Annotated in this window: 56 protein-coding genes and 1 riboswitch (1 of these 57 cut by a window edge); of the genes, 32 read left to right on the forward strand and 24 right to left on the reverse strand. The window is 75.8% G+C overall.

The features are described from left to right. The 4 genes from G1H19_RS19625 to G1H19_RS19640 form a co-directional block, all read left to right on the forward strand. A partial coding sequence (locus G1H19_RS19625) for a sigma factor-like helix-turn-helix DNA-binding protein (protein ID WP_268895219.1) occupies window positions 1-204 on the forward strand: 204 nt, incomplete at its 5' end. A 426-nt stretch (window positions 205-630) separates the two neighbouring features. Then, window positions 631-846, forward strand: a complete 216-nt coding sequence (locus tag G1H19_RS19630; protein ID WP_152727501.1) for a DUF7455 domain-containing protein — start codon at window positions 631-633, stop codon at window positions 844-846. 25 nt (window positions 847-871) lie between these two features. Next, entirely contained in the window at window positions 872-3,556 is a 2,685-nt protein-coding gene (locus G1H19_RS19635; protein WP_235909174.1) for a VanW family protein, read from the forward strand. Between the two features lie 83 nt (window positions 3,557-3,639). Further along, the gene (locus tag G1H19_RS19640; protein WP_235927911.1) at window positions 3,640-4,770 is read left to right on the forward strand and encodes a YihY/virulence factor BrkB family protein; all 1,131 of its coding nucleotides are present in this window, start codon (window positions 3,640-3,642) and stop codon (window positions 4,768-4,770) included. A gap of 69 nt (window positions 4,771-4,839) precedes the next feature. Here the strand turns inward: G1H19_RS19640 and G1H19_RS24210 are convergent, their stop codons facing one another. Next, entirely contained in the window at window positions 4,840-5,064 is a 225-nt protein-coding gene (locus G1H19_RS24210) for a DUF3039 domain-containing protein (RefSeq protein ID WP_162392303.1), read from the reverse strand. A gap of 242 nt (window positions 5,065-5,306) precedes the next feature. Between G1H19_RS24210 and G1H19_RS19650 the strand changes: the two genes are divergently transcribed. After that, the gene (locus G1H19_RS19650; protein ID WP_202925752.1) at window positions 5,307-6,653 is read left to right on the forward strand and encodes a phytase; all 1,347 of its coding nucleotides are present in this window, start codon (window positions 5,307-5,309) and stop codon (window positions 6,651-6,653) included. A gap of 52 nt (window positions 6,654-6,705) precedes the next feature. Here G1H19_RS19650 and G1H19_RS19655 read toward each other — a convergent pair whose 3' ends face one another. Both G1H19_RS19655 and G1H19_RS19660 read right to left on the reverse strand, forming a co-directional pair. Further along, window positions 6,706-7,080, reverse strand: coding sequence for a DUF3099 domain-containing protein (locus G1H19_RS19655; protein ID WP_235927912.1), 375 nt, complete (start codon window positions 7,078-7,080; stop codon window positions 6,706-6,708). A 164-nt stretch (window positions 7,081-7,244) separates the two neighbouring features. After that, window positions 7,245-7,832 (reverse strand): HhH-GPD-type base excision DNA repair protein, encoded by a 588-nt coding sequence (locus G1H19_RS19660; protein WP_162392304.1) that lies wholly within the window; start codon window positions 7,830-7,832, stop codon window positions 7,245-7,247. A gap of 69 nt (window positions 7,833-7,901) precedes the next feature. On the opposite strand from G1H19_RS19660, the gene dtd reads away from it, so the two are divergent. The 3 genes from dtd (at window position 7,902) to G1H19_RS22740 (ending at window position 10,239) form a co-directional block, all read left to right on the forward strand. Beyond that, entirely contained in the window at window positions 7,902-8,333 is a 432-nt protein-coding gene (dtd, locus tag G1H19_RS19665; RefSeq protein WP_162392305.1) for a D-aminoacyl-tRNA deacylase, read from the forward strand. Between the two features lie 269 nt (window positions 8,334-8,602). Continuing rightward, window positions 8,603-9,586 (forward strand): RNA polymerase sigma factor SigB, encoded by a 984-nt coding sequence (gene sigB / locus G1H19_RS19670; RefSeq protein ID WP_162392306.1) that lies wholly within the window; start codon window positions 8,603-8,605, stop codon window positions 9,584-9,586. Between the two features lie 443 nt (window positions 9,587-10,029). Next, window positions 10,030-10,239, forward strand: a complete 210-nt coding sequence (locus G1H19_RS22740) for a hypothetical protein (RefSeq protein WP_202925753.1) — start codon at window positions 10,030-10,032, stop codon at window positions 10,237-10,239. A gap of 47 nt (window positions 10,240-10,286) precedes the next feature. Here the strand turns inward: G1H19_RS22740 and G1H19_RS19680 are convergent, their stop codons facing one another. After that, complete coding sequence (locus tag G1H19_RS19680) at window positions 10,287-13,013, reverse strand: bifunctional acetate--CoA ligase family protein/GNAT family N-acetyltransferase (RefSeq protein ID WP_152727500.1); 2,727 nt, start codon at window positions 13,011-13,013, stop codon at window positions 10,287-10,289. A 66-nt stretch (window positions 13,014-13,079) separates the two neighbouring features. Then, window positions 13,080-14,264, reverse strand: a complete 1,185-nt coding sequence (locus G1H19_RS19685; RefSeq protein ID WP_152727499.1) for an acetoin utilization protein AcuC — start codon at window positions 14,262-14,264, stop codon at window positions 13,080-13,082. 116 nt (window positions 14,265-14,380) lie between these two features. Between G1H19_RS19685 and G1H19_RS19690 the strand changes: the two genes are divergently transcribed. Together G1H19_RS19690 and G1H19_RS19695 are read left to right on the forward strand one after the other, a co-directional pair. After that, complete coding sequence (locus tag G1H19_RS19690; RefSeq protein ID WP_174278126.1) at window positions 14,381-15,085, forward strand: metal-dependent transcriptional regulator; 705 nt, start codon at window positions 14,381-14,383, stop codon at window positions 15,083-15,085. Between the two features lie 45 nt (window positions 15,086-15,130). Further along, entirely contained in the window at window positions 15,131-17,239 is a 2,109-nt protein-coding gene (locus G1H19_RS19695; RefSeq protein ID WP_162392307.1) for a S9 family peptidase, read from the forward strand. A gap of 19 nt (window positions 17,240-17,258) precedes the next feature. On the opposite strand, the gene G1H19_RS19700 is transcribed toward G1H19_RS19695, so the two are convergent. The 3 genes from G1H19_RS19700 to G1H19_RS19710 form a co-directional block, all read right to left on the reverse strand. After that, the gene (locus G1H19_RS19700) at window positions 17,259-18,341 is read right to left on the reverse strand and encodes a DUF4192 domain-containing protein (protein WP_152727496.1); all 1,083 of its coding nucleotides are present in this window, start codon (window positions 18,339-18,341) and stop codon (window positions 17,259-17,261) included. A 141-nt stretch (window positions 18,342-18,482) separates the two neighbouring features. After that, window positions 18,483-19,256 carry a hypothetical protein gene (locus G1H19_RS19705; RefSeq protein ID WP_152727495.1) on the reverse strand — a complete coding sequence of 258 codons (774 nt, stop codon included), beginning with the start codon at window positions 19,254-19,256 and terminating at the stop codon, window positions 18,483-18,485. A 46-nt stretch (window positions 19,257-19,302) separates the two neighbouring features. Beyond that, a complete protein-coding gene (locus G1H19_RS19710; RefSeq protein WP_152727494.1) occupies window positions 19,303-19,596 on the reverse strand; it encodes a Dabb family protein in 294 nt (97 codons plus the stop codon). 65 nt (window positions 19,597-19,661) lie between these two features. Between G1H19_RS19710 and G1H19_RS19715 the strand changes: the two genes are divergently transcribed. From G1H19_RS19715 to G1H19_RS19735, 5 genes are all read left to right on the forward strand, one after another. Then, window positions 19,662-20,915 carry a glycosyltransferase family 4 protein gene (locus G1H19_RS19715; protein WP_174278125.1) on the forward strand — a complete coding sequence of 418 codons (1,254 nt, stop codon included), beginning with the start codon at window positions 19,662-19,664 and terminating at the stop codon, window positions 20,913-20,915. Further along, the gene (locus G1H19_RS19720; protein WP_162392308.1) at window positions 20,909-21,679 is read left to right on the forward strand and encodes a class I SAM-dependent methyltransferase; all 771 of its coding nucleotides are present in this window, start codon (window positions 20,909-20,911) and stop codon (window positions 21,677-21,679) included. Before G1H19_RS19715 ends, G1H19_RS19720 begins: the two co-directional genes overlap by 7 nt. Then, the gene (locus G1H19_RS19725) at window positions 21,672-22,745 is read left to right on the forward strand and encodes a glycoside hydrolase family 15 protein (RefSeq protein ID WP_152727493.1); all 1,074 of its coding nucleotides are present in this window, start codon (window positions 21,672-21,674) and stop codon (window positions 22,743-22,745) included. The genes G1H19_RS19720 and G1H19_RS19725 overlap by 8 nt, the downstream gene beginning before the upstream one ends. A 108-nt stretch (window positions 22,746-22,853) precedes the next feature. Then, entirely contained in the window at window positions 22,854-23,702 is an 849-nt protein-coding gene (locus G1H19_RS19730) for a glycosyltransferase family 2 protein (protein ID WP_202925755.1), read from the forward strand. Continuing rightward, entirely contained in the window at window positions 23,699-24,637 is a 939-nt protein-coding gene (locus G1H19_RS19735) for a glycosyltransferase family 2 protein (RefSeq protein WP_235927913.1), read from the forward strand. Before G1H19_RS19730 ends, G1H19_RS19735 begins: the two co-directional genes overlap by 4 nt. A 21-nt stretch (window positions 24,638-24,658) precedes the next feature. Here G1H19_RS19735 and G1H19_RS19740 read toward each other — a convergent pair whose 3' ends face one another. The 7 genes from G1H19_RS19740 to G1H19_RS19770 form a co-directional block, all read right to left on the reverse strand. Next, the gene (locus G1H19_RS19740) at window positions 24,659-25,042 is read right to left on the reverse strand and encodes a VOC family protein (RefSeq protein ID WP_162392309.1); all 384 of its coding nucleotides are present in this window, start codon (window positions 25,040-25,042) and stop codon (window positions 24,659-24,661) included. Beyond that, window positions 25,039-26,025, reverse strand: a complete 987-nt coding sequence (pip, locus tag G1H19_RS19745) for a prolyl aminopeptidase (RefSeq protein ID WP_162392310.1) — start codon at window positions 26,023-26,025, stop codon at window positions 25,039-25,041. Before pip ends, G1H19_RS19740 begins: the two co-directional genes overlap by 4 nt. A 72-nt stretch (window positions 26,026-26,097) precedes the next feature. Continuing rightward, window positions 26,098-26,466: a TraR/DksA family transcriptional regulator gene (locus tag G1H19_RS19750; RefSeq protein ID WP_235927914.1), complete on the reverse strand. Its 369-nt coding sequence runs from the start codon at window positions 26,464-26,466 to the stop codon at window positions 26,098-26,100. Next, complete coding sequence (locus G1H19_RS19755) at window positions 26,456-27,130, reverse strand: class I SAM-dependent methyltransferase (protein WP_235927915.1); 675 nt, start codon at window positions 27,128-27,130, stop codon at window positions 26,456-26,458. Before G1H19_RS19755 ends, G1H19_RS19750 begins: the two co-directional genes overlap by 11 nt. Beyond that, window positions 27,127-28,464, reverse strand: coding sequence for a YibE/F family protein (locus G1H19_RS19760; RefSeq protein WP_235927916.1), 1,338 nt, complete (start codon window positions 28,462-28,464; stop codon window positions 27,127-27,129). The genes G1H19_RS19755 and G1H19_RS19760 overlap by 4 nt, the downstream gene beginning before the upstream one ends. 90 nt (window positions 28,465-28,554) lie before the next feature. After that, window positions 28,555-29,811 carry a M20 metallopeptidase family protein gene (locus G1H19_RS19765; protein ID WP_202925757.1) on the reverse strand — a complete coding sequence of 419 codons (1,257 nt, stop codon included), beginning with the start codon at window positions 29,809-29,811 and terminating at the stop codon, window positions 28,555-28,557. A gap of 730 nt (window positions 29,812-30,541) precedes the next feature. Further along, window positions 30,542-30,844 carry a hypothetical protein gene (locus tag G1H19_RS19770; RefSeq protein ID WP_152727492.1) on the reverse strand — a complete coding sequence of 101 codons (303 nt, stop codon included), beginning with the start codon at window positions 30,842-30,844 and terminating at the stop codon, window positions 30,542-30,544. Between the two features lie 232 nt (window positions 30,845-31,076). Between G1H19_RS19770 and G1H19_RS19775 the strand changes: the two genes are divergently transcribed. Continuing rightward, window positions 31,077-31,568 carry an Hsp20/alpha crystallin family protein gene (locus G1H19_RS19775; protein ID WP_152727949.1) on the forward strand — a complete coding sequence of 164 codons (492 nt, stop codon included), beginning with the start codon at window positions 31,077-31,079 and terminating at the stop codon, window positions 31,566-31,568. 81 nt (window positions 31,569-31,649) lie between these two features. Further along, window positions 31,650-32,021, forward strand: coding sequence for a MerR family transcriptional regulator (locus tag G1H19_RS19780; protein WP_152727491.1), 372 nt, complete (start codon window positions 31,650-31,652; stop codon window positions 32,019-32,021). A gap of 4 nt (window positions 32,022-32,025) precedes the next feature. Here the strand turns inward: G1H19_RS19780 and G1H19_RS19785 are convergent, their stop codons facing one another. Next, the gene (locus G1H19_RS19785; RefSeq protein ID WP_235927917.1) at window positions 32,026-33,114 is read right to left on the reverse strand and encodes a PP2C family protein-serine/threonine phosphatase; all 1,089 of its coding nucleotides are present in this window, start codon (window positions 33,112-33,114) and stop codon (window positions 32,026-32,028) included. A gap of 180 nt (window positions 33,115-33,294) precedes the next feature. Beyond that, window positions 33,295-33,421, forward strand: a riboswitch (cobalamin riboswitch). A 123-nt stretch (window positions 33,422-33,544) separates the two neighbouring features. Here G1H19_RS19785 and G1H19_RS19790 point away from each other — a divergent pair. From G1H19_RS19790 to G1H19_RS19805, 4 genes are read left to right on the forward strand one after another with little or no spacing between them, the layout of a single operon-like run. Then, window positions 33,545-34,297, forward strand: coding sequence for an energy-coupling factor ABC transporter permease (locus tag G1H19_RS19790; RefSeq protein ID WP_162392311.1), 753 nt, complete (start codon window positions 33,545-33,547; stop codon window positions 34,295-34,297). Next, window positions 34,294-34,644: an energy-coupling factor ABC transporter substrate-binding protein gene (locus tag G1H19_RS19795; protein ID WP_162392312.1), complete on the forward strand. Its 351-nt coding sequence runs from the start codon at window positions 34,294-34,296 to the stop codon at window positions 34,642-34,644. Before G1H19_RS19790 ends, G1H19_RS19795 begins: the two co-directional genes overlap by 4 nt. Continuing rightward, the gene (gene cbiQ / locus G1H19_RS19800) at window positions 34,641-35,387 is read left to right on the forward strand and encodes a cobalt ECF transporter T component CbiQ (RefSeq protein WP_162392313.1); all 747 of its coding nucleotides are present in this window, start codon (window positions 34,641-34,643) and stop codon (window positions 35,385-35,387) included. The genes G1H19_RS19795 and cbiQ overlap by 4 nt, the downstream gene beginning before the upstream one ends. Further along, window positions 35,384-36,244, forward strand: coding sequence for an energy-coupling factor ABC transporter ATP-binding protein (locus G1H19_RS19805; protein ID WP_152727490.1), 861 nt, complete (start codon window positions 35,384-35,386; stop codon window positions 36,242-36,244). Before cbiQ ends, G1H19_RS19805 begins: the two co-directional genes overlap by 4 nt. Window positions 36,245-36,254: 10 nt before the next feature. Here the strand turns inward: G1H19_RS19805 and G1H19_RS19810 are convergent, their stop codons facing one another. Next, on the reverse strand, window positions 36,255-36,929 hold the full coding sequence (locus G1H19_RS19810; RefSeq protein WP_152727489.1) for a LuxR family transcriptional regulator: 675 nt from the start codon (window positions 36,927-36,929) through the stop codon (window positions 36,255-36,257). Window positions 36,930-37,233: 304 nt separating this feature from the next. On the opposite strand from G1H19_RS19810, the gene G1H19_RS19815 reads away from it, so the two are divergent. From G1H19_RS19815 to G1H19_RS19830, 4 genes are all read left to right on the forward strand, one after another. Continuing rightward, complete coding sequence (locus G1H19_RS19815) at window positions 37,234-38,868, forward strand: Na+/H+ antiporter (protein ID WP_152727488.1); 1,635 nt, start codon at window positions 37,234-37,236, stop codon at window positions 38,866-38,868. Window positions 38,869-38,986: 118 nt separating this feature from the next. Continuing rightward, window positions 38,987-39,526 carry a PadR family transcriptional regulator gene (locus tag G1H19_RS19820; protein WP_152727487.1) on the forward strand — a complete coding sequence of 180 codons (540 nt, stop codon included), beginning with the start codon at window positions 38,987-38,989 and terminating at the stop codon, window positions 39,524-39,526. Continuing rightward, window positions 39,523-40,203 carry an ABC transporter ATP-binding protein gene (locus tag G1H19_RS19825; RefSeq protein WP_152727486.1) on the forward strand — a complete coding sequence of 227 codons (681 nt, stop codon included), beginning with the start codon at window positions 39,523-39,525 and terminating at the stop codon, window positions 40,201-40,203. Before G1H19_RS19820 ends, G1H19_RS19825 begins: the two co-directional genes overlap by 4 nt. Continuing rightward, window positions 40,200-41,537 (forward strand): hypothetical protein, encoded by a 1,338-nt coding sequence (locus G1H19_RS19830; protein ID WP_152727485.1) that lies wholly within the window; start codon window positions 40,200-40,202, stop codon window positions 41,535-41,537. Before G1H19_RS19825 ends, G1H19_RS19830 begins: the two co-directional genes overlap by 4 nt. A gap of 226 nt (window positions 41,538-41,763) precedes the next feature. Here the strand turns inward: G1H19_RS19830 and G1H19_RS19835 are convergent, their stop codons facing one another. From G1H19_RS19835 to G1H19_RS19850, 4 genes are all read right to left on the reverse strand, one after another. Then, window positions 41,764-42,081, reverse strand: coding sequence for a hypothetical protein (locus G1H19_RS19835; protein ID WP_152727484.1), 318 nt, complete (start codon window positions 42,079-42,081; stop codon window positions 41,764-41,766). A 23-nt stretch (window positions 42,082-42,104) separates the two neighbouring features. After that, complete coding sequence (locus G1H19_RS19840) at window positions 42,105-43,109, reverse strand: SDR family oxidoreductase (protein ID WP_152727483.1); 1,005 nt, start codon at window positions 43,107-43,109, stop codon at window positions 42,105-42,107. A 61-nt stretch (window positions 43,110-43,170) separates the two neighbouring features. Next, a complete protein-coding gene (locus tag G1H19_RS19845) occupies window positions 43,171-44,136 on the reverse strand; it encodes a M56 family metallopeptidase (RefSeq protein ID WP_162392314.1) in 966 nt (321 codons plus the stop codon). Between the two features lie 4 nt (window positions 44,137-44,140). Further along, window positions 44,141-44,524 carry a BlaI/MecI/CopY family transcriptional regulator gene (locus G1H19_RS19850; RefSeq protein ID WP_152727482.1) on the reverse strand — a complete coding sequence of 128 codons (384 nt, stop codon included), beginning with the start codon at window positions 44,522-44,524 and terminating at the stop codon, window positions 44,141-44,143. A gap of 145 nt (window positions 44,525-44,669) precedes the next feature. Here G1H19_RS19850 and G1H19_RS19855 point away from each other — a divergent pair, with 145 nt between their 5' ends. The 4 genes from G1H19_RS19855 to G1H19_RS23585 all read left to right on the forward strand — a co-directional run bounded on the left by G1H19_RS19855 (window position 44,670) and on the right by G1H19_RS23585 (window position 51,891). Next, on the forward strand, window positions 44,670-46,226 hold the full coding sequence (locus G1H19_RS19855; RefSeq protein ID WP_162392315.1) for a cytochrome ubiquinol oxidase subunit I: 1,557 nt from the start codon (window positions 44,670-44,672) through the stop codon (window positions 46,224-46,226). A gap of 19 nt (window positions 46,227-46,245) precedes the next feature. After that, a complete protein-coding gene (cydB, locus tag G1H19_RS19860) occupies window positions 46,246-47,283 on the forward strand; it encodes a cytochrome d ubiquinol oxidase subunit II (RefSeq protein WP_152727481.1) in 1,038 nt (345 codons plus the stop codon). Further along, on the forward strand, window positions 47,280-50,801 hold the full coding sequence (gene cydC / locus G1H19_RS19865; RefSeq protein WP_162392316.1) for a thiol reductant ABC exporter subunit CydC: 3,522 nt from the start codon (window positions 47,280-47,282) through the stop codon (window positions 50,799-50,801). Before cydB ends, cydC begins: the two co-directional genes overlap by 4 nt. Window positions 50,802-51,078: 277 nt before the next feature. Then, window positions 51,079-51,891 carry a dihydrofolate reductase family protein gene (locus G1H19_RS23585; protein WP_235909173.1) on the forward strand — a complete coding sequence of 271 codons (813 nt, stop codon included), beginning with the start codon at window positions 51,079-51,081 and terminating at the stop codon, window positions 51,889-51,891. Window positions 51,892-51,901: 10 nt separating this feature from the next. On the opposite strand, the gene G1H19_RS19875 is transcribed toward G1H19_RS23585, so the two are convergent. Then, window positions 51,902-52,543, reverse strand: coding sequence for a hypothetical protein (locus G1H19_RS19875; protein ID WP_235927918.1), 642 nt, complete (start codon window positions 52,541-52,543; stop codon window positions 51,902-51,904). Window positions 52,544-52,637: 94 nt separating this feature from the next. Between G1H19_RS19875 and G1H19_RS19880 the strand changes: the two genes are divergently transcribed. Genes G1H19_RS19880 through G1H19_RS19890 form a run of 3 tightly spaced genes read left to right on the forward strand, consistent with a single transcriptional unit; the run spans window position 52,638 to window position 53,854 of the window. Further along, window positions 52,638-52,850, forward strand: a complete 213-nt coding sequence (locus G1H19_RS19880) for a hypothetical protein (protein WP_152727479.1) — start codon at window positions 52,638-52,640, stop codon at window positions 52,848-52,850. A 49-nt stretch (window positions 52,851-52,899) separates the two neighbouring features. Continuing rightward, entirely contained in the window at window positions 52,900-53,295 is a 396-nt protein-coding gene (locus tag G1H19_RS19885) for a hypothetical protein (protein ID WP_152727478.1), read from the forward strand. After that, window positions 53,282-53,854 carry a TIGR03086 family metal-binding protein gene (locus G1H19_RS19890; protein ID WP_152727477.1) on the forward strand — a complete coding sequence of 191 codons (573 nt, stop codon included), beginning with the start codon at window positions 53,282-53,284 and terminating at the stop codon, window positions 53,852-53,854. Before G1H19_RS19885 ends, G1H19_RS19890 begins: the two co-directional genes overlap by 14 nt. Window positions 53,855-53,890: 36 nt before the next feature. Here G1H19_RS19890 and eutC read toward each other — a convergent pair whose 3' ends face one another. Together eutC and G1H19_RS19900 are read right to left on the reverse strand one after the other, a co-directional pair. Then, on the reverse strand, window positions 53,891-54,652 hold the full coding sequence (eutC, locus tag G1H19_RS19895; RefSeq protein ID WP_152727476.1) for an ethanolamine ammonia-lyase subunit EutC: 762 nt from the start codon (window positions 54,650-54,652) through the stop codon (window positions 53,891-53,893). A gap of 8 nt (window positions 54,653-54,660) precedes the next feature. Continuing rightward, window positions 54,661-55,876 carry the 3' portion of an ethanolamine ammonia-lyase subunit EutB gene (locus G1H19_RS19900; protein WP_152727475.1) on the reverse strand. 197 nt of this gene lie beyond the right edge of the window, so the window shows 1,216 of its 1,413 coding nt (coding positions 198-1,413); the start codon falls outside the window, past its right edge — the gene reads right to left on this strand; the stop codon is at window positions 54,661-54,663.

A 55,876-nucleotide genomic window follows, 5' to 3' on the forward strand; every position in this document is an offset into this window, starting at 1 on the left:
AGCGTGCTGCAGACGCTGTCCGAGCGGGAGGCCGGCGTCGTCCGGCTGCGGTTCGGGCTCACCGACGGCCAGCCGCGGACCCTGGACGAGATCGGCCAGGTCTACGGCGTGACCCGCGAGCGCATCCGGCAGATCGAGTCCAAGACGATGTCCAAGCTGCGCCACCCCAGCCGCTCCCAGGTGCTGCGCGACTACCTCGACTGACGCCGGCCGCCTCGCGCGCGTTCGGCAGGCACGACCCGTGGGACCCGGCCGCCGGCCGGGCCCCACGGCGTGAAGGGCGCGCCGAGCGGCCCGTGCGTCCGCTGTGTTGCGGTGCGGTCACGATCTCACCCCGATGTACGAGCCTCGCGGTGTACGACGGCAACGCCCGGGTATGCGGCGTAGCGTGGGCAGCGGTGAGCAGGAGGCTCTGCCCGCCGGACACAGCACCACAGACCAGGACCACCCGACACGCATCCGTTCCGACCCGCGACCGCCCTGCCGCACCCTGGCCGCCCCCGCCGAGACACCCACGGCGAGTCACGACCCAGGATCCGCGTCCGGGGAACATCGAGGGCCATGCTGGTGCTGTGCAGTAGGCCGATCCGCACCCGCGGATCCGTGCGGTAGAGAGCGAGTGATGACCAGATGACACAGACGCTGACGACAACCCCTCCCACCGACGATCTGGTCGTTCCCTTCCACTGCGATCGGTGCGGTGCGCTCGCCAAGGTGCGCGTCGTCCTGTCCAGCGGCAGCGACCTCGTCTTCTGCGGGCACCACGCCCGCGAGTACGAGAGCAAGCTCCGCGACATCGCGGTCGACATCATCGACACCGACGGCGAGCAGCGCGTCACGACCTGAGCGAGACGCTATCGTCGCACCAGCGATGAAGCAGCCACTCGACGACGCCGCCGCGTCCCCCGAACCGCTCCCCGCGGACGGTGGACCGGCGGTTTCGTCGTCTCCGGGGCCGGCGCACCGGGCAGCCAACGACGAGGACGCCACGATGCCGCAGGACCCGCCCCCGACCGAGGACACCGCGCGGCTGGCGGCCAACGGTCCCCAGGCGCCCGCCCGCCCGGGCGACCAGCCGCCGCTGGACGCCGCGGCTGCCCGGGACACCCGGGTGCCCCCGCCGCAGCCGTTGCCGTTGAGCTCGCGCGGCGGGCGACACGCGAGCGGGCCCGACGAGCCGACCGGGGCACGGCACGCCCGGCGGATCACCGACCGGGTGGGCGACGCGACCGACCGGACGACGGACCACGTCATCGACGGGGCCACGCACCGGGCCGGCGACCCCGCCGTCGCCCGAGCCGTCGACGACGCCACCGACCGGGCTGCCGACCGGGCGACGGATCGGGCCAGGGATCGGGCCACGGACCGGCCGGCGCCGGTCGCGGCCGCCGCGGACCCGGCGCCGGGCACGGCGGCGATGCCGGTGGCCGCGCAGTCACCGCCCCGGGCGACGGTGCCCCGGTCGGCGCCGTCCCCGGAGCCGGCCGACCGGCCGGCCGAGCCCACGGTGGCAGCGACCACCGATCCGTCCCGGGACCCCTCCCCCGCCGAGGCGCCGGCGGACGACCCGTGGGCGCCGTCCGGTGCGGTGGCGGGACCGGCTGACGACCCTGCCGACGCTCCCACGCAGGAGCAGCCCGTCATGGGCGGGCCCGTCGCGGGCCACGCCCCCCGGCCGGACGGGCACGGGGCGGCCGGGCACGGGGCGGCCGGCGGGGACTCCACCCCGCCGGGCGACGGCGACGGGGCCCCGGGCGGCACGGGCGACCGGCCCGGTCCTCGACGTCGCCGCGCGGCGGTGCTCGTGCCGGCCGGCGCCGTCCTGGCGCTGGCGCTGGTCTACGGCGTCGACCTGCTCGTGGCCGGGTCCGACGTGCCGCGCAACACGGTCGTGGCCGGCGTCCCGATCGGCGGGCTGTCCCCGGCGGCCGCGGCCAGTGCCCTGGAGGAGCAGCTCGCCCCGCGGGTCACCGCCGAGCACGTGCTGATGGCCGACGACGTCGAGGCCGCCCTCTCCCCCGCGACCGCCGGCATCACCCTCGACGTGCCGGGCACCGTCGACGCCGCCGGTGACCAGCCGCTGAACCCGTGGACCCGGCTGACGTCGCTGTTCACCGACCACGACGTGGAGCCGGTGATCACCGAGGACGAGACCGCGCTCGCAGCCCAGGTCGACCGGGTCGCCGAGACCGTCGACCGCGCCCCGGTGGACGCCACCATCACGATCGAGGACACCACGCCCGAGCTCGTCGAGCCGGTCGACGGCCGCACCCTGGACCGGCCGGGCAGCATCGCAGCCATCGAGGAGGCCCTGGCCAGTGGCGGGGACCCGGACATCCCGATCCGCCTGCCGGTGGACACCACCCCGGTCCGGGTCGACGCCGACGAGGCCGCCCGCGTGCTGGCCGACACCGTCACCCCGGCCCTGTCCGCACCCGTCACCGTGACCGGCACCGGGGACGACACCTCCGTGGAAGTGCCCGTCGACGCCATCGCCGCCGCCCTCACCTTCACCCCCGGCGACGACGGCACCCTCGGGGTGGCGCTCGACCCGGCGCAGCTGCAGGAGTCGCTCGGCGACGAGCTCGGCGAGTTCGGCGCCCCCGCGCAGGACGCCCGCTTCGAGGTCACCGGGGACGCGATCCGGGTGGTGCCCTCCGTCGACGGCACCGGCGTCGACCCGGCCGCGCTGGCCGGCACGCTGCTACCGGTGCTGCGCGAGCCGGCGCCCCGCGAGGTGACCGCGCAGCTGGGCCCGGTCCCGGCGGCGTTCACCACCGAGCAGGCCCAGGCACTGGGCATCACCGAGAAGGTCAGCTCGTTCAGCACCAACTTCACCAACACCGCCAGTGGCACGAACATCCGGGTCGTCGCCGAGGAGGTGGACGGCGCGGTCGTCAAGCCCGGGGAGACGTTCAGTCTCAACGGGTTCACCGGGCCCCGGGGCACGGCCGAGGGCTACGTGTCCGCCGGAGTGATCAACAACGGCGAGTTCACCCAGGCCGTCGGCGGCGGGATCAGCCAGTTCGCCACCACGATGTTCAACGCGGTCTTCTTCGCCGGGCTCGAGGACGTCTTCCACAAGCCGCACAGCTACTACATCAGCCGCTACCCGGCCGGCCGCGAGGCGACGGTCTACTACGACTCGATCGACCTGAAGTGGCGTAACGACAGCCCGGCCGGCATCTACGTGCAGGCCACCTGGGTGCCCGGCACGATCACGGTGACCTTCTGGGGCACCAAGCGCTTCGACATCGAGTCCAGCACCAGCGAGCGGTTCAACCTCCGCCAGCCCGTGGTCCAGGAGAAGCCCGACGACGGCTCGTGCGCCAGCCAGGGCGGGTCCACCGGCTTCGACGTCGTGGTGACCCGCACGTTCAACGACCCGGCGACCGGGGCGGAGATCCGCCGGCAGGACTTCCGCACCCGGTACGCCGCCGAACCGGTGATCCGCTGCGTGCCGGTCCCGGCACCGGCACCGGACCCGGCCGGCACGGTCCCGCCGGCCCCGGGCGGCCCGGCCGGACGCCGTCCCCCGCGCCCCGCGCGCCGCTGAGCAGCACCGCACCGCCCGGCCCCGGTCACCCAGCCGGGGGGCAGGGCCCGGCAGTGTGCCTGCGACCCGTGCACACTGGGCCGGTGAGCGCCGTCCTGCCGACCGGGTCGCCGGCCCCCGCCGGCGACACCTCCGCCGGCGGCGCGGCAGGCCCCGGGCCGGACACCGCCGGTTCGGGGCCGCCCGCCGGTGCACCGGCGGGCGGTGGTGCGGACGGTCCGGGTGCCACGGCCTCGGGTGCGCGGCGCAGCGCCGCCGGTCGGCTGTTCGACCTGCTGCCGGCGTTCCTCCGGGTGCCCCTGCAGGTGCTCGGGCGGACCGTCGCCAAGGCGTGGAGCGACCGGATCCTCGGCCTGTCCGCCGAGGCGTCGTTCTGGCAGGTGCTCAGCGTGCCGCCGCTGCTCATCGGGCTGCTCGGCTCGCTGGGCTACCTCGGGTCGTTCATCGGCGACGGCCGGGTGCAGGAGATCGAGGACCGGCTCGTGGAGCTGTCGGCCGAGGCGCTGACCCCGAGCGTGGTGACCAGCCTGGTGCAGCCGACGCTGGACGACATCCTGAACTCGGGCCGGGCCGACATCGTCAGCCTCGGCTTCCTGATCACGCTGTGGGCCGGGTCGTCGGGCACCGCGACGTTCGTGAACACCATCGTGATCGCCTACGACCAGCGGGACGTGCGCGGCCCGATCCGCACGCGACTGCTCGCCCTGCTGCTGTTCGTCGTCGGCCTGGTGGTGGCCGTGGTGACGCTGCCGGTGCTGGTGCTGGGCCGCGGGCTGCTGGTCGACGTGCTGCCGGACCGGTGGCAGGACACCGCCACGGTGCTGGTGAACGCCGTCTACTGGCCGCTGGTGCTGGTCGGCCTCGTCCTGGCCCTGACCAGCTTCTTCCACGTCGCGCTGCCCCGCCGGATCCCCTGGCACCGGCACCTGCCCGGTGCCGTGTTCGCCGTGGCCTTCTTCCTGGTGGCGGCGACCCTGCTGCGCAGCTACGTCGCCGACATCCTCACCACGGCGCTGCCCTACGGGGCGCTGGCCACCCCGATCGCGATCCTGCTGTTCTGCTTCTTCCTCGGCATGTCGATCCTGCTGGGCGCCGAGATGAACGCCACGATCGAGGCGCGGTGGCCGTCGCTGCAGCGACGGCACGAGCGCCGCCACCAGCGTCGCCGCGCCGCCAAGATCGAGCTGGAAGCCGTCAAACTCGGCCTCCGCTGAAGAAGGACCTCGTCGCCCCCCACACCTCGCAGGCTCGGCGCGGGCCCCTGCGACGAGGCCGTTCCTCCCCTACTTCTTCAGTTGCTGGTAGACCTCGGTGCACGCGGGGCAGACCGGGCTGCCCGGCTTCGGGGTCTTGGTCACCGGGAACACCTCACCGCACAGCGCCTCGACCATGGTGCCCATGACCGCACTCTCGGCGATCTTGTTCTTCTTGACGTAGTGGAAGACCTCGTTCGCGCGGCCGGTGTCGGCGTCACGGACGTCGGGCCGCTCGAGGATCTCGGTGCTCACGCGCTGTCTCCCTGCTGGAGGTGGGTCCCTCGCCCCGCGCGGCCGGGACGGCGTTCCGCTCCGGGCCCCGGGGGCGGCCGCCTCCATGATGACAGGGCCGACGTCCCGGCCCAACCGACGTCCCCCGGCCGGGCGGCCCCGCCGGTCCGCCGTCCGCCGGCCACCTGCCGTTGGACTGCCGGCCACCGTCGACGGCGAGTCTCCGGGGGCGCATCTCGCGCCCGTCAACGGGAGGCTCCACCGTGCTGTCCACCACCCCTGCCCGCCGCACCACGCGCACCCTGACCGCCGTGGGCGGCGGGGTGCTCGTCCTCGTGCTGCTGCCGGTGCCGTCCGCGCTCGCGAAGCCGGACGGCACCCGCTGGGCCACCGTCACCGCGTCGGTCGAGACGCCGTCGGCCTTCGACGACGAGGCCGGCGGCAACGCCGACGCCGACGACCCCGCGCTGTGGGTGCACCCCACCGACGGCGACCGCTCCGTCGTCGTGGGGGCGCTGAAGAACGGTGGCCTGGGCGTCTACGGCCTGGACGGCGCCCTGCTGCAGAGCCTGCCGGCGGCCCCTGCGCCCCCCGGCGCGACGGAGGCCGGCCGCTACAACAACGTGGACGTCGTCACCGGGGTGCGGCTCGGCGGGCGCACCCTGGACCTGGCCGTGGTCAGCGACCGCGGCCGCGACCGGGTGCGCGTGTTCAGCATCGACCCGCGCGGCTCGGCGGCCGGTGCCGGCGTGCTCACCGACGTCACCGCACCCGACGTCGCCCCGGTGTTCAGCGCCGACGAGTCCGAGGTCGACGAGCAGGCGACCGCGTACGGGCTCGCCGCCGGGCGCACCCCCGACGGCGGGGCCGTGGTGCTCACCACCCGCCGGCACTCCACCGACTTCGCGACCCTGCGCCTGGTGGCCGGCCCGGACGGCACCGTCGGCTACCGCACGGAGTCCCGCGGGGCGCTGCCGACCGAGTTCGCGCTGCCCGGCGGGGGCAGCTGGACGCCCTGCGAGGAGCCCGGTGAGCTGCCGCAGATGGAGGGCTCGGTCTACGACCCGGCGTCGGGCTCCTGGTACGTGGCGCAGGAGGACGTCGGCATCTGGCACCTCAGCCAGGACGAGCGGGGCGCCTGGTCCCAGCGGCTGGTAGACCGGGTGCGGGCCTACGGCGTCCCGGCGACCTTCGACGAGGAGAGCGAGACCTGCCAGGTCACCGGGGACGACCCGGGGCAGGGCGGGACGCACCTGACCGCCGACGCGGAGGGACTGACGATCGCGCAGCGGGCCGACGGCAAGGGGTACCTGTTCGCGTCCAGCCAGGGCGACAGCACGTTTGCGGTCTACGAGCTGCGCGGGTCGAACCGTTACGTCGGCGGCTTCCGGGTCGCGGACGGTGCCGGCATCGACGGCGTCCAGCACTCCGACGGCGCCACGGTGACGACGAAGCCGGTCGGCACGGCCTTCCCGCACGGGCTGCTGATCACCCACGACGGCGAGAACACACCCACCACCGAGGACGCCGACGGCGAGGACCGGGTGGACACCGACTTCAAGCTGGTCCCGCTGGAGCGGGTCGCACGCCCCCTGGGCCTGCGCTTCTGACGGGGAGCACTCGAGGACCGGCGCCGCAACGGCGCCGGTCCTCGGGGGCGGCTCAGACGTCGATGACGCGGGACTCGATGACCCGCGAGGAGCCGTTGCCGGACTCCAGGATCCGGTCGGGGCGCGGCACCACGTACCGGTTGACGTCGAGCTTCTTCTTCGGCGGCCGGTCGTTGGCCATGACCACGGCGATCCAGGGCAGCACGGTGCCGAAGAACGCGAAGATCACCATGAGCCAGATGGTCTGGTAGAACGCCGCGGCGAGCACCAGGCTCACCCCACGGAAGGCCATGGTGAGCAGGTAGCGCCGCTTGCGGGCCTCGTGCTGCTCGGCGCGGCTCGGTTCGGCCGCGGTGATCAGAGCCGGTTCGAGGTCCCGCTTGGCTGACGGACGGTTCGTGTACTGCTGGCTCGAGGCCACGGACACCCTTTCCTCCACCGCCGGGACATGGGTGACGCGGGTCGACGACGCGTCGGTGCGACGTGTCCTGGACGGCCCCCGGTATCCCCGGCTCTGCACCCATGGTGCCACCGTGACAGCGCAGATGCAGGCGCCGGCCAGGTCGATGTGCAGCGGCCCCCGGTGGGGCCCTACCGGGTGGTCGCGGCGGCCTTCGCCGCGGCCTTCTGCTGCTGCTTGGTGGCCCGCACCTCGGCCAGCGACGCGGGGCCGGTGACGTCGGCGACCGACCGCCGGGAGCCGTCCTCGCCGTAGGCACCAGCGGCCTCCCGCCAGCCCGGCGGCGTGACACCGAGCTGCTTGCCGAGCAGGGCGAGGAAGATCGCCGCCTTCTGCGCGCCGAAGCCGGGCAGCGCCTCCAGCCGGCGCCGCAGCGCGAGCCCGTCGGCCACCTCCGACCAGAGCAGCTCCGGCCGGCCGTCGTGCCGGTCGACCAGGTGCCGGCACAGGTCCTGGGTGCGGGTCGCCATGGAGCCGGGGTACCGGTGCACCGCGGGCGGGCCCTGGAAGTGGGCCAGCAGCACCTCGGGGTCCAGCGCGGCGATGTCGCGAGCCGACAGCGTGTCGACGCCGAGCCGGTCGGCCAGCAGCCGCGGCCCGGCGAAGGCGCGCTCCATGGGGAACTGCTGGTCCAGCAGCATCCCGACCAGCAGCGCGAGCGGGTCGCGGGACAGCAGGGCGTCGGCGGCAGGGTCCTGGCTCAGGCACAGCTCGGTCACGCGGGCATCCTGCCGCACGCGGGCGCCCCGGCCGGTGGTCGCGGCGACGCCGGTGGTGAGGTGGGCGGCGTGCGAGCGGTGGTGACCCGGGTGAGCCGGGCGTCGGTGACGGTGGACGGCGGCGTGGTGGGCGAGATCGGCGCGGGGCTGCTCGTGCTGGTCGGGGTCGGCCGGGACGACGACACCACCCACGCCCGCGCGCTGGCCCGCAAGGTGCACGAGCTGCGGGTGTTCAGCACCGACGAGGGCGCCGTGTCCCTGGCCGACCTGGGCCTGGCGGCGCTGGTGGTCAGCCAGTTCACCCTCTACGCCGACACCCGCAAGGGCCGCCGTCCCTCGTGGCAGGACGCCGCTCCCGGGGACGTCGCCGAGCCGCTGGTGGCCGAGGTGGTCGCCGAGCTGCGGCGCCGCGACACCGTCGTGGCGACCGGTGTCTTCGGTGCCCGGATGCAGGTGTCGTCGGTCAACGAGGGCCCGATGACCCTGCTGCTCGAGGTCTGAGGACACTGCCGACCAGCATGTCTGACCGTCCGCACACGGGGTAGGACCAGCCGTGAGGCAGACCACCGGATTGTTCTCCTGTGAACACGCGCCTCACGGAACACAACCGGCCCCCTCATCCGTTGTGCACGATGTACCAGACGGACAGCGGAGATCAGGGGCCGACTGTCCGGTGATCCCGGACCGGCCCCAGCACCGAAGACGCCCGGGTGACTCGCACCACGGAAGCGCGGGACATCCGACTCCAGAGGCAAGGACGAAGACACATCGTGACGCTGCTGCAGTCCTCCCCCACCGAGACCCTCGAGGTCCGCACCCCCCGCCGGGCGCCGGACACCAGTGGACTGGTGTCCACCGACCTCGTGCGCGTCTACCTCAACACCATCGGCAAGACCGCACTGCTGACCGCGGAGCAGGAGGTCGAGCTGTCCAAGCGGATCGAGGCGGGCCTCTACGCCGAGCAGCTGATCGCCACCAAGAAGCTCACGCCCGCGGTCCTGCGTGACTACAAGCTGCTCGCCGCCGACGGCAGGGCGGCGAAGGCCCACCTGCTCGAGGCCAACCTGCGCCTCGTCGTCTCGGTGGCCAAGCGCTACACCGGCCACGGCATGACGTTCCTGGACCTCATCCAGGAGGGCAACGTCGGTCTGATCCGCGCGGTCGAGAAGTTCGACTACGCCAAGGGCTTCAAGTTCTCCACCTACGCCACGTGGTGGATCCGCCAGGCCATCACCCGGGCCATGGCCGACTCCGGCCGCACCATCCGGCTGCCCGTGCACCTGGCCGAGCAGGTCAACAAGGTGGTGCGCACCCGGCGCCGCATCCACCAGGAGCTGGAGCGCGAGCCCACCGCCGAGGAGCTGGGCCTCGAGCTGGACATGACCCCGGAGCGGATCACCGAGCTGCTGGAGTACAGCCGCGACCTGGTCAGCCTGGACCAGACGGTGGGTGCCGACGAGGACTCCCGGCTCGGTGACTTCATCGAGGACGCCGACGCGGCCGTCGCCGAGGACGCCGTGGCCTTCCAGATGATGAAGGGCGACGTGCGCAACGTCCTGGAGACCCTGGAGGACCGGGAGCGCGACGTGGTCATCATGCGCTTCGGTCTGGACGGCGAGCAGCCGCGCACGCTGGAGCAGATCGGCAAGCGGTTCGGTCTGTCCCGCGAGCGGGTCCGCCAGATCGAGCGCGAGACGATGACCAAGCTGCGCGCCCCGGACCGGGCCGACGCCCTGCGCGACTACCTGGGCTGAGCCCCACCCGGGCGGGACCGACGACCCCGCCCGGCCGCACCGTCACCTGCGACCCCTGGTCCGCCCTCCCGGGCGGGGCGGGGGTCGTCGTCGTCCCACCCGTCGGGGGGACCGGCCTGGCCGGGGCACAGCCGTGCGGCCGACCATGATCGTGTGAGCAGCCCGGAGAGCACCGCCCGCCCCGCCTGGCGGCGCACCCGCGGCGAGCACCGGTGGCCGGCAGCCCTCGCCGTCGCCGTGGCGATCACGCTGCAGGTTGTGCTGCCCGACCGCGCCGAGCCGGGCCTGCGTTTCGCGCTGCCGGCGCTGGAGGCGGCCCTGCTGCTGGGCCTGCTGGTGGCCGATCCGCTGCGCGGCGACCCTCCACGGAGAGCTGGACCGCGGTGGCCCGGCAGCGCGCGCCGCCGGCCGGGTGGATCACCCGGACCTGTTGTTCGGAGCAGATGCAGAGCCCGGAGCTGGCCCGGCCCGACTGGGAACCCGGCTTCGCCGACTACCTGTACCTGGCCTACACGAACGCCACCGCGTTCAGCCCGACCGACGTGCTGCCGCTGACCCGGGTCGCCGAGCTGGCGATGGCGGTGCAGTCGGCGGTGTCGCTGGTGGTGGTGCTGCTGGTGCTGGCCCGCGCGGTGAACGTGCTGACCGGCTGACCCGGCCCCGGCCACCGGGGGCCGGGATCGGGGTCAGCCGGTCCGGGTCAGGCGGGCCCGAACATCCGGCGGGGCCCCGGCTCCACCCGGGCGGTCGGGGGGCCGACCTGGACGGTGACCCCGGCGACCACCAGCGACCGCTGACCGTGCCAGGGCCGCGGCGGGCCGACGATCACCGGCTCCAGCGACAGCCCCAGCACCTCGGGCAGGTCGTCGGCGAGCCGGGCCACCCGTAGCAGCAGGTCCTCCAGGGCGGGTACGTCGACCGGCTCGGTGCCCCGGTACCCGTCCAGCAGCGGCCAGGCGCGGGGCTCGCGGACCAGCTCGGCGGCGTCGCTGTCGGTGAGCGGCAGCGTGCGGTAGGCGCGGTCGCCGAGCAGGTCGGTGGCCACTCCCCCCACGCCGAAGCTCACCAGGGCACCGAACGACGGGTCGTCGAGCACCTCCACCACGGTGGCCACCCCGGGCGCGGCCATCTGCTGCACGATCACCGGGTCGCCGGCCGGGATGGCGGCGTACGCGGAGCGGACCGCCTCGGCGTCGCCCAGGTCGAGCCGGATGCCACCGAGGTCGGTGCGGTCGCGCAGCCACGGTGCGGTCGACTTGAGCACCACCGGGTAGCCGATCTCCTCGGCGGCCCGCACCGCCTGCTCGGCGTCGGTGACCCGCCGGGTGTCCAGCAGCGGCACACCGTAGGCGCCCAGCAGGGCGATCGCCTCGCGGTCGTCCAGCGCGCGGCCCTGCGGGCTGGTGGCCAGCACCCGGTCGACCAGCTCCCGTGCCGCGGACTCGTGCACGCCGTCGAGCTCGGGGACGCGGCCGACCGGCCGGGCGCGCCAGCGGGCGTACTCGGCCACCTTGGCCAGCGCCATCACCGCACGCTCGGGCGTCGCGAAGGACGGCACCGACCCGCGGCCGGGCATCCCCTCCTCGTCCCGCACGACCAGCTCCGGCGGGATGCCGTCGGCGGACAGGAAGTTGGCCACCAGCGGCTTGTCGGCGGTGACCGACAGCTCGCGCAGCACCCGGCCGAACACCTCGGAGCCGCGCATCAGCGGGGGCAGGAACACCGCGACGACGGCGTCGACCCCGTCGTCGTCCAGCGCCTCCTGCAGGGCCGCACGCCACTGCTCCGGGCCGGACCGGGTGCCGATGTCGACCGGCCGGGGGTGGGCGAGCTGCAGGCCCTGGTCCAGCACCGCGTCGGCGACGAGCACGCCGAGGGCGGTCGAGTTGCCCACGATGGCCACCCGGTCACCGCGCGGCAGCGGCTGGTGCGCCAGCAGCGTGCCGACGTCGAAGAGCTGGGCGAGGGTCTCCACCCGGATGACCCCGGCCGAGGCGAACAGCGCGGCCACCGACTGCTCGGGCACCGACACCGAGGTGCCGGCCAGGCCCGGGGTCATGCTGACGTGCCGGCCGCTCTTGACCGCGACCACGGGCTTGGTGCGGCCCACCCGGCGGGCGAGCCGGGCGAACTTGCGCGGGTTGCCGAAGCTCTCCAGGTGCAGCAGCACCACCTCGGTTCCGGGGTCGGTGGCCCAGTACTGGAGCATGTCGTTGCCGCTGACGTCGGCGCGGTTGCCGGCGGACACGAAGCTGGACAGTCCGATCCCCCGGCCGCGGGCCCGCTCCAGCAGGGCCACGCCCAGGGCCCCGGACTGGGCGAAGAAGCCGACCCGGCCACGGCCGGGCACGTTCGGGGCGAGGCTGGCGTTCAGCCGCACCGCCGGGTCGGTGTTGACGATGCCCAGGCAATTGGGGCCGACCACCCGCATCCCCGACGCCCGCGCCGAGGCGACCAGGGCACGCTCGGCGGCCCGGCCCTCCGGGCCGGTCTCGCCGAAGCCGCCGGAGATGACCACCAGGCCGCGCACCCGCTTGCGCCGGCAGGCCTCCACCACGCCGGCCACCTCGTCGGCCGGCACGGCGAGCACCGCGAGGTCGACGTCGTCGGGGATGGACTCGATGCTGGCGTGCGCCGGGACCCCGCGCACGTGCCGCACCGCGGGGTTGACCGGGTAGATCGGCCCGGCGAAGCCGTAGTCGAGCAGGTGCCGCAGCACCGCGTGGCCGATCTTCGACTCGTCGTTGCTGGCCCCCACGATGGCCACCGACCCGGGGGTGAGCAGCCGGCCGATCGAGCGGGACTCGCTGCGCTGCTCGCGCTCGTAGGTGACGGCCAGGGCCTGCTCGGTGCTGGCGATGGGGAACGTCAGGTGCACGACGCCGCCCTCGTAGGAGCGCTCGGCGGAGTAGCCGGCGTCCAGGAAGACCCGGACCATCGCGCTGTTCTGGCTGAGCACCTCGGCGACGAAGGTGGTGATGCCCCGCTCGCGCGCGGCCGCGGCCAGGTGCTCCAGCAGCACCGACCCCAGCCCGCGGCGCTGGTGGGCGTCCTCGATCAGGAACGCGACCTCGGCGTCGGCGGTGCCGGGGTAGCGGTCGTAGCGGCCCACGCCGATCAGCTCGTCGCCCAGCAGCACCACGAAGGCGACCCGGTTGTCGTGGTCGACGTGGGTGAACCGGTGCAGGTCCCTGTCCGAGAGCCGTTTCATCGGGCCGAAGAACCGGTAGTAGCGGGTCTGGTCGGAGCTGCGCTCCATCAGCCCGACGATGCCGTCGGCGTCCTCGGGTGTGATCGGGCGCAGGTGGACGGTGCCGCCGTCGGCGGCGACCACGTCGGCCTCCCAGCCGGGCGGCGGCGCCGGCACCGCGTCCGGGTCGGCCGGCACGTCCAACGCCGCGGTCCGCGGTTCGTCTCCGGTGCTCATGGCCTGCCTCGGCCGCCCAGCAGGGGCCCGCCGCGAGCTCGCGAGTGGTGGGGGGCTGGGTGGTCCTCAATCACGGGGGTCGTCCGGGTCGAGGCCGAAGAGCGGGAAGGAGGCGGCCCGGGTGCGGCCGATGGCCCGGTCGACCCGGTGCTCGGTGAACGGGTCCCACCGGGCGAACCCGGTGTACCCGTGCTCGGTCATGGTCGTCGGGGGCTGCGCGCGCAGGCCCCGGCGGACGACGTCGTCCTGCCACGCCTGAGGGATCTCCGTGCCCGGGGCCAGCGCGTCCCCGCCGACCTCGGCGAGCAGGTGGGTCCATGCCCGGGGCACGCAGCGCACCAGGCCGTAACCGCCACCGCCGAGCACGACCCAGCGGCCGTCGCAGATCTCGTGGGCCAGCGCGTGCACCGCCTGGTAGGAGGCGCGCTGGCCGTCGACGGTGAGCGACAGGTCGGCCAGCGGGTCCTCGTGGTGGGCGTCGCAGCCGCTCTGGGTGACCAGGATCTGCGGGGCGAAGGCCCGCAGCACGCTGGGGACGACGGCGTGGAAGGCGCGCAGCCAGCCGGAGTCGTCGGTGCCGTTGGGCAGAGCCAGGTTGACCGCCGAGCCCGGCGCCGTGGCCGGGTCGCCGGTCTCCTCCGGGAAGCCGGTGCCCGGGAACAGCGTCAGCGGCGTCTGGTGGATGCTCACCGTCAGCACCCGCGGGTCGCCGTAGAAGGCCGCCTGCACGCCGTCGCCGTGGTGCACGTCCAGGTCGACGTAGGCGATCCGCTCGTAGCCCTGGCCGAGCAGCCAGGCGATGGCGATCGCGGCGTCGTTGAACACGCAGAACCCGGCCGCGGCCCCGCGCATGGCGTGGTGCAGCCCGCCGGAGATGTTGACCGCGTGCTGCGCGGCACCGGTGTGCACCTGCCGGGCGGCCTCGACGCTGCCGCCGGTGATCAGGGCCGCGGCGTCGTACATGCCCTCGAACACCGGGTTGTCCGGGGTGCCGAGCCCGTGACCGACGCCGCCCGGGTCGGCGGGGGCCCGGCGGACCGCGTCCAGGTAGTCCGCGTCGTGCACCAGCGTCAGCAGGTCGACGTCGGCGGGGGTGGGGGCGACCACGTCGACCCGGCCGGAGGAGAGCACCCCCAGGGAGTCGGCCAGCCTCATCGTGAGGTCCAGCCGCACAGGGTGCAGCGGATGGTCCCCACCCATGGTGTAGCCGAGCAGCGCGTCGTCCCAGACGACGGCGACGGAGTCGCTCATCTCGCGGACGCTACCGTTCCGGGCCGTCGTCCGCGCCGGCCGCCCGGGGCTCTTCCGAGCCTTGCCGGTCGCGCCGCCGACGTAGACTCGGCGGCCACAGACGTCAGGAGCTGCGCGTGAACGACCTCATCGACACCACCGAGATGTACCTCCGGACGATCTTCGAGCTCGAGGAGGAGGGCATCGTCCCGCTCCGGGCCCGGATCGCCGAGCGGCTGCACCAGAGCGGGCCCACCGTGAGCCAGACCGTCGCCCGCATGGAGCGTGACGGGCTGCTGTCCGTGGAGGGCGACCGCCACCTGCAGCTCTCCGCCGAGGGCCGGGCGCTGGCCACGGCCGTGATGCGCAAGCACCGGCTGGCCGAGTGCCTGCTGGTGGACGTCATCGGGCTGGACTACGCCGACGTGCACGAGGAGGCCTGCCGCTGGGAGCACGTGATGAGCGAGGCGGTCGAGCGCAAGCTGCTGACCCTGCTCGGCAACCCCACGGTCTCCCCCTTCGGCAACCCCATCCCGGGCCTGGACGCCCTGGGCGGGCCGGCCGGCACCGCCTCCGGGCCGCTGACCCTGCTGTCGCTGGCGGCCACGGCCGAGGGCAGCCAGGTGGTGATCCGCCGGATCAGCGAGCAGCTCCAAGAGGAGGCCGACCTGCTGCGTGCCCTGGACGGGCAGGGTCTTCGGCCGGGCACCACGGTCGTGGCCGCGATCACCAACGGCACGGTCAGCGTGGACGGGGCACCCCTGCCCGCCGGAGTCGCCGAGCACGTGTTCGTGAGCACCGTGGAGGAGCCCGCGCCGGCCGAGGCGGCCCCCGCCCACTGAGCCGGCCACCCACCGCTCACCCCGAGTCAGAGAGAAGGCGACCTGGTGCCCCCAGTCGAGACCGGCCCCGCCGACGGGGCCGACGGCCCGGGGGCACCGGCCAGCACGCCGTTCCACCGGCTGGAGGACTTCGTCGCGCTCCCCCGGCTGGGGCAGCTCGCGTTGTCCCCGGACGGCCGCCGGGTGGTCGTGTCGGTGTCGACCCTGGCCCCCGACCGGAAGAAGCACGTCTCGGCGCTGTGGGAGGTCGACCCCGAGGGCGTGGACCCGGCCACGCGGCTGACCCGGTCGGCGGCCGGGGAGTCCGCGCCGGTGTTCACCCCCGCCGGGGACCTGCTGTTCCTCTCCGCCCGGCCCGACCCGGAGGCGCCTGCGGACGCCGGCGACCCGAAGCCGGCGCTGTGGTGCCTGCCGGCCGCCGGTGGCGAGGCGTGGCTGGTGGCGCGGCGTCCGGGCGGCATCAGCGGGGCGCTGGTGGCGGCGGACTCCGGCGACGTGGTGCTCGTGGCCTCCACCATGCCCGGCGCCGCGGACGCCGACGCCGACGAGCAGCTGCGCACGGCCCGCAAGGACGCCGGGGTGACCGCGATCCTGCACGAGGAGTACCCGGTGCGGCACTGGGACCACGACCTCGGCCCGGCGGTCCCGCACCTGTTCCACCTCGGCCGGCTGCCGTCGGAGGCGGGCACCGGCCCCCGCGAGCCGCTGGTCGCCCGCGACCTGACCCCGGACGCGGGCGCCCCGCACGGCGCCGGCGACGACGTGGCCCTCTCCCCCGACGGCTCGCTGCTCGTGCGCAGCGAGCAGGTGCTCGACGGGCCGGCCGGCCGCCGCAGCAGGCTGCTGCTGGTCGACGTCGCCGCCGCGACGTCGACGGTGCTGCTCGACGACCCGCTGGCCGACGTGTACGCCCCGGCCTTCTCCCCGGACGGCCGGACGATCGTCTGCTCGCACATGTCCGCCTCGTCCTACGAGGAGCCGCCGGACCACACGCTGCTGCTGCTCGACGTCGGCGGGGGCCCGGCCCGGGACCTGACGCCGGGCTTCGACCGCTGGCCCAGTGCGCCGCAGTTCTCCGCCGACGGCGCGGCGGTGTACTTCCTCGCCGACGACGACGGCCGGCACGCGGTGTTCCGGGTGCCCGTGGGCGGGGGCGCCCCGGTGCGGCTGACCGGGGACGGCGCCTACAGCGACCTGCGCGTGGCCCGGGACGGCGGCGCGCTGCTCGCGCTGCGCTCGTCCTTCGCGGCGCCGTCCGAGCCGGTCCGGCTGGACCCGACGGCGACCGGGCAGGACCCGCGCCCGCTGCCGAACCCGGGCACGCTGCCGAACCCGGGCGCGCTGGGGGCCCTGCCGGGCACCCTGCGGGAGCTGGAGGCGACCGCTGCCGACGGCACCCGGGTGCAGTCCTGGCTCGTGCTGCCCGAGGGCGCCGGCGCCGACTCGCCCGCGCCGCTGGTGCTGTGGGTGCACGGCGGGCCGCTGATGAGCTGGAACTCGTGGTCGTGGCGCTGGACCCCGTGGGTGCTCGCGGCCCGCGGGTACGCCGTGCTGCTGCCCAACCCGGCGCTGTCGCAGGGCTTCGGGCAGGACTTCGTCCGCCGCGGCTGGGGCAGCTGGGGCGATGCGCCGTTCACCGACCTGATGGCCGCCGTCGACGCCGCGGAGGCGCTGCCGGAGGTCGACGAGACCCGCACCGCGGCGATGGGCGGCTCCTTCGGTGGCTACATGGCCAACTGGATCGCCAGCCAGACCGACCGCTTCCGGGCGATCGTCACCCATGCCAGCCTCTGGAACCTGGACGCGTTCAGCAGCACCACCGACGCCGGCTACTACTGGCAGAAGGAGTTCGGCGACCCGGTCACCGCGGCGGGGCGCTACGAGAAGAACTCCCCGCACCGCTTCGCCGACGCCATCCGCACGCCGATGCTCGTGGTGCACGGCGACAAGGACTACCGGGTGCCGATCGGGGAGGGCCTCGCGCTCTGGTACGACCTGCAGCGACGCGGGGTGCCGTCGAGGTTCCTGTACTTCCCGGACGAGAACCACTGGGTGCTCCAGCCCGGCAACGCCCGCATCTGGTACGAGACGGTGATCGCCTTCCTGGCCGAGCACGTGCTCGGCGAGCCGTGGGAGCGGCCCGCCCTGCTCTGACACCTGCCCTCGGCACGGCTCACCCGGCATCGTCGAGGCGGCACATCGCATCGGTGATCAGCTCCCGGACGGCGGCCGGCGGCAGCGCCGCGTCCAGCGACCGGCGCAGCAGCAGGGCCAGGGAGTACCCCGGCTCGCTGTCCAGCGCCCGGTCCAGGGCGATCGATGCCATGGCACCGTCCCCGCGCAGCCAGGCGCTGACGGCGAGCAGTGTCGCCGGGGCGGCGTCCAGCGGGGCCGGGGCGCGCCGGGTCAGCTCCGTCCAGAGCGCCTCGGCTGCCTCGGGCACCGGACCGAGCGCCAGCGTCATGGCCCGGTCCCGCACGAGGACGTCGCGCAGGCCCCACAGCTGCCGCGCCGCGGCTGCGTCGCTGCTGGGCGGGGCGCCGTCCTGCCGGGACCGGACGGCCGACCGGAGCAGCTGCCAGGACTCCTGCCCCACCGCCTCCGGGCCGACGTCGGCCAGCCGGTCGGCGTGCGCGGCGCCGACCTCCCGGCAGGCGGCGGACATGCCGGCGGCGGCCGGTGGGCCGACCGGCGCGATGCGGCGGACGAGTGCCTCCCGGTCGGCCTCCACCACCTGCCCCACCACCGCGGAGGCCGCGGCCAGCGCACTGGTGCCACCGGGCAGCGCCGTGCCCGCGGACGGGTGGCAGCAGGGCTCGGGGCAGTCGTAGGACCACCAGCGCCCCCGCCGGACCAGCAGGACGTGCGGCACCGCCACGCCCGCCCGGTCCAGCAGCCCGGTGAGCCAGGCCACCAGCAACCGGTGCGGCAGCCCGTCCGTGCCCGGCACCGGCCGCCCACCGGGACCCTGCCCGACGTCGGCGGGCACGTCCGGGTCCTCGGAGACCACCAGGACCACGACGGCCGAGGGCCGGTGGGTGAGCACGCCACGCACCGCGCTGCGGGCCACCTCGGCCAGTGCGTCCTCCGGCGGCAGGTCGGCCCGCACCGTCATCCCGACCCGTCGACTGCCCGGGCCGGTGAGGCTCACCAGGACCAGCGACTCGCGCGGCGGGAAGCCGATCAGGTGGGGCAGCGCCCGGGCGAGGTCACCGGGGTCGCCGAGCCGGACACGGAACTGCTCGTCAGGGGACATGCCGGCGACCGTGCCGCGCCGCGGGCCGTCCCGGGGCCCCGCCGGGCGATCTGTGGACAGCGCGCCCGCCTGTGGACGGGCGGCTGCACGGGCGTGCCCGTTCGGGGCATCGTCACGCCGGTGACCCGTGCCCCGGCGACCTCAGTCCAGAGCGTCGGCCTGGTGCTGGAACGCCCGGGCGAGCAGGTCCGCGAAGGCGGCCTGGTCGGCCGTCCCCGCCGCGGTGATGGTGAGCAGGGTGACCAGCCGGTCCCCGTCCCGGGCGACCCCGATGAGGGTGGGCACCGCGACCGACGTGCCGTCGGGCTGCGCGACGGAGGTCGTGTACAGCACCGCGGCCGAGCCGTCCCCCAGCTCCGGCACGGGGACGGCGACGTAGGTGATGGTCGCCTCACCGATCTCCGGGGAGGTGACGGTGGCCGCCGGGCACTGGGTGGGCGCGTCCCGCAGGGCGGTCACCGTCTCCTCGACCGGCCCGCCCAGGCTCAGCAGCTCCACCGTGCTGGACGGGCCGGTGACCGCGGTCTGGGCCACGAGGTCGTCGTAGTCGGCCGCGCTCACCTGGGTGTCGGAGACCGCGGCGGCGCACTGCTCGGGGGTGATCGTCACCCCCTCGGTGGCCGTGGGGTCGACCGCCGAGGCCAGGTCGGCATCGCTGATGGCGGTCACCGTGCTGCCCGGCGGGAAGGCGTCGGCCGGCAGCAGCCCCGGGGTCAGCCCGCTGGTCTCCTCGGTGGCCCCGGCCGAGGGACCCGGAGCGGAGGAGCTCGACGAGCCGGGCCCGGGGCCCGAGGTCGGGGCGGCGGTCGCCGTGCCGTCGACGGACTGGCCGCAGCCGGCCAGCAGCAGCAGCGCGCCGGTACCGGCCAGGACCCGGCGGTGACGGTGACGGCGGGCTGCACGCAGGGCGGTCATGCCGCCGACGGTAGGAGCCGGTGCGCAGCGGGGCGAGCGCGGAGGCTCAGACCTCGAACTGGACGGCGGTGCGCGAGGCGAGGAACGGGCGCACGTGCTCGGCGATCACCTCCAGGTGCCGGGGGTGCTGGGCGTACCGGCGCCAGGCGTCCACGTCCGGGAAGTCGGCCACCAGCGCGGTCTGCGCGTTGCCCTCGGCGAGGCCCGCGTCGGGCCCCACCGTGAACGCGGTCATGCCGCCCACCTCCTCGGGCAGACGAGCCAGCGCAGCGACGGTCGACTCCCGGCGCTGGTCGTCCACGGCGTCGTCCCACGTGAAGAGCACCACATGTCGGAGCATGCCCCGACGATGCCATGCACCGGCGGTCGACAGGGCGTCGACCGCGGCTCGTTACAGTCCCGCCCATGGGACGGTCTCTGCGCATCGCACTGCTGTCCTACCGGAGCAAGCCGCACAGCGGCGGTCAGGGCATCTACGTGAGCGCTCTGTCCCGGGAGCTGCAGGAGCTGGGCCACCGCGTCGAGGTCGTCAGCGGGCAGCCCTACCCGGAGCTGGCCGACGGCGTGCCCACCACCCGGCTGCCCAGCCTGGACCTGTACCGCGAGCCCGACCCGTTCCGCACACCGCACCTGCGGGAGTTCCGGGACCTGGTCGACGTCGCGGAGTGGGCGACCATGTGCACCGCGGGCTTCCCCGAGCCACTGACGTTCTCGCTGCGCGCCGCTCGGCTGCTGCGCCCGCGGGCGGCCGAGTTCGACCTGGTGCACGACAACCAGAGCCTGGGCTACGGCCTGCTGGCGCTGCAGCGGGCCGGGCTGCCGACGGTGGCCACCGTGCACCACCCGGTCGCCATCGACCGCGACCTCGAGCTCGCGGCGGCCGCGGGCTGGCGGCGGCGGGCGACGCTGCGCCGCTGGTACGCCTTCACCCGCATGCAGGCGCGGGTGGCACCCCGGCTGGACGCGCTGACCACGGTCTCCGCCAGTTCGGCCGCCGACATCGAGACCCACCTGGGTGTGCCGGCGCGGGACCTGGAGATCGTGCCGGTGGGCATCGACCCCGCCGTGTTCACCCCGCCGCCGGAGGGCACCCCGCGGGACCCCGACTCGATCGTGGTCACCACCAGCGCCGACGTCCCGCTCAAGGGGCTGGTGCACCTGCTGGAGGCGTTGGCCAAGATCCGCACCGAGCGCGAGGCCCGGCTCACCGTCGTCGGCACCGCCCGGCCCGGTGGGCCCGCGCAGGCCGCGCTGGACCGGCTCGGGCTGGCGGACGCGGTGCGGTTCACCGGTCCGGTGCCCCAGTCGGAGATCGTCTCGCTGCTGCAGCGGGCCGCGGTCGTCGCCGTGCCCTCGCTCTACGAGGGCTTCTCGCTGCCGGCGATCGAGGCGATGGCCTGCGCCACGGCCCTGGTCACGACCGACGCCGGGGCCCTGCCCGAGGTGGTCGGCTCGCATGCCGGGGTGCGGGTCCCCGCCGGCGACGTCGACCAGCTCGCCGGCGCGCTGCGGCTGGTGCTGGACCACCCCGCGCTGCAGGCGCAGCTGGGCCGGGCCGGGCGGTCCCGGGTGCTGGAGTCCTACACCTGGCGGTCCACCGCGGAGAAGACCGCTGCCTGGTACACCGACGTGCTCGACCGGAAGGGGCGGCCGTGCTGACCATCGACTACGACCTGTTGGACCTGGGACCGGGCATGACGGTGCTCGACCTGGGCTGCGGCGAGGGACGGCACGCCTTCGAGGCCTACCGCCGCGGCGCCTCGGTCATCGCCCTGGACTGGGGGCAGGCCGAGGTGGCCACCACGTGGGCGTGGCTGGGGGCGATCGGCGCGGCCGGCGAGGCTCCCGCCGGCGCGCGCGCCGGGGTGGTGCGCGGTGACCTGCTCGCCCTTCCGGTGCCCGACGCCAGCGTCGACCGGGTCATCGCCTCGGAGGTCCTCGAGCACATCCCGGACGACCAGCGGGCGATGGCCGAGATCGAGCGGGTGCTCAAGCCCGGTGGCCGGGTCGCGGTCAGCGTGCCGCGCTACGGGCCGGAACGGGTCTGCTGGGCCCTGTCGGACAGCTACCACGCCAACGAGGGCGGGCACATCCGCATCTACCGCGCCACCGAGGTGCGCGAGCGGCTGGCCACGGCCGGGCTGGTGCCGAGCGACAGCCACCACGCGCACGCCCTGCACGCCCCGTTCTGGTGGCTCAAGTGCGCCGTCGGGGTGGAGCGGGACAACGCCGCCGTGCGGGCCTACCACCGGCTGCTGGTCTGGGACCTCACCCACCGGCCGTGGCTGACCCGCACCGCCGAGCGGCTGCTGGACCCGGTGATCGGCAAGAGCCTGGTGGTCTACGCCGACAAGCCCCCCGCCCCGGCGACGGTCACCCCGCTCGCCCGGGCCGGACGCACCCCCGTCGCCGCCGATGCCTGAGGCGCCGGAGCTGCCCGGGGTCCTGACCGCCGGCCAGCTGTCCGCCACCGTCGACGCGATCGCCGCCGAGCAGGCCCCGGACGGGGCGCTGCCCTGGTCGGCCGGGGCCCAGCTCGACGTCTGGGACTCGATCGAGGCGGCGATGGCCCTCGACGTCGGCGGGCGGCACGACCGTGCCGCGGCCGCCTACCGCTGGCTCGCCGAGCGGCAGCGTCCCGACGGGTCCTGGGCGGCGGAGTACCGGGGCGGCGTGGAGAGCGCACCGGCGGTGGAGAGCAACCACGCCGGGTACCTGGCGGTGGGGCTGTGGCACTCCTGGCTCAGCAGCGGCGACGAGGAGCTCGTCGCCGAGCTGTGGCCGCGGGTGCGCGCCGCGCTGCACCTGGTCGCCTCCATGGCGCTGCCCAGCGGTGCGATCAGCTGGGCCCTGCGCCCGGACGGCACCCCCGACGACACCGCGCTGCTCACCGGGTGCGCCAGCCTGTTCCAGGCGCTGCGCTGCGGCACGGCGCTCGCCGGGCTGGTCGGCGAGCCGCAACCGGCATGGCGTGCCGTGTCCGACGCGCTGGGCCACGCGCTGCGCAGCACGCCGGAGGCGTTCGCCGACCGGTCGCGCTACTCGATGGACTGGTACTACCCGGTGCTCGGGGGCGCGGTCACCGGGGACGCCGCGCGGGCCCGGCTCGCCGACGGCTGGGACACCTTCGTCGTCCCGGGGCTGGGGGCGCGCTGCGTGTCCGACCGGCCGTGGGTGACCGGGGCCGAGACCTGCGAGCTGGCCATGGCGCTGGTGGTCGCCGGCCAGCGGGACGCCGCGATCGAGCAGGTGGCGGCCATGCAGCACCTCCGGCACGGCGACGGCTCCTACTGGACCGGACTGGTCTACGCCGACGACGCCCGCTGGCCCGTGGAACGCACCACCTGGACGGCTGCGGCCGTGGTGCTGGCCGTGGACGCCCTCGCCGGCACCGGCCCCGCCGCCGGGGTCTTCGCCGACCCCGCGGCCCTGGACGACCCGGCGGGCGACCTGGTGCCCGCCCGGCGCCGGGCCGGCCCGGTCGGGTGACCGGTGGCGCGACCGGCTCGGGGGCGCTCCCGGTGCCCGCGCCCGGCGGTCGGCGGGACCGGTGATCACGAGCGGTTTCGGCAGCGCGGTCGGGGGCACCGTCCGACAGTGACGACCTCGACCGCACCCGACGTGACCTGCGTGGTCGCCAGCCGCAACCGGCGAGACGACCTGCTGGCCAGCCTGCCCCGTCACGAGGCCCCGGTCGTGCTGGTGGACAACGCCTCCACCGACGACACCGTGCGGGCCGTGCGGGCCGCGCACCCCGAGGTGACGGTGCTGGAGCTGTCCCGCAACACCGGGGCGCTGGCGCGCACGATCGGCGCCGCGCAGGCGGGCACGGCGTTCGTGGCCTTCGCCGACGACGACTCGTGGTGGTCGGCCGGCCACCTGGCGCGCGCGGTGGAGATCATGCGCGCGCACCCCCGGCTCGGCCTGCTGGCCGCCCGCATCCTGGTCGGGCCGCAGGACGAGCTCGACCCGGTGTGCACCGAGATGGCCGGCAGCCCGCTCGGCAAGGAGCCCGACCTGCCCGGGCCGTCGCTGCTCGGCTTCGTGGCCTGCGGCGCCCTCGTGCGGGCCGAGGCATTCACCGCCGTCGGCGGGTTCGACCCGGTGGTGCGCTTCCCCGGCGAGGAGGAGCGGGTGGCCCTGGACCTGGCGGCGGCCGGCTGGGGCCTGGCCTACGTCGACGAGGTGACGGTGCACCACCACCCGTCGCCGCGGCGTGAGTCACCCGAGCGGCGGCAGGCCGGCATCTGGCGCAGCCGGGTGCTCACCGCCCTGATGCGCCACCCCGCCCGCGACGTCGCCCATCAGGTGCTGCACGCGCTGCGGGCCGGGCCACCGGGACGCCGGGGCCTGCTCGGTGCGCTGCCCCGGGTGCCGGCGGCGCTGCGCCGGCGCCGGGTCCTGCCCGCCGACGTGATGAGCGGCGTCCGGGAGCTGGCGTCGTGACCAGCCAGCTGGCCGAACCGGCCGCCGTGCCCGACCACGCCCCGGACACCCGGGTCGCCGTCGTCGTCATCACCCACCAGCGGCGCGAGGAGCTGCTGCTGGCCCTGCGCCGGCTGCGGGAGCTGCCCGAGCAGCCGCACGTCGTCGTGGTGGACAACGGCTCGACCGACGGCACCGCCGAGGCGGTGCGCACCCTGCACCCGTGGGTCGAGCTCATCGCGTCCCCGGTGAACCTGGGCGCGGTGGGTCGCAACCTGGGCGTGGCCCGGCTGGACACCCCCTACGTGGCCTTCTGCGACGACGACACCTGGTGGGAGCCGGGCTCGCTGCGCGCGGCGGCGGACACCCTGGACGCGCACCCGCGGCTCGCCGTGCTCACCGCCCGGATCGTCGTGGAGCCCGGCGGTACGGAGGACCCGATCGTCGCCGAGCTGCGCGACTCCCCGGTCCGGGGCGCCGCGTGGCTGCCCGGCCCGGCCCTGGGCAGCTTCCTGGCCGGAGCCAGCGTGCTGCGCAGGGAGGCGTTCGACGCGGTCGGCGGCTTCTCCGAGCGGCTGTGGCTGGGCGGCGAGGAGGAGCTGATGGCCGGCGACCTGGCCGCCGCCGGCTGGGAGCTGTGCTACCTGGAGGCACTGACCGTGCACCACCAGGCCAGCACCGCCCGGGACCCGCACCGCCGCCGCGCCGACGGCATCCGCAACACGCTGTGGACGACGTGGCTGCGCCGCCCGCTGCGGCCGGCACTGCGCCGCACCTGGCACCTGCTGCGCACCGTGCCGCGGGACCGGGTGACCGCGCGCGGGCTGCTCGCCGCGCTGCGCGGGCTGCCGTGGGTGCTGCGGGAACGCCGGGTGCTGCCGCCGCACGCCGAGGCCCGGTTCGCCGCGCTGGAGCACGCCCAGCGCAGCTCCACCGCCCGCCGCTACGTCAGCTGACCCCGCCGGCCGTGTGCGCGGTCAGCTGCCGGTGATCATGATCAGGTTGCCGCAGGTGTCGTCCACGACGGCGGTGGTGACCGGCCCCATGTCCATCGGCTCCTGGGTGATCACCGCGCCCAGGCCGCGGATCCGCTCCACCTCGGCACGGACGTCGGCGACCGCGAAGGCGGTGAACGGGATGCCGTCGGCCACCAGGGCCTGCTTGAACGGCCGGGCCGCCGGGTGGGCGTCCGGCTCCAGCACCAGCTCCACCCCCTGCGGGTCCTCCGCCGAGACCACGGTGAGCCAGCGGTACTGCCCCATCGGGACGTCGTTGCGGGCCACGAACCCGAGCACGTCGGTGTAGAAGCGCAGCGCCTTCTCCTGGTCGTCGACGTAGACGCTCGTCATGGCGATCTTCACAGCGGGCTCCTCGGGTCGGGGGCGGACGGTCGGCGGGCGGCGAAGCGGTCGAGCGCAGCCACCAGCACCTCGCTCATGCTGCTCCCCCCGTGCCCGGCGTCGTCCACCACCACCAGTTCGCTGCCCGGCCAGGCCCGGTGCAGCTGCCAGGCGGTGTCCAGCGGTCCGCTGACGTCGAGGCGGCCGTGCACGAGCACTGCCGGGATCCCGGCCAGCCGGCCGGCGTCCCGGAGCAGGACCCCGTCCGCCAGGAAGCAGCCGTGCGACCAGTAGTGGGTGACCAGCCGGGCGAACTGGAGCTGGAAGGCGGGGTCGGCGGTGGACAGGTGGGGTGCCCAGTCCGGGGCGAGGGAGACGTGCGCGTCCTCCCAGTCGCACCAGTCCCGGGCGGCGCGGGCGCGCACGGCGGGATCAGATGCGTGCAGCAGCCGGCTGTAGGCCGCGCTCAGGTCGCCGTCCCGCTCGCCGGCCGGGACGCCGTCCCGGAAGCGTTCCCACTCGCGGGGGAAGACCCGGCCCATGTCGCGGGTGATCCAGTCGGTCTCCCGGCGGGTGCCGCTGGTGACGGCGGCGAGCACGAGCTCGGTCACCCGCCCCGGGTGGGCCTGCGCGTAGGCCAGGCCCAGGGTCACGCCCCAGGAGCCGCCCCAGACCAGCCACCGGTCGACGCCCAGGTGCTCGCGCAACCGCTCGACGTCGGCGACCAGGTGGGCGGTGGTGTTGGCGGTCAGGTCGACCTCGGGCTCGGTGGCCGAGGGGGTGCTGCGCCCGCAGTTGCGCTGGTCGAACTGCACGACCCGGTAGCGCGCGGGGTCGAACTGGCGGCGGTGACCGGGGGCGATGCCCTGACCCGGCCCGCCGTGCAGCACGACAGCCGGCTTGCCGTCCGGGGTGCCGCTGACCTGCCAGTACAGGCGGTGCCCGTCGCCGACGTCGAGCATGCCGTCGTCGTACGGCTCCAGGAGCGGGTGGAGGGTGCTCACCCCGCGATCCTGCCCGACACCGGCCGGGTGGAGCCGGCCCGGGCCACGACCGGCACGAGGCCCCGACCGGGGTCAGCGGGCGCAGGCGACGCAGGTGCGCGCGTGCGGCCGGGCGGCCAGCCGTTCGGTGCCGATCGGCCCGCCGCACTCGGCGCACCGCCCGTACGCCCCGGCCGCGGCCCGGGCCAGCGCCTCGTCCACCTCGACCAGCCGCCGGCGCGCCTGGTCGAGCAGGGCCGCGGCCTGCTGGCGCTCGAAGGCGATCGTGGCGCCCTCGGGGTCGTGCTCGTCGTCGGCGTTGGACGACATGGAGGCGGCGACCACCTCGGCGATCTCGCCCTCCAGGGCCGCGATCTGTCGCAGGGTGGCGGTGCGCACGGCCTGCAGCTCGACCTCTCCCGGCACGGCCGGGCTCAGCGGCGGCAGCGGGTCACCGGTCACGGCGCAGCACGCGCAGCGACCCGGTGCCGGGCAGCTCGGTGAACTCACCCGACGCGAGCACCCGCTGGTACACCCCGAAGGGTGCCTGACCGCCGTCGGCCGGGTCGGGGAACACGTCGTGCACGGCCAGCGTGCCGCCGACGGCCAGCTTGCCGACCCAGGCGTCCTGGTCCCGGCGGGCGGACTCCTCGGTGTGGCTGCCGTCCAGGAACAGCAGCGCCAGCGGCGTGGCCCACAGCGGCGCCAGCACCTCCGACCGGGTGACGACGGCGACCACGACGTCCTCGGCGCCGGCGGTGGCGATGGTGCCGCGGAAGCCGGGCAGGGTGTCGACCCGGCCCACACGCGGGTCGACCAGCGACGGGTCGTGGTACTCCCACCCGGGCTGGTGCTCCTCGGAGCCGCGGTGGTGGTCGACGGTGACCACCTGCCGGCCACGCTCGACGGCGGCGGCGGCCAGGTACAGCGCCGACTTGCCCATCCAGCTGCCCACCTCCAGCAGCGGCCCGTCCACGGCGACGGCACGGGCCGCCTCGTACAGCGCGTGACCCTCGTCGTCGGGCATGAACCCCGGGGCCGCGGCGGCGGCGGCGAGCAGCCGGCCGGGCCGGTCGGGGTCGGGACGGTCGGGGTCGGGACGGTCGGGGTCGGCGGGTCCGGTCACAGGTCGCTCCTCCGGGTGGTGGGCGTGCGGGTCGGGTCGCGGTAGGCGTCCCCGACGGCGCTGCGGCGCGCCGGGCGGGGTGCGTCCGGCGACGGTGGGCGGGGCGGGGCGGGAGCCGACCCGTCGGCCGCCTTGGCGAAGAAGGCGCCCACCGCGGTGGTGACCGGCGTGGCGAGCACCAGCGCGATCGACCCGACCAGCGCGCTGAGCAGTGGCTCGGCGACCTGCGAGCTGGTGAGCGTCGTCCAGAACGGGCGCTGGTAGATCTCGAACAGCAGCAGCAGCGGCAACGTGGTGCCGGCGTAGGCGAAGGCGATCGTGTAGACGGTGGAGGCGATGTGGTCCCGGCCGATCTGCATGCCCCGGGCGAACAGCTGCCGGGAGCTCAGCTCCGGGGACACCTCGTGCAGCTGCCACACCGACGCCGCCTGGGTGATGGTCACGTCGTTGAGCACCCCCAGCCCGGCGACCACGATCCCGGCGAGCACCAGGCCGGAGAAGGACAGCGTCGGGTCGTAGGTCTGCAGCTGCACCGTCTCCTCGCTGGTCAGGCCGGTCAGCCGGGCGGTCGCCACCGCGAGGGCGCCCAGCACCGCGACCAGGGCCAGTCCGAACAGGGTGCCCAGCAGCGCCGTCGTGGTGCGGGCGGAGAACCCGTGGGCGAGGTACAGCGCCACGAACATGATCGCCGAGGAGCCGACCAGGCTGACCAGGATCGGGGACTCACCGGCCAGCAGCGCGGGCAGCACGAAGACACCCAGCACCAGGAAGGCGAACACCAGCCCGATCAGCGACTTGAGCCCGCGCCAGCGGGCCACCAGCCCGACCACGAGGGCGAAGACCACGGTGAGCAGGATGATCGGGGCGTTGCGCTCGTAGTCCTGGAACGCGTAGCTGACCTGGCCGGTGGTGGTGCCCGGGTCACGGCTCAGCACCAGGCCGTCGCCCGGTTCGATGCCGGAGGACACGATGTCGGCGGTCAGTTCGACGTTGACGTCGTCGCCGGCGGAGACCCCGGTGCTGATCTGCACCAGCGCGGTCGCGCACAGCAGCGGCTCCTCGCCCACCGACGTCGAGCAGTCGAACGTCGTCAGGTCCAGCACGGTCGCCGTCGGGTAGGTGGTGCCCGGCGGGAAGAAGCTGTCCGCGGCGCGCTGGGCCGGCGAGGGCCCGCTGCCGGGCCACAACAGGACCAGGCCCACCAGCGTGGCCACGCCGATGGGCACCAGCAGCATCAGCATCAGCCGCACGGCCTGCCGCCGGCGGGCGACCACCGCGGGCGCGGCCGGGACGTCGTCCTCGTCGGGACCGTGGCTGTGGGAGTGGGCCGGCACCCGGTCAGGCTAGGCGGAGACCGGTGCCGGCTCCGGCACCGCCGCCCCGGCGGACCTCGGCACGCCGGGTCGCGCAGGCGACGACGCGGCTCACCCCCCGGCCGCCGGCGGGGCCGCCACCGGCCCGAGCAGCTCCGCACCGGCGAGGTACCCGGCCAGCATCGCCTCGGCGACCCGGCGCACCACGTCGTCCTCGGGCAGGAAGCCGGGGGCGTGCAGGCCGGGCCGGTTGCCCGCCGCGTCCGGCTCCCCGCCGGCGACGCCGAGGAACATCATCAGCCCACGCCGTCCGGCGCAGAAGTGCGCGAAGTCGTCGGCGCCGAAGGACCGGAAGCCGTCGTCGACGACGGCGCCCTCCCGGGCCAGCCACTGCAGCGTGGCCCGGGCCAGCTCCGGGTCGTTGGCGAGCACCGGCATGTTGGTGTCCGCCTCGACCTCGGCGGTGCAGCCGTAGGCGGCGGCGGTGTGCTCGGCGACGTCGACCAGCGCCTGCAGCAACCGGTCGTGGTCCCCGGTGCTCATCACCCGCAGCCCGCCCCGGGCCCGGGCGGTGTCCGGGACGACGTTGAACGCCGACCCGGCGTCGAGCTGGGCGACCGAGAGGACCGCGCCGACGGTCGGGTCGACCCGGCGGCTGACCAGCTGCTGCAGGTTGAGCACCACCGCGCACAGGGCGAGCACCGGGTCGACGGTGGTGTGCGGGTACCCGCCGTGGCCGCCGCGCCCGGTGACCGTGATCGTGAACTCGACGGTGGCCGCGTTCACCGGGCCGGGGGTGGCGTTGACGATGCCGTCGGGCAGCTGCGGCTGGACGTGCGCGGCGATCACCGCACCGACCTGCTCCTGCTCGAGCGCGCCGGAGCCGGAGACGTCGGCGGCACCGGACGGCGCGGACTCCTCACGCGGCTGCAGCAGCGCCAGCAGCGGCGCCGGTCCGCCCACCCGCGCCACGGCCCGGCAGACGGCGACCAGCCCGGCCAGGTGCAGGTCGTGACCGCAGGCGTGCATGACACCGGAGGTGGAGGCCCAGTCCACGCCGGTCCGCTCGGTCACGGCGAGCCCGTCCAGCTCGGCCCGCAGGGCGACGGTGGGGCCGACGGCGGTGCCGATCCGCACCAGCCGGCCGGTGTCGGCGACCCGGCGCCCCTCCCCCGCCCCGAGCGCCGCGACGACCGCGGCCGCGGTGTCCTCCTCGTCGCCGGAGACCCGGGGGTCGCGGTGCAGCGCCCGGCGCAGCTGCACGGCCGCGGGCAGCTCCTCGGCGACCGCCGCCGACAGCACCGCGAACCACCGCTGCAGCTCGGCGCTCGGCTCGTGCGGGACGACGCCGCCGGCCTCGCCGCTCACGCGGCACCCGGGTCGCGGTGGTCGGCGGCGGGCGTCGGGGACGGGTCCATGCGGGGCACCCGGACAGTCTGTCCGCTGGTCGTGACGGCCGCGTGACGGCGCCCGCCCCGCGGTCAGCCGGGACGGGCACCGATCGTCCCCGGCACCTGTCGAGCCGGGGGCAGTGCGAGCCGGAGCCCGAACTCGACCAACGTCCAGCCCAACCGCTCCCGCCGGGTGCCGGGCCGCGGTCCGCGCCGCGGCGCCACCCGGCGGCACTGCGCCACCTGCTGCCTGATCTCGAGCTGATGTCGCTCGACCACGTGCTCCAGCCCGTGCACCGCCTGCACACGACCACCCCCGTCCGGTCCGACCAGGCTCACAGGTGGGTCCGACGATCTCGACCGCTTTTCGCCACCGGCGCAGCCGTTGCGCCCCCAGCGGACCCGCTCGACGGGGATCGCGGACGCCGGGAGACCGGCCCGGTGGGTTCCGGGCTGACCGAGCACGGCTCGGACCGGCCCGTGGGTCAGCGGGTGGGGGCGCGGTGACCGCGGGGTGGAAGAGGTCGGTCAGGTCTCGGTGCCGGCGGCGCGGGCCACGGTCGGGACGACGCCCTGCCGGGCGGAGGAGCCGTCCAGCCCGGGAGCCGTACAGCTCGGCCTCCGGGCCCGGCCCGACTGCCGGCGGCCGACCGGGGGGTCGGCGACGGTGGCTCGCAGCAGGCCGGCGACGGCGGTCCGGCGGGAGGTCAGCCGGCGACGGCGAGGTCCCCAGGGGTGGCGTCCGGCAGCGGCGGCACCACGGTGAGGGCGGGCGGCGGCACGCTCGCCGCGGCGACGGTGGGCGGGCGACGGGCGAGCAGGAAGCCGATCTCCACGGGCACCCCGCGCAGGAAGGCACGCCCGCCCGTCAGCGCGCCGACGACGAGGTAGGTCGCGGATCCGACGGCCACCGCCGAGGCGGCACCGACCACCAGGACCATCGCCCCGAGGGCGGTGGCCTCACCGGCGGCGAGTGCGAACGCCGGCACACCGTTGTGCAGGTTGCTCATGCGTGGATGGTGGGTCACATCACAGACAACGGATCCCCGGCGGACTCCTCGATCCCTCCGAGGGGTGGATCCCGCCGCGACACCGGCCCGGGACGCCACCGACGTTCAGCGACCAGAGCACTTGCGCGGCACTGCCGAGCGGAGTTATTCTGCAGTCACCGCTGGAGGTTCAGCGGTAACGGAACAGCAGGAGCACGACGATCCGTGCACGACCCGAAGGAGCTCAGCCGTGATGCTGACCGCCTACGACCCCTTCTCCGCGACGTCCGCCGCCTTCCGCGCGCTCGACCAGCTGGCCGGTCGGGCCGGCACCACCACGGCCCGCCCGCTGGCCGGGATGCCGATGGACGCCTACCGGGTGGGTGACCACTTCGTCGCCCACTTCGACCTGCCCGGTGTCGACCCCGGCTCGATCGACCTGACCGTCGAGGGCACCACGCTCACCATCAGCGCCGAGCGTTCCGTGCCCCGGATCGAGGGCGCCGAGTGGTCGGTCGCCGAGCGCCCGTTCGGCAGCTACACCCGGCAGCTGGTGCTGGGGCGCAGCCTGGACACCGACCGGCTGGAGGCCAGCTACCACGACGGTGTGCTCACGGTGAGCATCCCGGTCACCGAGAAGGCCCGGGCCCGCAAGATCGAGGTGACCCGCGCCGACAGCCCGGTCGACGTGGCACCGCACAGCATCGAGGGCTCCGTCCGGGAGGACGCGGCCGCGCAGGGCTGAGCCCGGGCGCGTCCCCAGGAGGGGCGCCGACCACCCGGTCGGCGCCCCTCCTGCCGTTCACGCGCGAGCAGAGGAGACCCGATGAGCGACCCCCTGGACCGGCTCGACGACCCGGACTTCCCGGCGCTGACGATGAGCCAGGCCGCGTCGCTGCTCGGCGTCCAGGCCGCCTTCCTCCGCAGCCTCGACGCCGCCGGCACCCTGCACCCGCACCGCTCGACCGGCGGTCACCGGCGCTACTCCCGCCACCAGCTGCGCCTGGCCGCCCGCATGCGCGGGCTGCTCGACGAGGGCCACCTGCTCGCCTCCGCCGAGGCGATCGTCCGGCTGGAGGACGACCTCGCCGAGGCCCGGGCCGACGTCTCCCGGTTGGAGGACGCCGCCGACCGGCTGCGCACCGAGCGGGACGACGTTCGCCGTGAGCTGCGCGACCAGCAGGGCTCCGCCGGGTGACCGCTCAGCGGTGCACGCGCACGGCGAGCACCGCGACGTCGTCGTCGCCCCGGCCGGCCATGCCCTGGACGACGCGGTCGCACAGTGCCTCCAGCCCCAGAGCCGCACTCCCCTGGAGCCGGTCCACCAGCCACGCCGTGCCCTCGTCGAGCAGCACGTCGCGGCGCTCCACCAGGCCGTCGGTGTAGAGCACCAACGTGTCCCCGGGGTGCAGCAGCAGCTCGTGGTCGGTGCGGCGGGCCGCTGCGTCCAGGCCGAGCAGCAGCTCCGGCGGGCTGCCCAGCAGCGCCGCCCGGCCGGCCGCGGTGACCAGCACGGGCGGTGGGTGCCCGGCGTTCGACCAGCGCAACCGCACGGGGCCGCCCCCGGCGGGGGGCCCGGTGTCCAGCACAGCGACCACGGCGGTGACCAGGGTGGTCATCTGCAGGGTGCCGAACGCCCGGTCCACCGCCGTCAGCACCCCGGACGGCGAGCCGGGCACCGTCTGGGCGACCCCGCGCAGCATGCCGCGCGCCTGGGCCATGATGGCCGCCGCCGGCGCGTCGTGGCCGGCGACGTCGCCGATGACCAGCACGCTGCCCCCGTCGGCGTGCGGGAAGGCGTCGTACCAGTCCCCGCCGACCTGGGCGTGCCGGGCGGCGGGCAGGTAACGCACCGCGGTCTGCACCCGGTCCAGCGCGGGCGGGTCGGTGAGCAGGCTGCGCTGCAGGGCCTCGGCGAGGGTCAGCGCCGCCCGGCTGGTGGCGGCCTGCACGCTGGCTCGGGCCAGCTGCTGCTCGCGCGCGAGCCGCACGGTGGCCCCGCCCACGGCGACCGCGCCGGCGACGGCGAGACCGGCCAGCCGGACCAGTTGCCCGCCGATCGCGTCCTCGCCGTACTGCCGGTCGTAGACGCCCAGCGCCAGGGTGGCCAGCAACGCGAGCGCGGCGTAGCCGGCGGTGGGCCGCCGGCCGAGCACCAGCGCGGCGAGCAGCGGGACCATCACCAGCAGGCCGAGCACCACCTGCTCGCGGCCGAGCAGGACGTCGACCACGGAGACCGCGGCCAGCACGCCGAGGGGCAGGGCGTGCCGGGCGCGCACGGACCAGACCACCGACGCCTCCTCCTGACACCCTGGGGCCGCGGCGCCAGCGGCGCCGGTGCTCGCGCCGGCCGCGGTCATGCTCCCAGACCGGCCGCCGGCGTGACGGAGCCGCGCGGTACCCGCGCGTGGGTCCGCTTCCTCCGGGATCGGTGCCGTGGTCTCATGGGGGCCGAACTGCGACGGCAGTGGAGGAAGCCCGGTGCGAACCCGGCGCGGTCCCGCCACTGTGACCGGGGAGCCCGTCCCCACGCTCGACCACTGGCCCCCCGGGGCCGGGAAGGTCGGGGACGGGCGTCGATCCGGGAGCCAGGAGACTCCAGCCGTCGTCCCTGCGATTCCGGGCGTGGACACCCGGGAGAGGACGACCCCGTGCCACCCATCGCCCTGCCGCCGCGTGCCCTACCACCGAGCTCGGGCCGCACCACCCCGCCGGACACCCGTGCACATCGCTGAGGGCTTCCTGCCGCCGGCCCACGCCGTCGGCTGGACGATCGCCGCCGCACCGTTCGTGGTGCACGGCGCCCGCGCGGTCGCCACCGAGGTGCGCCGCAACCCGGAGTCCACGCTGCTGCTGGGGGCCGCCGGGGCCTTCACCTTCGTGCTGAGCGCGATCAAGCTGCCCTCGGTCACCGGGTCCTCCTCGCACCCGACCGGGACCGGGGCCGGGGCGATCCTGTTCCGGCCCCCGGTGATGGCGCTGCTCGGCACGGTGGTGCTGCTGTTCCAGGCGCTGCTGCTGGCCCACGGCGGGCTCACCACGCTGGGCGCCAACGCCTTCTCCATGGCCGTGGTCGGGCCCTGGGTGGGCTACGGCGCCTACCGGCTGACCCGCGCGCTGACCGGCAACCTGCTGGCGGCGGTCTTCGCCGGCATGGCCCTGGCCGACCTGGCCACCTACGTCACGACGTCGCTGCAGCTCGCCCTGGCCTTCCCGGACGCCGAGACCGGCTTCGCCGGCGCCGCGGTCAAGTTCCTCGGCGTCTTCGCCCTCACCCAGGTCCCGCTGGCGATCGGCGAGGGGCTGCTCGGCGTGCTGCTGTTCCGGGCGCTGATCAGCAACGCCCGGCCCGAGCTGGTGCGCCTGGGCGTGCTGCCCGCCGAGCCCGACGACGTCCTGCCCGACACCCCGGCCCCCGCGGGCACCTCCCCGGCCGCCCCCTCCACGGACGACGGCGACGGGGCGCACCGGTGACCCGCCGCCACCTGGTCACCGCCCTGCTGGTGCTGGCGGTGATCGCACTGTTCGCCGCCCCGTTGCTGCTCGACGGTGACGCCGGCTACGCCGGTACCGACAGCCAGGCCACCGCCGCGATCGAGGAGTCCGACCCCGGCTACCGGCCGTGGACCGAGCCGTTCTTCTCCCCCTCCTCGACCGAGGTCGAGTCGGGGCTGTTCGCGCTGCAGGCGGCACTCGGCGGCGGGGTCCTCGGGTACGTGCTCGGCCGGCTGCGGGGCCGGCGCGCCGCCCGGGACGCCACCGCGACGCCCACCACCGCACCGGTCCGCACCGCGCCCGAGGAGCAGGACCGGCACCGGTGACCGGTCTGGCCGTCGACGACGCCGCGTGGGCCAGCGCCTGGCGCTCGCGCTCCCCCGGTGACAAGGCACTGCTCTCCCTGGGGCTGGTGCTGTGCGCCCTGCTGCTGCCGGTGTGGCCGGGCAGCGTGCTGGTCGGGCTGACCGCCGTGGCCCTCGCCCTGGGGCCGGCGCGGGTCCCGGCGCGCACGTTCGGCCGGGCGGTGCGGTTGCCGCTGGCCTTCGTGGCCGTCGGAGCGCTCACCTCGGTCGTGCAGCTCGGCGGCGGGCCGGGCTGGGCGCCGGACGCGGCACAGCGGGCCGGCGCGCTCGTCGGGCACGCCCTGGCCGGCGGTGCGGCGGTGCTGCTGCTGGCCACCACGACACCGATGTCGGACCTGCTGCCCGCGCTGCGCCGGCTGCGGGTGCCGGCCGCGGTCGTCGAGGTCGCCTCGGTGACCTACCGGCTGCTGTTCGTGCTGCTGGAGAGCCTGCACACCATCCGCGAGGCGCAGACCGCCCGGATGGGCCACTCCACGGTGCGCCGCTCGTTCCGCTCCTCCGGCGTGCTGGCCGCCGCGGTGCTGACCCGCTCCTGGGACCGTGCCCGGCGGCTGCAGGACGGGCTGGCCGGCCGCGGCATGGTCGACGGCCTGCGGGTGCTGCCCGAGGTGCTGCCCAGCTCGCGGCGGTTCCTCGCCGCCACGGTGACCGGCCTGACCGCGATCGTCGTCGTCTCGCTGACCGTCGGGGGTGCTGCCGGATGAGCCACCACCACCTCGCCGCCACCGGCCTGGTCGTCGGCTACACCCGGGGCACCCGGGTGCTGGACGGCGCCTCGCTCAGCATCCCGGAAGGCCGCCGGCTGGCGCTGCTCGGCGCCAACGGCTCGGGCAAGACGACGCTGCTGCGCTGCCTGTCCGGCGCGTTGGAGCCGGCACGCGGGCAGGTCACCGTCGACGGTGTCGCCGTGGCGCGCTCCCGGCGCGGCCTGCAGGCGCACCGGCAGGTGGTGCAGCTGGTGCTGCAGGACCCGGACGACCAGCTGTTCAGCGCCTCGGTGGCCCAGGACGTGTCGTTCGGGCCGCTGAACCTCGGGCTGCCGGAGCCTGCGGTGCGCGAGCGCGTCGCGGAGGCCCTGGAGCTGCTCGGCGTCGGGGGGCTGGCGTCCCGGCCCACGCACCAGCTGTCCTTCGGCGAGCGCAAGCGGGTGGCCATCGCCGGGGCGGTGGCGATGCGCCCGTGCGTGCTGCTGCTGGACGAGCCGACCGCCGGACTCGACCCCACGGCGGTGACCGAGGCGCTGGCCGCGCTGGCCCGGCTGGGCGCCTCGGGCTCCACGGTGGTGCTGAGCACCCACGACGTCGACCTGGCGCTGGCCTGGGCGGACGAGGTCGCCGTCGTCGTCGGCGGGCAGGTGGTGCAGGGCCGCCCGGACGACGTGCTCGGAGACGACGAGCTGCTCGCGCGGGCCCGGCTGGACCGGCCCTGGACGCTCACCCTCGGTGCACGCCTGCAGGAGCTGGGCCTGTTGCCCGCCGGCCCGCTGCCCCGGGACGTGCCCGGGCTGCTCGCCGCGCTGCCCACCGCGGTGGGCGCGCAGCTGCCGACCTCGGCTCAGTAGAAGACTCGGCTCAGTAGAAGATCCGGGTCGCCGGGGAGCCGAGGCCCCACATGGCGTTCATCCGGTCGGCGGTGTGGTCGTAGGCGGCTTCCTCGGCCCGGGTGAGCGCGAGGTCGCGGCCGGGTGGGTTGCCCGAGAGCCGGGCGACGAGCAGCTGGGTCTGCTCGGTGTCGGCCAGGTCGAGCAGGCCTGCGACCCGGGCGATCTGGGAGACCAGCTCGGTGCGGTGCACCGGGTGCCGGGGGTCGGTGCTCAGGGTGTGCGCGTACCCGTCGACCACGCCGGCGACGTCCCGGTCCAGGCCGGGGTTGCCCAGCGCCTGGGCGGTGAGCGAGAGGGTGCGGATGTCGGCGAGCGGCAGCACGAGCACGCTGAGCGGCGCCCGCGCGTGGGAGCCGTCGGGGGCCAGCAGGCGGCCGTGCTCGGGACCCAGCGACTGGGTGGGCGTGAGCGCCTCGATGAGCCGCTGCACGGCGCCGAGGGCGACCTGACCGGCCAGCGGGGCGGGCAGCTGCAGCGGCTGGCGCTCCAGCGGCGGGTCCTCCTCGTCGTCGGACTCCCAGGTGGCGAGCGCGCAGAGCAGCTCCTCCAGCGTGGCCAGGGGCGGCAGGAACTCACCGTCGAGGTCGACGACCAGCACGGTGCGCTCGGCGCGGTGGCCAGCGTGCTCGGAACGGCCGCTCATCCCTGCGCTCCTCCAGTTCCTCGTCCTCGTGTCAGTGTGCGCGCGGGGTACGACGGTCCGCGCCTGCAGCAGCGCCTCCCGTGCACCCGCGCGGCGACGCACCGTGCGGGCTGGCCGCCCCGCACGGGGGGAACGGGGCGGCCAGCTGCCCTGCACTCTCCCGGCACCGTGACCTGCCCGTCCAGCGCGCCGGAGGTCGCCTCACCCGTCCGACGGAGGCCCACCGGGACGGGCCCGCGCGGCTTGGCATCATGACCGGCGAGGCGCCTCCGGCCACGGGGTGCCGCCCTGGCGAGGAGAACCCATGACCGGCCCCGAGGTGCTGGCGCTGGTGGTGGGGGCGGTGACCGTCGCCGCGCTGGCCCGCCGCCTCGGCCGCCAGGCCCCGCTGCTGCTGGTGCTCGTCGGCTTCGCGGTCAGCTTCCTGCCCGGCGTCCCGCAGCTGGAGATCGACGGGGAGCTGCTGCTCGCCGTCGTGCTGCCGCCGCTGCTGTACTCCGCGGCGCTCGGGGTGTCCTACCGCGGGTTCCGGGCGCTGATCGCACCGATCGTGCAGCTGGGCGTCGTGCTGGTGGTGGTCACCGCCGTCGTGGTGGCCCTGGTGGCGCACTGGGTGGTGCCCGGCCTCCCGCTGCCGGCGGCCCTCGTGCTGGGCGCGGTGGTCGCGCCGCCGGACGCGGTGTCCGCCGCGGCGATCGGGCGCCGGCTCGGCCTGCCCCGGCCGGTGATGACCGTGCTGTCCGGGGAGAGCCTGATCAACGACGCCGCCTCCCTGACCTTCTACAAGGTGGCCCTGGTGGCCGCGGTCGGTGCCGGCACCGGTGGCGGTCTCGGGGTGGACTGGACCGATGCCGGGCGCACCTTCGCGCTGGCCGTCGTCGCCGGGGTGGCCACCGGGCTGGCCGTCGGCGTGCTGGTGCACGCGGTGCGGCTGCGGCTGGACGACCCGGTGGTGGAGTCGGTCGTCGGCCTGCTCGTGCCCTTCGCGGCCTACCTGCTGGCCGAGGAGCTGTCCGGGTCCGGCGTGCTGGCCGTCGTCGCCGCGGGGCTGTACCTGGGGCACCGCTCGCCGGAGGCCGGGTACGCCAGCCGGCTGCAGGAGCGGCCTCTCTGGGCCTCGCTGGACCTGCTGCTCGAGGCGGTGGTGTTCGCCCTGATCGGCCTGCAGCTGCGCCAGGTCGCCGAGGCGCTGCAGGCCTCCGAGCGCTCCAACGCCTCGCTGATCGGCGCCGCGCTGGCGGTGCTGGCCACCGCGGTCGTCGTCCGGCCGCTGTTCGTGTTCGGCATGCAGGCCCTGCGGCGGGGGCCGTGGCCCCGGCGCCGCGGGAGCCGGCCACCACGGGCCAGCTGGCAGCAGCAGGCGGTGCTGTCCTGGACCGGGATGCGCGGGGTGGTCACGCTCGCTGCCGCGGCCGCGGTGCCGGCGAGCTTCCCGGAACGGGACGTGCTGCAGCTGCTGGCCTACACGGTCACCATCGGCACCCTGCTGCTGCAGGGGCTGACCCTGCCCTGGGTGATCGACCGGCTGGACGTGCGCGACCCCGGTCAGGCGGCCCGGGACGCCGAGGCGGAGGCGCACGTGGCCGAACGCGCCACCGCCGCGGCGCTGATCCGGATCGCCGAGCTGGAGGCCGAGCTCGCCGAGCGGGTGGGCGCGGAACGGGCCGCCGAGGTGGCCGGGCGGATCCGCGCCCCCCTGCAGGCCCGCAGCCGGATGCTCACCCAGGCGGTGCGCGCGGAGGAGGACGAGGCCGCACGCTCGCGCGGCCGGGCCCAGGTGTTCCGCCGGGCACGGCAGGAGGTCCTCCAGGCCCAGCGCCGGGTGCTGAAGGAGGAACGGGACAAGGGCCACGTCAGTGACGAGGTGATGCGGGCGGTGCTGCAGGAGCTGGACTACGAGGAGGCTGCGACGGCGAGCTCCTGGGTGGGTCGGCTGTGACCGCACGCGCCCCGCACGCCGGCCCGGACGGCTGGCGGTACTGACCCGGTCCCCCTCTCTCACGGACTCGCCGGCGCGCCTATTCACTTGGTGTGTACTCGTCGTGTAGACAGTCGGCATGTCGTTGACCGAGCTCCACCTCGCCCTGCTGGCCGGTGCCCCGCGGCACGGCTACGACATCAAGCAGGAGCACGACGCGTGGTTCCCCGACAGCCGGCCGCTGCCGTTCGGGCAGGTGTACGCGACGCTGGCCCGGCTGCAGCGCGACGGGCTGGCCGAGGTGGTCGAGACCCGGGTGGACGGCGGCCCGGAGCGCACCGTCTACGCCCTCACCGCCGAGGGCGAGCAGCGCCTGCGCACCTGGCTGGCCGAGCCCGCGCCCCCGACCGGGACCGGCGCCGAGGAGATCGTCCGCAAGACCATCGCCGCGCTGCACACCGGCATCGACGTCCAGGGCTACGTTGCCCGCCAGCGCACCGCGCACCTGCGCCGGATGCGCGAGCTGGGACAGGTGCCGGCCGGCGCCGGGCCGGCCGAGCGGCTGGTGCGCGAGCACCTGGTGGCCCACCTGGACGCCGACCTGCGCTGGCTGGACCTGGCCACCGACCTGCTCCGCACGCCGTCCCCCCGCCCGACGCCCGAGAGGACCAGCTCATGACCAGCAGCGCGCTCACCCTGTCCGGGGTCAGCCACTCCTACGGCCGGACCCAGGCCCTGCGCGACGTGAGCCTGAGCGTGGCACCGGGCGAGGTCGTGGCGGTGACCGGCCCCAGCGGCTGCGGCAAGTCGACGCTGCTGCTGATCGCCGCCGGCGTGCTGCGCGCCCAGAGTGGTCGGGTCACCGTCGCCGGCACCGACCTCTCCGGTGCCGACGACACCGCCCGGGCGCTGGTGCGCCGCAGGTCCGTGGGCCTGGTGCTGCAGTTCGGCCAGCTGGTGCCCGACCTGCCGGTGCTGGACAACGTCGCGCTGCCGCTGCTGCTGGAGGGCCACCCGCCGGCCGACGCCCGGGCCGCGGCCGCGGGCTGGCTGGACCGGGTCGGTCTCGCGGTCGGCCCGGCGACGCTGCCGGCGGAGCTCTCCGGTGGTCAGACCCAGCTCGCCGCGGCCGCCCGGGCCCTGGTGCACGGCCCGGCCCTGCTGCTGGCCGACGAGCCCACCGCCAGCCTGGACACCCGGTCGGGGCGGGCACTGCTGGAGCTGATGGTGAGCACCACCGTGGCTGCCGGCGGGTCGGTGCTGCTGGTCACCCACGACAACACCGTGGCCGCGCGGGCCGACCGCGAGGTCCGGCTGCGCGACGGTGTGATCGAGCACGAGGTGGCCCTCTCGTGAAGACCTCGACCGCCTGGCTGATCGCCCGGCCCCGGACGTCGGCCGGGCGCACCCGCGCCCTGCTCGTCGCCGGTGGGGCCGCCACTGGGGGCGGGCTGCTGATGACCGCGGCCGGCGTGCTGCGGGTGCCCGGCCAGACCTTCGAGTACGCGGCTGACGGCAGCTACACGTCTTTCTCGACCGGTGAGTACTCCGCGCTCGCGGTGCAGGCGGGGCTGCGGCCGGGACTGCTCACCGGGATCCTGCTGCTGGTGCTGCCCTCGCTCGCGCTCACCTGGCAGGCGGTGACCACCGGCAGCGCCCGGCGGGCGGCCGTGCACGAGGGGCTGCGGCTGAGCGGCGCGGGTCCGGCCGACCTGCGCCGGGTGGCGGTGCTGGAGCCCGCGGTCGCCGGGGTGGCCGGGGGGCTGCTGGCCGGCCCGGTGTACCTGCTGCTCTGGCTTCTGCTGCACGTCGCCGCTCCGCCGAGTGCGCGGCTGCTGCCCGGGCTGTCGCCGTGGGACGCCGCCTCCTGGCTGGTCGTCGTCGTGCTCACCGCGCTCGTCGCCGGCGCGGCGGGGGCGTACGCGGCCACACCGCGGGCCCGGCGGCCGGTGCGAGCCTGGCCACGGCTGCTGACCGTGGCGGCTGGGGTCGCCGCCTTCATCGCGGTGGTCACCTCCCCCCGCGACCTGGACCAGCGCGCACTCGAGACCACGCTGAACTGTGTCGCACTGACCGTCCTGGCCCTGGGCCTGCTCTCCACCGGGGCCCTGTGGGTGAACTCGCGAGCAACCCGCCTGGCCCGCTCCGGGACGGCGGTCGACGTGCTCGCCGCCGGGGGCCTGCGCACCCTGGCCGGGCCCGCCGGGCGCACGGCGGGCACCACCTGCGTGGCCGGCCTGACCCTGGGGGTGGCGGGCTCGCTGACCGGGGCCCTGCTGGGGCCCGACCTCTCGCTGGCCGAGAACGTGCCCGCTCTGGTGCTCACCTGCACCGCCGCCCTGCTGGCCGTGCTGGCCGCCATGACCGCCATGGCGCTGGCCGCCACCGACGACCTGGTCACCACCAGCCGCGCGGTCGCCTCGACCGCGGCACTCGGCGCGGAGCCCGCCGTGCTGGAGCAGGTGCAGCGGCGCCGGCTGGCCGTGGTCACCACCGGCCCGCTCGTGGCCGGCACCGCGCTGGGTGGCCTCTACGGCCTGCTCGACCAGAGCCTGACCGCGGTGGCCGGCGCCCTGCTGACCATCGGGCTGTCGGTGCTGCTGGCGCGGGCGATCACCGCAGCGGTGCTCCGGGTGCTGCGGCCGCGGATCGCCCGGGCCGCGGCGCCGTCGTGGCTGCGGGTGGCCTGATGCGCGCCGACCGGCGGGACCCGGGACAGGCCCAGCCGTCCGAGCCGGCCACCGTCACCGCGGCACGGCAGCTCGCCGACGAGGCGCGTGCGACCTGGCGCACGCCCCGCCCGCCACGCTCCCGTCCGGTCCGCCTGGCGCGGCAGGCAGCCCGCGCCCGCGCGTCGGCCCTGCGCGCCGAGCCACCTGGCCGGGACACCTGACCGGAGCACGGCCTACCCGCTGATCAGCCGGCGACCGCCGCCCCGGCGCTCGCCAGGACCGCCGTCGACACCGCACTGGCCAGCGCGGCCCGCCGGTGCCGGGGCCAGACCAGCGCGGCGGGCAGCATGCTGGCCAGGTGCAGGACGTCGAGCACGACGCCGGCCCGCACCGCCCCCGGCAGCGGCCGGGCCAGCAGCAGGGCGTGCTGGGCGAGGAGCCGGGCACCGAGCACCCGGACCACCGCCGGGGGCACACCCGGCTCGCCGGGGGCGACGGCGCGCACGACTCGCGCCGGGCGCAGCAGCAGCACCCCTCCCCAGGCGGCGCCGACGAGCGACACCGCCCGGCGCGCTCCCGGCCCGGTCACCGACGTCGCCGGAGGGCGGCCAGCCCACCGACCGCGCCGGCGGCCGCGGCGGCGAGCAGGCCGTGGTGGCGGCTGGCCCAGATCTGGGCGTCCCAGCTCCACTGCTGGTCGGCGAAGCGGCCCTCGGCGCCGTAGTCGCGCCCGGCGGGCCCGTCGGCCGGGGCGTCCAGGTTGCCGGCGGTCGCGGCGTCGTCCGAGGCGGGCTCGTCGGTGAGCTGCCCGTCGACCCCGGTGCGGGCCAGGTACCAGTCCATGAACTGCGGCCACACCTCAGCGCCGAGCACCGTGTACACCGTCGGCACGCCGACCCACCAGGCGCGGCGGCGCGGGTGCTCGCTGGCGTGCACCAGGCAGTCGGCCATCAGCTCCGGGGCGTAGATCGGCGCGACCGGCTGGGGCTTCCTGCCCGTCTTGTTGCGCAGCCAGTCGAACTGCGGGGTGTTGACGCCCGGCAGGTCCACCCGGGTGATCGCCACGTTGCTGCCGGCGGCCCGCAGCTCGGTGTGCACCGCCTCGGTGAAGCCCTTGACCGCGTGCTTGGCGCCGCAGTACGCGCTCTGCAGCGGGATGCCCCGCCGGCCCAGCGCCGAGCCGGTCTGCACGACCACCCCGGCGTCCCGGGGGCGCATCCGGGACAGCGCCGCCATCGTCCCGTGCACGAAGCCCAGGTAGGTCACCTCGGTGACCCGGCGGTACTCGGCCGCGGTGAGGTCGGCGAACGGCGCGAACACCGAGCTGAACGCCACGTTGCACCACACGTCGATCGGGCCCAGCTCGGCCTCCACCCGTTCGGCTGCGGCCTCCACGGCCTCGGCGTCGGCCATGTCGACCGGCACCACCAGCGGGATGCCACCGGCGGCCCGCACGTCGGCGGCCGCGGCCTCCAGGCCGGTCACGCCGCGGGCGAGCAGCGCCACCCGGTCACCCCGCCGGGCGAACGCGACGGCCGTCGCCCGCCCGATCCCACCGCTGGCACCGGTGACCACCACGGTCCTGCTCATCACGGCTCCCCCGCTGTCGACGACGACGTCGACTGTCCCCCACCGGCCGGCACCCCGCCCGTCAGAGGGCCGGGACGAGCAGCAGCAGGGCCGGCAGCAGCAGCAGCGCGACCGCGCAGGCCAGCGCGGTCGCCCGGCCGGTGGCACCGAGCGGCGGGGGCGGCTCCAGCAGCCGGGCCACCCGGGCCGAGACCACACCCCCGGTGACCGCCAGCGCGCCGCCGGGCACCAGACCGTGGCCGGACGCGCCGCCGGCGGCGGCCACGATCGCCGCGGCCAGCACCCGCCGCGGGCACGGGCCGGGCACCGAGCGCAGCGCGACGTCGTCGGCGCGCATCTCCACCAGGTCGCGGACGGCGTCGTGGGCCCGGTCCGCGGCGGGCAGCACCGGCAGCGCGGCCCGCCAGGCGACGAAGGGCAGCAGCAGCAAGTGGTGCCGCTCGTCCAGGTGCGCCTGCTCGTGCGCGACGACGGCGCCCAGCTGCGCGTCGTCCAGCTCGGCCACCATGCCCGAGGAGAGCACCAGCAGCGGGCGGGCACCGGGGATGCAGAACGCCACCGGCGCCGGGTGTTCCAGCAGCCGGGCCTCCGGGGCGCCGCGCTCGGACGCCGCACAGCCGGGCAGGCCCGCGCCGGGCTGCACGATCAGCTCGAGCAGCTGCCGGTGCCGGGTGCGGGTACGCGCGGTGTGCACCAGCGAGAGCAGCAGCACCCCGGTCAGCTCCAGGAACAGCACCCCGGCCAGCGTCATGGCGATCCAGTGGTCGCCGCGCACCGCCTCGCCGGCCGGCGCCCCGGTCCAGAACGCCCAGACCGCCGCCGGCAGCGACGTGCCCCACGGGGCCAGGCCGTGCACCAGCAGCGCGCCGATGATCGACAGCCCACCGGCCAGGCCGATCGCCTGCCAGCAGAGCAGTGCGACCAGCGGGTCGCGCCGCGGCCAGGACGACCGGGCGAGCGCGGCCGGCACGGGCCAGGCCAGCAGCGCGGCGAGCACCGCCAGCACCAGGGCCGACGCGGGCAGCACCGCCTCAGCCGGCGCGGTCGGCGTCGTCCGGGAGCGGGTCGGGGCTCGCCCCGCCCAGCAGCCGGCGCAGCAGGCTGGCCTCCCCGGCACTGACCGAGCCCACGAACCGGGCCAGCGCCGCCTGCCGGTCGCCGGCCTGACCCAGCACCTCGTGCATGAGCTGGGCGGTGTGCTCCTCCCGGGTGGCCCGGGCGCGGAACCCGCGCGGGCGGGCGTCGTCGTGCTCCACGAAGCCCTTCTGCTCCAGCCGGCCGAGCACCGTGTGCACGGTGGTGAGGGCCAGCCCGCGGTCGGCCAGCTCGTCCCGCAGCGCGGCCGCCGTCACCGGCGCGCCGGCCGCCCACAGCCGGTCCATGAACACGCGCTCGAGCTCCCCCAGCGAGGCCATCGTCCCTGCCCTCCGTCGATCCGTCCCACCAGTTCTACCTGACGTAGAAGTCACACGGCCTGTGTTCTACGTGTCGTAGAAATGTAGTTCTACTGAGCGTAGAACTGTAGGTGCAGCGATCGTACGACGACTGGGGGGACCCACGGTGGACACGCTCGACATCGCCCGGTGGCAGTTCGGCATCACCACCGTCTACCACTTCCTGATGGTCCCGCTGACGATCGGGCTGGGGCTGCTCGTGGCCGTCATGCACACCATGTGGGTGCGCACCGACAAGCCGGAGTGGCTGCGGATGACCCGCTTCTGGGGCCGCATCTTCCTGATCAACTTCGCCCTCGGCGTGGCCACCGGGCTGGTGCAGGAGTTCCAGTTCGGCCTCGCCTGGAGCGAGTACTCGAAGTTCGTCGGGGACGTCTTCGGCTCGCTGCTGGCCATGGAGGCGCTGCTGGCCTTCTTCCTCGAGTCGACGTTCCTCGGCCTGTGGATCTTCGGCTGGGGACGCATCCCCAAGAAGCTGCACCTGGCATCGCTGTGGGCGGCGGTCATCGGCTCCACCGTCTCGGCGTACTTCATCATCGCGGCCAACAGCTGGATGCAGCACCCGGTGGGCGTGGTCACCGACGACGCGACCGGCCGCCCGCTCCAGGTCGACTTCTGGGCCGTGCTGACCAACAACACCGCCATCGCCGCCTACACGCACACGATCGTCGCCTCGCTCATGGTGGCCGGCACGCTGCTGGTCGGCATCGGCCTGTGGCACCTGCGCAAGCGGGTGCTCGCCGGCCGCCCGACCACCGACGTGGACCACGCCGTGTGGCGCCGCTCGGTCCGGCTGGGCGGGTTCGTCACCCTCGCCGCGTTCCTGCTCGTCGCCCTGACCGGCGACTACCAGGGCAAGCTGATGTACGCCCAGCAGCCGCTCAAGATGAGCTCGGCCGAGGCGCTGTGCGAGACCGAGGCGCCGGCGTCCTTCTCGATCTTCGCCTTCAGCAAGCTCGGCAGCAACGAGTGCGACGACGTCCGGTCCTTCACCATCCCCTACGTGCTGTCCTTCCTGGCGCACGGCGACTTCTCCACCGCCGTCCCCGGGGTCAACGAGCTGCAGGCCCAGTACGCCGAGACCTACGGCGCGACCTACCCCGACGACCCGTCGTTCGGCGCCAAGGCCGGCGAGCCGATCGACTACACCCCGCTGCTCGCGGTCACCTACTGGGGCTTCCGGCTCATGATCATCATGGGCGCGGTGTCCGCGGCGGTGTCGGCCTACGCCCTCTGGTCGACCCGCAAGGGCCGGGTGCCGACCTCCCGGATCGGCGTCTACGGCACGCTCGCCGCCGTCGCCGCGCCGTTCGTGGCCAATGCCTCGGGCTGGATCTTCACCGAGATGGGCCGCCAGCCGTTCGTCGTCTACCCCAACCCGGACGTGCCGGTCGCCGACCAGGTGTACTTCTTCACCGCCCAGGGCGTCTCCCCCGGCATCACCGCCGGCGAGGTCTGGACGTCGCTGATCGCCCTGGCCCTCGTCTACGGGGCACTGGCCGTCGTGGAGCTGGGCCTGATCACGCGGTTCGTCCGCCGCGGGGTCACCACCGGCGACACCACGCCCACCCCCGGCATCGGTGGCGGGCCCAGCACCACCGACCCCACGCCGGACGTCGAGCCCGAGCACGTGGACGACGACGTCCTCCAGTTCGCCCACTGACCGACCAGGAGCCCTCCTCATGGACCTGCAGACCGTCTGGTTCGTCGCCGTCGCCGTGCTCTGGACCGGCTTCCTGCTGCTGGAGGGCTTCGACTTCGGGGTCGCCGCCCTCATCCCGGTGCTGGGCCGGCGCACCGCGGACCGGCACCTGATGCTGCGCACCGTCGGCCCGCTCTGGGACGGCAACGAAGTGTGGCTGGTGACCGCCGTCGGCGCCACGTTCGGTGCCTTCCCGATCTGGTACGGCAGCTGGCTGCCGGCGCTGTACCTGCCCTTCGTCGGCGTGCTAGTCGGCCTGATCGTGCGGGCCGTCGGCTTCGAGTGGCGGCACTCCTCGCACGACGAGCGCTGGGACCGCACCTGGACCCGGATCATCACCGGCGGCTCGCTGGTGGCCTGCCTGGGCCTCGGTGCGGCGCTGGGCGCCACCACCCTCGGCCTGCCGATCGGCGCCGACGGGGTGCGGGTCGGCGGCGCGTTCTCCGGGCTGCACTGGCCGGCCCTGCTCGGCGCGGTGGCGGTGCTCGCCTTCGCCCTGGTGCACGGGGCGCTGTTCCTGGCGCTGAAGACCGACGGCCCGCTGCGGCTGCGGGCGCGCGCCTTCGCCCTGCGCTGGTCGCCGGTCGCGGCGCTGCCGCTGCTGCTGTGGGCCGGGCTGGTGCAGCTGCGCCAGGGGACGACGCTCACCGGGTTCCTGTGGGTGGTGGCCGCGCTGGCCGTGGTGCTCACCTGGTCGCAGGCCAAGCTGGACCGTGAGGGCCGGGCCTTCGCCGGCTGGGCGCTGACCCTGGTCGCCTCGATGGCCACCGTGTTCGGCGCGGCCTACCCGGTGGTGCTGCCCTCGACCATCGACGCCGCCTTCGACCTGACCGTCAGCTCCGCCTCGGTCAGCGACTACACCCTCACGCTCATGAGCTGGGTGGCGGCCGTGGGCCTGCCGGTGGTCATCGGCTACCAGGCCTGGACGTACTGGGTCTTCCGCACGCGGCTCACCGCCGGGCCGCAGCAGGAGGACGCCGCAGCCGGCACCGGCAGCGGGGCCGGGACCGGGTCGTGACCCGCGAGCCGCGCGGGCCGCTGGCACCGCTGGCGGGCGTACCGGGCCTGACCGGCACGCTGGTGCGGGCCGGGCTGGTGGCCCTCGCGCAGACCGCCGGGCTGGTGCTGCTCGCGGCCGGCCTGGCGCACGCCGTGGCCCGGGTCGCCGGCGCCGCGGACGGCTCCCCGGTCACCCCGCTGGTGCTCGCCACCGTGGGTGCCGCGGTCCGCGCCGGTGCCGGCGCGGCCGGCGAGCTGCTCGCGGCCCGGGACGCCCGGCGCGCGGAGGGCCGGCTGCGCCGCGCACTGCTGGTCCGGCTCACCACGTCCCCGACCGCCGTGCGCACCGCCGGCGGCCCCGGCTCGGCCGCGGTGCTGGCCACCACCCGGCTCCAGGACCTCTCCCCAGCGCTGGCCACCTACCTGCCCGCGCTGGCGCAGACCCTCGTGGTGCCGCCGGTGCTGCTGGTGGTGCTCGCGGCCACCGACCTGCTGTCCGCCGTCCTGGTGGCGGTGACGCTGCCCCTGGTGCCGGTGTTCATGGCGCTGGTGGGGCTGTACACCCGGGACCAGACCACCGCCGCCGCCCGGGCGCTGGACCGGATCGCCGCCCACGTCGCTGAACTGGTGCGCGGCCTGCCGGTGCTGACCGGGCTCGGCCGGGCCGCCGACCAGGTGGCCGCGCTGCGCGAGCTGGGCGACGCCTCCCGCACCCGGACGCTGGCCACGCTGCGGCTGGCCTTCCTCTCCGCCCTGGTGCTGGAGCTGATCGCCACGCTGTCGGTGGCGCTGGTGGCGGTCACCGTGGGCGTGCGCCTGGTGCACGGTGACATGGCGCTGGCCGCCGGGCTCACCGCGCTGCTGCTGGCCCCGGAGGCCTTCGCGCCGCTGCGCGCACTCGGCTCGGCGTTCCACGCCGGCGAGGCCGCCGCCCTCGCCGCGACCGAGGCCCGCGCCGTCCTCGCCGCCCCGCCCCCGACCCCGACCCCAACCCCGACCCCGACCCACCGCACTTTTTCGGGCTCAAGTCCGGCGTCGTCGCTCTCACGTCAGACTCCGTCTGGCTCGGTTGAGACCCTTTCGGGCTCAAGTCACGCTGTATCGACGGCCCCGGGCTCAGGTCAGGCGTCGAGCGGGGTGGTGGTGCGGGGACTGACCGTGTCGTTCCCCGGCCGCGGCCGGCCGGCGCTGGCCGGGGCCGACCTGGAGGTACGGCCCGGGGAGCTGGTGGCGCTGCGCGGCCGCTCCGGGTCGGGCAAGTCGACGCTGCTCGCCGCGCTGGCCGGCACCCTGGACCCGGACTCGCGGGTCGAGGGCACGCTCACCCGGCCGGACGCGGTCGCGGTGGTCCCACAGCACCCGCGCACCACCGCGGACACCGTCGCCGACGAGCTGCGCCGGCACGCCGCGCCGACCCCCGGGATGGACGCCGTCGTCGCCGAGACGCTGGTCATCGAGGCGCTGGCCCTGGTCGGCGCCACGGCGCTCGCCGGCCGGGCCTGCCGCACGCTGTCCCCCGGTGAGCTGCAGCGGGTGGCGCTGGCGCGCGCACTGGTCCGGCTGCGCCGCGGCGCCACGCTGCTGCTGCTCGACGAGCCCACCGCCCACCTGGACGACGACGCCACCGCCACCGTGGCCGGCGTGCTGCGCGGCCTGCGCGGCCGGGTGCCGGTGCTGCTGGTGACCCACGACCCGGTGCTCGCCGCCCTCGCCGACCGCACCGTCACGCTCCCCACCCCCGCTTTCTGTACAGAAAGCCCAGCGGCGGTGTCCCCTCGGCCGGCTTTCTGTACAGAAAGCGCGGGAACGCCCACCCCCCACCCCGCTTTCGGTACAGAAAGTGCGGGAACGCCCACCCCCCACCCCGCTTTCTGTACAGAAAGTGTGGACGGCGGGGGGCTGGGCTGGCCGCGGCGGGCGCTGGTGCGCGCGGCACTGGCCGGGACGGCGTCCGCCGGCGCGGGCGTGGCGCTCACCGCGGTGTCCGGGTGGCTGGTGGTCCGGGCGTCGGAGGGCCCGCAGATCCTGACGCTGATGACCGCCATCGTGGGCGTGCGGCTGTTCGGCATGGGCCGGGCGATGCTGCGCTGGCTGGAACGGGTCACCGCGCACGACGCCGCCCTGCAGCTGGCCGCGACCACCCGGGTGCGGGTGTGGGCGGCGCTGGCCCGGCAGGGCATCGCCGCCGAGCGCACGCCCGGGCACGCGCTGGCCCGAGTGGTCGGCGACGTGGGCCTGCTGCAGGACCTCTCGGTCCGGGTGCTGACGCCGCCGCTGGTGGCCGGCGCCGTGGTCACGCTCGCGGCCGGCGCGCTGGCCCTGGTGGACCCGGTCGCCGCGGGGGTGCTGCTGCTGGTGATCGTCGTCGCCGTCCTGCTGCTGGTGCTGCTGCACCGCCGGTTCGACGCCGGGGCCGCGCGGGAGGAGGCGGGGCTGCAGGTGGCCGCGCTGCAGCAGACCAGCGCGCTGCTCGACGGCCTGGCCGACCTGCGGGCGCACGGGGTCGCGGCCGGCGCGGTCGCCGACCTGGACGCGCTGGCCGCCCGCCGGGACGCCTCCGCCGTGCGGTCGGCCCGGGTGGCGGCGCTCTCGACGCTGGTGATCGGCCTGGCCACCGGGCTGGCCGCGGTGCTGGCGCTGGCCGTGGGCTGGAGCGGGGTGCGCTCGGGGGCGATCAGCGCACCCACCGCCGCCGCGCTGGCGCTGACCCCGCTGGCACTGGCCGAGCCGCTGGCCGGTCTCGCGGCGGCCCTGCAGCGGCGGGGTGCACTGCAGGACGCGCGCGCCCGGCTGGAGGCCGTGCTCACCGCCCCGGTGCCGGCCGACCCGGCCGACCCCCTGGCGTTGCCCCGGCCGGTGCGGGAGCTGAGCACCGAGGGTCTGGTCGCCGGCTGGCCCGGCGGGCCCGACGTGCTGCGCGGGGTCGACCTGCGGGCCGCGGCGGGCACGAGTTGGCTGGTGGTGCGCGGGCCGTCGGGCACCGGCAAGTCGACGCTGCTGGCCGTGCTGCTCGCCGCGCTGCGGCCCCGGGCAGGCCGCTACGCGGTGGCCGGGATCCCGGCAGACACCGTCAGCGGGGACGAGCTGCGCAGCGCCGTCGCCTGGCTTCCGCAGGAGGCCCACGTCTTCGCCTCCAGCATCCGGGCGAACCTGGCCCTCGCCGCCCCGCGCGGCCGGCTGACCGGCGCCGACGGCGAGGCCCGGATGCACCGGGCGCTGGCCGCGGCCGGCCTGGGAGAGCTGGTGGCCGGGCTGCCCCAGGGCCTGGACACCACCGTCGGCAGTGGCGGCACCGCGCTCTCCGGCGGGGAACGGCGCCGGCTCGCGGTCGCCCGGGCCCTGCTGGCCGACCGCGACGTGGTGCTGCTGGACGAGCCGACCGCGCACCTGGACGGCCCCACCGCCGCCGCGCTGGTGCGGGACCTCCGGGTGGCACTGGCCGGGCGCACCGTGGTCTGCGTGACCCACGACCCGCTGGAGGAGCCCGGGGACACGGTGCTGCGCCTGGGTGCCGCCGAGCACGCGCACGCCGGCTGACCTGCGCGGCGGACGGTGCGATCGGCGTCGTCGCGGGCGTGATCGCAGGTGAGCTCAGCAGCCGGCCGCCGTCCCGGCCGGGGACGGCGGCCGGCCGTGGGTGACCCCTCCGGCAACGTGTCAGGAAGAGGCGACGCGACGCCGGGGCGTGGTACCGAGCCGGTGCAGGGCTGGCCGGTCAGCCAGGAGCACACGGTCGACACCTGCACCCGCGCAGAGCACCAGCGGTCGAACTCCCCTCCCTGCCTGCCGGCGCGTTCTGGCACGCTCAGCGGCCATGGGCACCTCGCCGTCCGACGACGACACGCTCGCCCCGGACGCCGGCGCGCCGCCGGGCGGGGCGGAGGCGCAGGCCGCCGAGCGCCGGCGCGCCCGGCACCGGCACCCCCAGGACGACGACGCCGACGAGGCGGGTGACGGCACGGGTCTCACCACCGCCCCGGGCGACACCCTCGCGCCCGAGGCCGCCGCACCCGAGACACACGCTCCCGAGGCACCCACACCGGAGGAGCCGCCGGACGTCGCGGGCTCACCCGCCCTCCCCCGGCGCACCGGCGTCACCGGCAAGGTGTTCCTCGGCCTGAGCGTGGACGGGTACATCGCCCGGCACGACGGCGACCTGACCTGGCTGACCAGCCGGGGCCAGGCGGCGGGCGACGCGGGCTACACCGAGTTCATGGCCGGCATCGACGCCGTGGTGCTGGGCCGCACCACCTACCAGGTGGTCGCCGGCTTCAGCGAGTGGCCCTACGGCGAGCGGCCGGTGCACGTGCTCAGCACCACCCTGGGCAGCGGCGACGACCCCCGGGTGACGGTGCACCGGTCGCTGCCGGAGCTGGTCGCGGCCCTGGAGCAGGCCGGCTCCGGCGACGTGTACCTGGACGGCGGGCTGGTGGTCCGCTCGTTCCTCGCCGCCGGGCTGGTCGACGAGCTGACCCTCTCCCAGGTGCCGGTGCTGCTCGGGGAGGGCGTGTCGCTGTTCGGTCCGCTGCCGCACGACATCGACCTGGAGCACGTGCGCACCCAGGTGTTCGGCGGCGGGATGGTGCAGACCACCTACCGGGTGCACCCCGGGTGGAGCGGCACCTGACCATCCGCGCTCACGCGGGCACGTCCACCGCCACCTCGGGCCCCAGCGTCGCGCCCACCAGCTCCAGGTCGTCACCGGACCAGAAGCTGCCCGGGTCGTAGGAGGTGCGCGGCCGGTCGGCGCGCAGCAGGCCCATCGCGGTGTAGGTGGTCGCCACCAGCTCGGCGCAGTAGACGGTCTCCGCGGAGGTCTCCCGGCGCAGCCGCCCGGCGACCCAGCCGCTGGCCAGTGCGCGGGTGGTCGGGAACGGCCGGCCGTCCAGGCGGGCGATGGTGCGCAGCACGGCGTCCTCCATCTGCCGGGTCACGCCGCCGTCGTCGGCCGGTCCGACCAGCTGGCGCAGCCAGGCACGCTGGCCGTAGCGCTGCCGCCAGGTCACCACGGCATCGCGCAGGTCGTGCAGCTGGACCCCGCGCTGCCGCTGCCCGCTCCACACGTCGACCAGCGAGCGCCCCAGCTCGGCGTGCCAGAGCAGCGGCGGCAGGTCCTCGAGCACCACGGCCATGCCCACGTGGTTGACCGGGGAGTTGGTGGCCGCCTGGATGGCCCGGTCGGCGATCGACGCCCCGCGGAACAGCCAGACGTCGCCGGTGCGGGTGAGGTCGACGGCGTCGTCCAGGCTCAGGGCGGGGGCGCGCCGGCGGTCGACCACGCGGTCACGGTACGTGCCCCGGCTGCCCGCAGCCGGTGCACCCGGTCGAGGGACTGTCCTGGCGCTTGTGACCGACGGCACACTATGGTGCAGCATGCGGATCTGGAAGCTGATCGGACTGGCCGGCGTCGCGGCCACCGGCATGATGGCCACCCGGGACGACCGGGGCCGTCCTGCCGCGCCCGACGAGGAGTGGGGCTCGATGACGCTGCACGTCGACCCGGACATGTGCGCCGGCCCCCGGCACACGCCCTACCCGCGCGAGACAGCGGGCCGGCGCCGGTCCCGGGCCACCGCCCGCCACTGAGCACGGGCGTCACCGGTCGGGCGCCCGGGCCGCCACTACGGTGACCGGCATGCGTCTGTGGAAGCTGCTCGGGCTGGCCGGCATCGCGGGGGTCGCGGCGACCGGCGCGGTGCTGGCCCGCGACGAGCGGCAGCGCCGCGCCTACACCCCGGACGACGTCCGGACCCGGCTGCGCGAGCGTGCCGCCACCGCGGGCACCGACCCCGAGCCGGCCCGGGCACGGCAGCTGACCGGCGACCACCGCCCGCTGGTGCCCGCGCCGGGCACCCGCGACGGCATCTGGCTCGTCCCGGCCGCCACCACCCGCCGCGGCCGCCTGCGGCAGCGGGCCCGCTGGCAGCTGCGCCACCTCCCCGTGCTGCCCGGCCCGCTGCGCCGGGTCAACCGGTGGGTGCACCACCCCGGTCCGCAGCCCGACACGGGTGCCGCCGATGGCCCTGCCTGAGCTCCCCGCCGAACGGCACCGCGTGGTGGCCGGGCTGTTCACCGAGCGGGTGCGAGGCACCCGGTCCTGGGACGTGCCGTCACCGGTCGACGGGTGGGCCGCCCGGGACGTCGTCCGGCACCTGACCGGGTGGTCCACCGGGTTCCTGGCCTCCGGCGCCGGGGTGCGGCTGCCGGCCGGCCCACCGGTGGACGAGGACCCGGTGGCGGCGTGGCTGGTGCACAGCGACGGTGTGCAGGCCGTGCTGGACGACCCGGCGACCGCCGGCCGGGAGCTGGAGAACGCGCACCTGGGCCGGCTGCCCGTCGCCGCCGCGATCGACCGGTTCTACACCGCCGACGTCCTCATGCACACCTGGGACCTCGCCCGCGCCACCGGCCAGGACGACCGGCTGGACCCCGCCGCCTGTGCCGACCTGCTCGCCGGGATGGTGCAGATGGAGCAGCTCCTGCGCGCCTCCGGGCAGTACGGGGCGCGCGTCGACGTGCCCGCCGACGCCGACGTGCAGACCCGGCTGCTCGGCTTCATCGGCCGCGACCCGGCCTGGTCCCCGAGCTGAGCCGCGAGCCCTGCCCCGCGCTGAGGACCGGCCCGGTCAGCCTGCGCCCGGTGGGAGCGCCACGCCCTCGTCCTTGAGGACGACGCCCGACGCGCCCAGCTCCCGGGACGCGGTGAGCAACGCGGCCAGCGTGTCCGCGGCCTGGGCGTAGCCGAGCCCGTGCGGGGGCCGGACGTTGGAGATGCAGTTGCGCTCGGAGTCGGCCCGCCCGGTGCGCGGCCCGTGGGTCAGGTAGATGCCCAGGCTGTCGGCGGAGCTGAGCCCGGGCCGCTCGCCGATGACCACCACCACGATTCGGGCGCCGAGCGCCTCGCCGACCGGGTCGCCGAGGGCCACCCGCGCCTGGTGGGCCAGGACCAGCGGCCCCACGCTCCAGCCGGCCAGCCGCTCCAGCAGCGCGGCGACCAGCCCGGCGGCGTGGTCGTGCACCGCGCGCGGCGACAGCCCGTCGCCGACCACGACCGCCAGGTCGCACTCCCCCGCGGGCAGCTCGGTGCCGTCGGCCAGCCGACGTCCGAGGTCGGGGCGCTGCAGGTAGGTGGCCCGGTCCGGCGCGGCCGAGTGCACCTCCAGCAGCTCCCGGTCCACCCCGGCGCCGGCCATCGCGCGGCGCAGCAGGCCGGCGTCCAGGGCGGTGTGCACGGCGTCCCGGGCGGCGGCGTGCGCGGCGCGGAACTCCAGCCAGCGGGCGGTCGGCAGCCCGTCCCCGGCCCGCCCGAGCGCCACCCGCGCCCGGGTGGCCCCGCGCAGCACCGACCAGGGGTCGTCGCCCATCGGCACGTCCGCCGGGACGCTCATCGGATTGCTCACCGGGCGGCGGCGAGCAGGGCGCGGGCGGCCGGCGCGTCCGGGGTGAGCTCGCGGACCCGGCCGTCGTCACCGAGCAGGTCCATCCGGGTCAGCCAGGCCTCGAACTCCGGTGCCGGCCGCAGCCCCAGCACCTGCCGGGCGGTGAGCACGTCCTGGAAGCTCAGCGACTGGTAGTGCAGCATCACGTCGTCCGAGCCGGGGACGGCGATCACGAACGAGCAGCCGGCCGCCCCGAGCAGCAGGGTCAGGGTGTCGGTGTCGTCGCCGTCGACGTCGGTGTGGTTGGTGTAGCAGACGTCGACGCCCATCGGCAGGCCGAGCAGCTTGCCGCAGAGGTGGTCCTCCAGCCCGGCGCGGACCACCTGCTTGCCGTCGTAGAGGTACTCCGGGCCGATGAACCCGACCACGGTGTTGACCAGCAGCGGGTCGAAGTGCCGGGCGACGGCGTAGGCGCGGCACTCCAGGGTCTGCTGGTCGACCGGCAGGCCGCCGACGCCGAGGTGCGCGCCGGCCGACAGGGCCGAGCCCTGGCCGGTCTCGAAGTAGCTGACGTTCCGGCCCACGACGCCGCGGCCCAGCTCCCGGGTGGCGCCCACGGCCTCGGCGAGCAGGTCCAGGGTGACGCCGAACCCCTCGTTCCCGCCCTGCGTGCCGGCGACCGACTGGAACACCAGGTCGACCGGTGCGCCCTGCTCCAGGGCGCGCAGCGTGGTGGTCACGTGCGCCAGCACGCACGACTGGGTGGGGATCTCGTAGCGGGCGATCACCTCGTCGACCAGCTGCAGCAGCGCGATCGTCTGCGCCGGGGAGTCGGTGGCCGGGTTGATGCCGATGACGGCGTCGCCGCTGCCGTGCAGCAGCCCGTCCAGGATGGAGGCGGTCACCCCCACGGCGTCGTCGGTGGGGTGGTTGGGCTGCAGCCGGGACGCCAGCCGGCCCGGCAGCCCGATGGTCGAGCGCAGCCCGGTGACCACCCGGGCGCGCCGGGCGACGGCGACCAGGTCGGCGTTGCGCATCAGCTTGCTCACCGCGGCGACCATCTCCGGGGTGAGCCCGCGGGCCAGGCCGCTGATCGCCACCTCGTCGCCGGCCGCGGCGCGGTCGAGCAGCCACTCCCGGAACGCGCCCACGGTCAGCCCGGACACCGGGGCGAAGGCCGCCGCGTCGTGCGTGTCCAGGATCAGCCGGGTGACGTCGTCCTCGTCGTAGCCG

Source organism: Goekera deserti (genome assembly GCF_010685995.1).
Lineage (GTDB): Bacteria > Actinomycetota > Actinomycetes > Mycobacteriales > Geodermatophilaceae > Goekera > Goekera deserti.

What these genes read in the sequence shown, in the direction of transcription:
- G1H19_RS19630 (WP_152727501.1), top strand. Translation starts at nt 631, where the DNA reads ATGACACAGACGCTGACGACAACCCCTCCCACCGACGATCTGGTCGTT.
- G1H19_RS19635 (WP_235909174.1), top strand. Translation starts at nt 872, where the DNA reads ATGAAGCAGCCACTCGACGACGCCGCCGCGTCCCCCGAACCGCTCCCC.
- G1H19_RS22740 (WP_202925753.1), top strand. Translation starts at nt 10,030, where the DNA reads ATGCAGAGCCCGGAGCTGGCCCGGCCCGACTGGGAACCCGGCTTCGCC.
- G1H19_RS19680 (WP_152727500.1), bottom strand. Translation starts at nt 13,013, where the DNA reads ATGAGCACCGGAGACGAACCGCGGACCGCGGCGTTGGACGTGCCGGCC.
- G1H19_RS19685 (WP_152727499.1), bottom strand. Translation starts at nt 14,264, where the DNA reads ATGAGCGACTCCGTCGCCGTCGTCTGGGACGACGCGCTGCTCGGCTAC.
- G1H19_RS19700 (WP_152727496.1), bottom strand. Translation starts at nt 18,341, where the DNA reads ATGTCCCCTGACGAGCAGTTCCGTGTCCGGCTCGGCGACCCCGGTGAC.
- G1H19_RS19705 (WP_152727495.1), bottom strand. Translation starts at nt 19,256, where the DNA reads ATGACCGCCCTGCGTGCAGCCCGCCGTCACCGTCACCGCCGGGTCCTG.
- G1H19_RS19710 (WP_152727494.1), bottom strand. Translation starts at nt 19,596, where the DNA reads ATGCTCCGACATGTGGTGCTCTTCACGTGGGACGACGCCGTGGACGAC.
- G1H19_RS19715 (WP_174278125.1), top strand. Translation starts at nt 19,662, where the DNA reads ATGGGACGGTCTCTGCGCATCGCACTGCTGTCCTACCGGAGCAAGCCG.
- G1H19_RS19725 (WP_152727493.1), top strand. Translation starts at nt 21,672, where the DNA reads ATGCCTGAGGCGCCGGAGCTGCCCGGGGTCCTGACCGCCGGCCAGCTG.
- G1H19_RS19770 (WP_152727492.1), bottom strand. Translation starts at nt 30,844, where the DNA reads ATGAGCAACCTGCACAACGGTGTGCCGGCGTTCGCACTCGCCGCCGGT.
- G1H19_RS19775 (WP_152727949.1), top strand. Translation starts at nt 31,077, where the DNA reads ATGCTGACCGCCTACGACCCCTTCTCCGCGACGTCCGCCGCCTTCCGC.
- G1H19_RS19780 (WP_152727491.1), top strand. Translation starts at nt 31,650, where the DNA reads ATGAGCGACCCCCTGGACCGGCTCGACGACCCGGACTTCCCGGCGCTG.
- G1H19_RS19805 (WP_152727490.1), top strand. Translation starts at nt 35,384, where the DNA reads ATGAGCCACCACCACCTCGCCGCCACCGGCCTGGTCGTCGGCTACACC.
- G1H19_RS19810 (WP_152727489.1), bottom strand. Translation starts at nt 36,929, where the DNA reads ATGAGCGGCCGTTCCGAGCACGCTGGCCACCGCGCCGAGCGCACCGTG.
- G1H19_RS19815 (WP_152727488.1), top strand. Translation starts at nt 37,234, where the DNA reads ATGACCGGCCCCGAGGTGCTGGCGCTGGTGGTGGGGGCGGTGACCGTC.
- G1H19_RS19820 (WP_152727487.1), top strand. Translation starts at nt 38,987, where the DNA reads ATGTCGTTGACCGAGCTCCACCTCGCCCTGCTGGCCGGTGCCCCGCGG.
- G1H19_RS19825 (WP_152727486.1), top strand. Translation starts at nt 39,523, where the DNA reads ATGACCAGCAGCGCGCTCACCCTGTCCGGGGTCAGCCACTCCTACGGC.
- G1H19_RS19840 (WP_152727483.1), bottom strand. Translation starts at nt 43,109, where the DNA reads ATGAGCAGGACCGTGGTGGTCACCGGTGCCAGCGGTGGGATCGGGCGG.
- G1H19_RS19850 (WP_152727482.1), bottom strand. Translation starts at nt 44,524, where the DNA reads ATGGCCTCGCTGGGGGAGCTCGAGCGCGTGTTCATGGACCGGCTGTGG.
- cydB (WP_152727481.1), top strand. Translation starts at nt 46,246, where the DNA reads ATGGACCTGCAGACCGTCTGGTTCGTCGCCGTCGCCGTGCTCTGGACC.
- G1H19_RS23585 (WP_235909173.1), top strand. Translation starts at nt 51,079, where the DNA reads ATGGGCACCTCGCCGTCCGACGACGACACGCTCGCCCCGGACGCCGGC.
- G1H19_RS19880 (WP_152727479.1), top strand. Translation starts at nt 52,638, where the DNA reads ATGCGGATCTGGAAGCTGATCGGACTGGCCGGCGTCGCGGCCACCGGC.
- G1H19_RS19885 (WP_152727478.1), top strand. Translation starts at nt 52,900, where the DNA reads ATGCGTCTGTGGAAGCTGCTCGGGCTGGCCGGCATCGCGGGGGTCGCG.
- G1H19_RS19890 (WP_152727477.1), top strand. Translation starts at nt 53,282, where the DNA reads ATGGCCCTGCCTGAGCTCCCCGCCGAACGGCACCGCGTGGTGGCCGGG.
- eutC (WP_152727476.1), bottom strand. Translation starts at nt 54,652, where the DNA reads ATGAGCGTCCCGGCGGACGTGCCGATGGGCGACGACCCCTGGTCGGTG.